We start from the raw sequence: 55020 nt of genomic DNA, 5'->3' as shown, positions 1-55020 counted from the left end.
CCGACGGAACACCGGTCACCTACGATCCGGCTCTTTCCGGAAGGCTCTCCAAAGCGGCCGGGTCATTCGCAGCGGGGATCCTTCGCCACACTTCGGCACTCGTAGCCCTCACCTCTCCGAGCGATGTCTCCTACCTCCGCCTTTCACCGCACCGCTGGTCAGCTGCCCAGGCTTTCCTGGGGGAACGGAACCGCGAAGCGATGCTGCGCGTCTGCCCCACTATCGATATGGCGGGCAAGGAGATCGCCCCGCAGTTCAACCTGGAGTTCCGGGCAGGAGATGCTGCCGGAAACCCCTGGCTGACCATGGGAGCCCTGATCCGTGCGGGCCTGGAGGGCATTCGTGCGGGCCTGCCGACGCCCGTGGTCGTGGACCGGGATGTGGAGGAGCTCAGCGAGGAAGAACGCGGTGCCGCGGGCGTCAGCGACCTTCCCTCCTCGCTGGCAGAGGCCCTTGAAGCACTGGAAGCGGATTCCACCGTGCGCAGCTGGTTTGCGCCGGATCTGATGGACATCCACCGTGCCATCAAGCGCGACGAAATCAATCAGCTCGTTGGCCTCTCAGAGGCTGAGAAGTGCAGGAGGTACGCCGGTGTCTACTAACGAACCCAGCCAGGTGCAGGGCATGTTCGGCGCCCCGCTCATCGACCATCATTGCCACGGAGTAATGGCACGGCCCCTGCAGCGTGCAGAATTCGAGGACCTGGCCACCGAATCGAGCTGGCCCGGGCCCGCGGGCACCACGTTCTTCGACACCCAGCTGGGCTTCGCCGTCCGCCGCTGGTGCGCTCCCGTACTGGGCCTGAAACCCCACGCTGCCCCCGGGGAGTACCTCGAACGCCGCACCGAGCTGGGCGCTGAAAAGGTCAATTCCCTGCTGCTCACAGCCGCCGGGCTGGACACCGTCCTCGTTGAGACCGGTTACCGCGGGGATGAAATCACCACTCCTGCCCAAACCGCTGCGCTGGCCGGCGCCGGGCACGGGGAGGTGGTCCGTCTGGAGCGCATCGCCGAGGAAGTTGCCGCAGCGGGAACCGACCCGGGCAGTTTTGCCGCCGATTTCGCCGCCGCCCTCACGGAACGTTCCCTCGGCGCAGTTGGCGTAAAGTCCATCATTGCCTACCGTTACGGACTGGACTTTGACCCCGAACGGCCCAGTGACCGGGACGTTGAGGCCGCCGCCGCGCAATGGCTGTCCTCCGCGGGAGAGGAACCGCGCATGGACCACCCGGTCCTGCTGCGCCATCTGCTGTGGGCTGCCGTGGATCTGGGCAAACCCATCCAGTTCCACGTCGGGTACGGTGACGCGGATGTTGACCTGCACCGCTGCAATCCACTGAACATGACCGCCTGGCTGCGCGCCGTGCGCACCCGGGGCGTGCCGGTCATGCTGCTGCACTGCTATCCGTTCCAGCGTGAAGCCGGTTATCTGGCACACGTCTTCCCGCACGTCTACGCGGATGTGGGCCTTGCAGTGAACTACACCGGAAGCCGGTCAGACGCAGTCATTGCTGAATCCCTTGAACTGACCCCATTCCACAAGACCGTGTTCTCCACCGATGCTTTCGGGCTTCCCGAGCTCTACTTCCTGGGGGCTCACCTGTTCCGCCGGGGCTTTGACCGGGTGGTGGGACGCTGGGTGGACGACGGCGAATGGTCGCTGGAGGACGCCGAACGTGTGGCGCACCTGATTGGCCACGTCAATGCCGAACGAGCCTACGGTCTGGAGCCGCGGTGATCTCCGACGGCAGCCTGGTGTCGGAAGGCATGCCGGACACGGAGCATGCGGACAGGACCGCAGCGGAGCTCTTCGCCCAGCTGAACACGGCGCTGGAGCGGGAACTGCCGGCGGCGGTAGACCTGCGCCATGAGCTGCACGCAGCTCCCTGCCTGTCAGGACAGGAACAGCCCGCGGCAGACAAGCTGGGCAGCTTCATCGGCCTGCCCGTCACCAAGGTCGCATCCACCGGTTTCTACCTGCGGACCGGTCCGGCGGACGGACCCTCAATTGCCGTCCGGACCGAGCTCGACGGCCTCCCGCTGACCGAGGAGAACAAGGTTCCCTTCGCGTCCGTCAACGGTGCCATGCATGCCTGCGGCCACGATGTGCATCAGGCTGCCTTTGCCGCATTTGTCCGCGCCGCAGCCCGCGTCGAACTGCCGTTCGCGCTGACGGCCATCGCCCAGCCCAGGGAAGAGACCTACCCGTCCGGGGCCCTCGACGTCATCAACGACGGCGTCCTGTCGCGGGAGAACGTAGCCTCAGTGCTGGCCGTCCACGTCCATCCCGGCATCCCGGAAGGTGCCGTGGCAACGGGCAGCGGAGCCATCAACGCCGCCGCTGACGAGTTCGAGATTGTGGTGCGCGGCCGCGGCGGGCACGGCGCCTACCCCCATTCGAGCGTTGATCCGGTGCCTGTGGCTGCCCGGATCTGCCTGTCCGCATATGACCTGATCCGGAACACCGTGAGTCCGGTCAGCCCGGCAGCCTTGACTGTCGGTGAACTGAAGACAGGCACTGCGTCCAACGTCATCCCGGACCACGCGCTGATCCGCGGCACCCTGCGGACCATGGACAAGCATGAGCAGCATTTGCTGCACCAGGCTCTTCGCCGGTGCGCGGAGCACACCGCCCAGGCCTTCGGCGCGAGCGCCGAAGTAAGCATCACGGTGGGAGAGCCGGTCCTGCGCAACGACGGCGCACTGTCCTCCCGGGCGGAACCCTGGCTGGGCCGTCAGGGCCTGGCATCGGCGGAACCGCTGCGCAGCTGCGGTGCCGATGACTTCTCGTTCTTCACCGAGACCGTCCCGGGAGTCATGGCGTTTCTTGGTGTCCGCAGTCCTGAGCCGGCTCCGCAGAGTCCCCTGCACTCGGCGTCGTTCCTGCCGCCGGACAGCGCGGTGGAGGATTGCGCCAGGACACTGGTCTCCCTGTACGTCGCAGCAGTCCAGGAGCTCTCCGGATAGAGCCGCGTTCGGGGAAGGACCGCTATTCCGGCTGGGTGGGCCCGGACGCGCCGGCAGCTGCCCTTCCGGGTCCATCATCCCCTTCGCGGCTCTCACCGCCCTGACCCGGTGCCTTGCGTGAGGAGTGAGGAGCGGATCCGCTGCGCCCGTCCGTCCCGAGCCGGCGCAGGGCCAGGCCCACCGCGACACAGACCAGATAAGCGCCGCCGATGAAGATCCAGCCGTCCAGGAAGCCTCCGGAGAACTGCAGCAGCAGACCCATCACCAGCGGCCCGGAGGCGAACCCTGCGTACATGCCCAGCGACACGGCGCCGGAGGCCGCACCGACGCGTTCCTTCGGCACTTCGCGCAGGACGCCGGCCATCACCACTACATTCACGCCCAGGACGGACGCCCCGTGGAACAGCACCCCGGCCCAGAGCAGTGCCGGCACCCCGGTCTCTCCGGCGGCCAGCAGCAGCGCTGCACCGCAGATCGCCCCGGCGGCGAGGGTCAGCAGCAGAGTTGACGCCTGCACGCCCTCTGCCATCCGGCGGCCCCACAGGATCCGGGAGGCCACCCCGACGACGCCGGCCGCAGCCGCTGTTGCTCCGGCGAGCAGCAGCGAGAATCCAAGCTCCCGCTGGGCAAACAGCGGCAGGTAGACGTTGGTTGCCTGCATGCCGGCCCCGGAGAAGAGCGCGAATGCGGCCAGCAGCCACACGGCGGACGGGAAACCGCGTTTGGTGCGGGGGTCTTTTGCTGCAGGCTGCGTCCTGGTCCGGGGTTCGGCAGGCAGCCGCTGCCAGGAGTAGGCCAGCAGCAGCCCCAGGACCAGGGCTGCACCGACGGCGGCACCCCGCCAGCCGGCGAACAGGGCTGCGGCCGGGAAAAACAGGCTGGAGAACAGCTGGCTGGCCTGGACCCCGGACTGCTTGACGCCCATCCAGCCCGGCCGCTTTCCCGGCGGCACCGCGTGGATGATGATCCGGTTGGTTGTGGGGTTGCAGATGGCCTGTGCGGGCCCCGCGAGCAAAACGGCCGCTAGCAGCCACGCGTAGTTCACGGACACCGCCATCAGGATCAGGGCCAGGGCAGTGCCGCCGAAGATGATGAGCATCTGGGAACGGGCGCTGATCCGGTCGCTCAGCCTGCCCAGGGACATCGAGGACAGCGCTGCACTGGCAAAGCAGGTTGCGGCAAGCAGCCCGAACTGGGCTTCGCTGATGCCCAGGTCAGCCATGATCAGCGTGCTGGTGGCGGAGATCCCGTAGTTCATGACCGGTCCGGCCGCCATGGCGCAGACCAGCACAAACAACAGGCCGGGGCCGGGGGTGGTGCGCAAGATTTTCCTCTCCTGGGACGACACAGACCATTGTTGCCTGTGTATGCCAGAGTTACGGACCAAAAGAGACTAATATCAGCCATAGGGTCCGCTGTCTTGGGCCCAAGTAGCTGGGGGAGAACCAAATGGGCACTGAGTCTCAGGCAAGCGCGCCTTCGGCACGCCGCCGCTCCGTTATGCTCTTCCGCCGCGCCCGCACTGCCCTTGGCCTGGTCGGAATCTTCTGGCTCTGGCTGCTTTTCGGCAGTGCAGGATTTGTGGCATCCCTGTTCGACCGGCCGTTCTACGCAATGCTTGCCCTGTACGCGGTGGGAACCCTGACCCTGATTTCCCTGCTGATTGCTCCCGTCGCCCTGGCCTACCTGCTGATGAACCGCCCGGCGAAAACCATGCAGCAGGCTGCGCCCGCAGCTGCTGAGCCGCCGCACCGTTTGGTGCGCTCCGAGCTGGCCCCGGTAATCCGGATGATCCCCCGGAAGGTCAAGGACAGCAGCACCTCGCTTGGCACCCGCGCGGCCGCAAAATGGCGGGATCTGGCGTCCTAGCCCCTTCCCTGTAGCCCGTCCCCCGGACCGGGAGGGACACAGTGTCAGTGCCGTCGGCAACAGTAGGCACATGACTCTCACCGCTCAGCCCTCAGCACCCCGCAGCCCTGCTGTCGCCCGGCCCCGCGTCACCCATGCTCCCTACCGGCAGGAACCGTATGTGCGGTGCCGCTTCGAAAGTCTGCAGGTGGACGGCAAAGCCGTGGCGTGGACGCGCAGTGCTGTGCTGGTGCACTGGATTGACGACGACGGGCAGGCGCACAACCGCTGGGTCCCGGCGTCCGCCGTCGTACGCATTGAACGGGATCTCTCTGCCTGGCGGGATCCGTATGACGACTTCGAGTTCTACTATCCGTCCAGGCATGCCCGCACCGCCGCCGTGCGTTGACAGCACACCCTCTGCCGGAGCTCAGTGGATGAGGGAAGGCGCGCACGGCACCTTCCGGGAGGGCAGGAGCAGCCAGCGGCATGGACTTCCACGACTTCATCGAAACCGTAGGATCCTTTGTGGATCTGGCCGGTGTGGCCGCGATCGTGGCCGGGGCCGTCGTCGCTTCGGTGGTGGCCGTCCGCGGGCTAATGCTCCGGCGGGCCAAGGTTTATGAGCTGTACCGGCAGCAGCTGGGCCGGGCGATCCTGCTGGGGCTGGAGCTGCTGGTGGCGGCAGACATTATCCGTACGGTCGCCGTGACCCCTACGTTCGAATCCCTGGGCGTCCTGGCGGTTATTGTGCTGATCCGGACGTTCCTCAGCTACTCGCTGCAGCTGGAAGTGTCCGGACGCCTACCCTGGGAACGGCCTCCGGCACCGGCGCAGCGGCGCCAGTAGCAGCTACAGCAGTGCAGCAGGCCGGCGCTCTGCCCGGCCGGCACGGGAGCCGCGGACAGCGCTGACCAGCACGGCCACTGTCACCATCAGGGTGGCGATGCCGAAGGGGTTTGCCAGAGCTGCCGAATAGCCAAGCACGTCAGGCCCGGCCAGGGCTGAGAACACGGAACCGGCCTCCGGCGACCCGAAATCCGGCACAAAGAACCCGAACGCGCCGGCCAGCACGTAGTTCGCCAGCAGCAGCAGTGACGTTCTCAGGGGTGCGCCGAACGGCCTGCGTGTGGACGCAGCCACGGTAATCTTCACGGCTGCCGTGAGCATCAGCACCGCCAGGAGCGGACCGGCCGTCAGCGCGAAAATGGCCACCAGCTCTCCGCCGGCGCCGGCCAGGGCCCGCCCTGCCGTGATCCACAGCGGCACCAGCAGGGCCATGGGGATGCTCGCGCCCGCCATCACAGCGCAAAAACCGCGTCCCAGTGCGGAAGACGGGGCGGAGGACGACGGGACAGACATACTCCAACCTTAATATCCGGCGGCCCCAAGCCAGGAATCCCGGTATGAGGCCGGAGCGCGAAAAGTCATCTTCAGGGATGACGCCGCCACCCGTTGCCGGGCCGTAGTCTGGTTCCGCACTGGCCGAAAGCGTTCCGGCCACAGTGACCCCCTGCGCTTCCTGCTCCGCTTCCTTTTGACCTGCCTGAGAGTGCCTGAACACCATGCCCGTTGACGTCATCATGTGGATTCCAGCTGCCGCGCTGCTGGCGCTGCTGATCCTCACCCTCACTGCAGGCGCCCTCATCAGCTTGCTCCGGACCGAGGAAACCACCGGAGCCAGGCGGGTGGCCTGGTTCGCCGCGGTGCTGCTGGTGCCTGTTGCCGGAGCCCTGGCGTGGCTGGCTGTGCTGCAGTACAGCACCCGCTCAGCTGGTCCCGCGGAACCCGGCACGGAGCCGCTGGGCTGCGAAAACCCTGTGCCGTAGGGCATAAATCCCGGAGTTGTTGAGCACACCTGCGCGAAACTGTTAGGCACTCCGAACTCCCGGTGTTACCTTGGCCGTATGCTCCGCAAGGCAGCCCCCACGGACCCTGCGCCCCGGACCTCCCGGCCCAAGGCGAATACTCGCCTGCCCTGGCTGCTTGGGCCGGCGCTGGTAGCCGGGGTGGCATACCTGGATCCGGGCAATGTGGCCAGCAACATGACCGCCGGCGCCCGCTTCGGATACCTGCTGGTGTGGGTGGTGGTCGCCGGAAACGTGATGGCCTGGCTGGTGCAGTACCTCTCCGCGAAACTGGGCCTGGCTACCGGGCGCAGCCTTCCTGAGCTGCTCGGGATGCGCGTCCGCTCGACGGCGGGCCGAAGGCTGTACTGGCTGCAGGCGGAACTGGTGGCCATGGCAACCGACGTTGCGGAGGTGATTGGCGGCGCCGTCGCACTGTGGCTGCTTTTCGACCTTCCGCTGCTGCTGGGCGGGCTTATCACCGGCGGGGTATCCATGGCCGTCCTCGCTGTCCAGGGCAGCGGGCGGCACCGCAGTTTTGAGTACGTGATCGTCTCGATGATGGCGATCATCGTCATCGGCTTTACCGCCGGCGTCTTCGTTGCTCCGCCGGACCCGGCGGCTGTGGCCGAAGGGCTGGTACCGCGGTTCGACGGCCCCGATTCCGTTCTCCTGACCGCCTCCATCCTTGGGGCAACTGTGATGCCGCACGCGATCTACGCGCACTCCGCGCTGACCCGTGACCGGTTCCCGCAGCGCAGCGCCGGGCTCACCACCTCCACCCTGATCCGGGCCACCCGCTGGGACGTCACCATTGCCCTGGCGGTTGCGGGCAGCGTCAACCTGGCCATCCTGCTGCTGGCGGCAACCTCACTGCAGGGTGTGGAGGGCACCGACACCCTGGAAGGCGCCCATGCCGCGATCGGCGGAGCCCTGGGCAGCGGCGTCGCACTCCTGTTCGCGCTGGGCCTGCTGGCCTCCGGGCTGGCCTCGACCTCGGTGGGCGCCTATGCCGGCGCAGAGATTATGCAGGGGTTGCTCAAGGTGCGCATCCCCATGCTGCTGCGGCGGCTGATTACGCTGCTGCCTGCACTGGCGATCCTTGCCGCGGGTGTGGACCCCACCTGGGCACTCGTGCTGAGCCAGGTGGTGCTGTCCTTCGGCATTCCGTTCGCACTGGTGCCGCTGCTGTGGCTGACCTCGCGGCCGGACCTGATGGGTGAACACCTCAACCGCTGGTGGACCACTGTCCTGGGCCTAGTGGTGGCCGGGCTGCTGATCGCCCTGAACGTGGTGCTGCTCTACCTGACGTTTACGGGTGCCGGATAAGTCCTGGCCATTTTGCCGGGGCTAGGGCCACAGCGCCGAGTGGGCGCGGGCTTCGAGATCGCGCCGCCGCTCAGCGTGGCCGGCAAGGCGGTCTATGTCCGGCCGCGGACGCTGCGCCGTGCGCTCACCGAGGCTGATCAGCAGCTCTCCGGCGGACACGAAGACGCGGCCGACGGCGGAGGGCCGGGCAGGCGGGTTAAGGGTAGAACGCGTCCGCGGGGGCAGGGACGCGTAGGTCATCACAGCATTCATGGCTGGGCTCCGGGATCGACAAGCGGGAAGTAGTTGAGGTGCAGCTCCACGGGGCGGGCGCCGTCGACGTCGCCGCGTCCGCGGTACGGGGAGAGGAGTTTGTCCAGATGTTCCGACGCCTGGCGGGACACTTCCTGGGCTTCCTCCAATGTCAGATGGAGGGTGGCTCCCATGAGAATGGAGGTTTCGGCCCATTCATCCGGCAGGGCGTCACTATTGTTGATGAACTCGATCAGGGCTTTGGAATGGCCGTCCATCACACTCTTGGCCAGGATCCGCGTGGCTTCCCGGGTCGCCGGCGCTTTGGCCATTTGCGACGAGGTCTGGATCGCTTCGGGCACCCGCTCCCACCAGCGTTCGCGGGCGGTTCCCTTCCCTTCCACCTCACGGACAAAGCCGTGCTTGGCCAGCTGACGCAGATGGTAGCTGGTGGATCCGCTGGACTCGCCCAGGCGATCAGCCACGCCGCAGGCGGTCTGCGCGCCGTGGCGGGAAAGGCTTTCGAGCAGCGCAATCCGAATGGGATGCGCCAGCGCCTTCAGCCGGGTGATGTCCAAAAGCTGCGCGTCCAGCGGGGATGTCTGCTCTTCCATGCCCGTGAGCCTACGCTTCCAAAGAACCCTTTGCAAGGGTTTCTTTGCAACTAATTCTTTGCACCGCCGCACACCGTCGTTCCCCCCATCGAGAGGCCAGTTACGGCTGGTTTCAGCCCCCAAAAGAGCCGTAACTGGCCTCTCGGCGGGTCAGGGAAGGTGCTGAGGGCTCAGTCGTCCAGCGCGCCCTCGACCAGGGCCGTGGCGATGGCATCGGCGTCCTGCACGGCGGCCAGGTACCGCTCGGCGTCCAGGGCCGCGGAGCATCCCGTGCCAGCGGCCGTGATCGCCTGGCGGTACCGGTGGTCCACAGCGTCCCCGCAGGCGAAGACACCGTCCACGTCCGTCTGCGTGGTGGGCGCGGCCACCTGAATGTAGCCCGCGCCGTCGAGGGCCACCTGGCCGTGCAGCAGCTCCGTGCGCGGCACGTGTCCAATCGCCACAAAGATGCCCGACGCCGCCACCTCCCGGGCCTCGCCGGTCACGGTGTCCGTCAGCGTGAGTCCGGTGACCTTGTCCGTGCCGTGGATCGCGGTGACCTCGCTGTTCCAGGCGAACTGGATCTTGTCATGGCATTTAGCGCGCTGCGCCATGATCCGGGAGGCACGCAGCTGGTTCCGGCGCACCACCACGGTCACGGAGTCCGCGAACCGGGTCAGGAACAGCGCTTCCTCCATCGCCGAGTCACCGCCGCCGACCACCACCACATGCTGCTTGCGGAAGAAAAACCCGTCGCAGGTGGCACACCAGGAGATCCCCCGCCCGTTCAGAGTCTTCTCCTCCGGCAGCCCCAGTTCCTTGTAGGCCGACCCGGTGGCCAGGATGACGGTGCGCGCCTTCCGGGTGGTTCCGGCAGCGGTGACAACCCGTTTGGTGTGCCCGGAGAGGTCAACGGAGGCGACGTCGTCGAACTCCACCACCGCACCGAACTTCTCCGCCTGGCGCTTGAGTGCCTCCATCAGATCCGGTCCCTGGATACCGTCAGGAAAGCCGGGGAAGTTCTCCACCTCGGTGGTGTTCATCAGCGCTCCGCCGGCCGTCACGGATCCGGCCATGACCCGCGGGGAGAGTCCGGCACGGGCAGCGTAGATGGCGGCGGTGTATCCGGCGGGTCCGGAGCCGATGATGATTACGGAGTCGGTGGGCATGGCTGCTCCTTTCGGCGGTTCCTTCAGTGTGGAACCGCCGGCGCAGCGCTGCCAGAGGCCGCCGAAAAGCCGACGCCGGCGCCCGGCTAGGCGCGGACCCTTCCGCGGATCCGAATGGCGGCCACCAGGGTGAACACCACCGTCATGGCAACCAGCACAAGGATCACGTACCCGGCGCCCACCTGCCAGTCCCCCACCTGCGCGGTGATGCCAAAGACGCTCTGCAGCTCCTCGATGGCCGCGGGCTGGTCTCCGGTCATGGCCGGCAGGGTCTCTGCCGTCATTTCCTGGCGGACCAGCATGGAGGACTGCAGGAACGGCAGCGCGCTCACGAATTCCCGCACGCCCTCGGGAAAGTTGCCCACAGGAATGTAGGAACCGGCAATGAAGCCAAGCACCGTGCCGACGATGGTGGACAGCGCTGAGTAGGCGCCGGCGGTCCGGATGAAGGAGACAGCAAACGCGCTCAGGGCGGAGAAGGCGAAGCACGCCAGCGCCAGATAACCGCAGATCTTCAGCAGAGGCACCGGCGCAATGGTCACGCCGCTGACCACAAACAGGTACACCAGGCTCACGGCCAGTACCAGCGCGGTCATGATCATGGAGATCAGCACGGCGGAGAGCAGGTAGCCCAGGATCAGCCTCTCGCGGCGGATGGGTGAGACCAGGAAGTCCTGAAAGCGGCCGGACCCGGAGTCCTCCACGAACACGACCATGGCGCCCAGCGCCGTCGTGATGGTGGTGATTCCCAGGATCCCCGCGAACATCCAGCTGTCCACGAAGCCGCGGATCTCGTCCTCGGTGGCCTGCGGAAAGGATTCCCCCAGGCCTTCGGTCTGGAGGTTGCCCAGAAACAGGGTGTAGAGCAGGAAAACCACCAGCGCGGAGACGAGGGAGAAGAACACACCCAGCCGGTCGCGGAAAAAGAGCCTCAGGTTGCGGGTGGTGATGTCCAGGACAACGTTCACTTCTCGGCTCCTTCAGATGCTGCGGTTTCCGCCGGCGCTTCCCTGCCGGTCAGGGCCAGGAAAACGTCGTCCATGGTTCCGTGGCGGAACTCGAAGTCAAGGGTGTCTTCGCCGTGCCGTTCCAGAATGCGGCGGGCGGTGTCTGCGGTTTCGACGCCGATCCGCACCGCGGCGCCGTCCCCTCCCTTGAGCTGCCCGCCCAGGTCAAGGACCAGCGACTCCAGGCCCGGCAGGTTGCGGGTGGTGACCGTGAGAATGCTGCTGGAAAACTTCGAGCGCAGCTGGGTGGGTGTGCCGTCGGCGATGATCCGACCGTCATCAATGATGCAGACCCGGTCTGCTTCCTCGGTTTCCTCCATGTAATGCGTGGTCAGGAAGACGGTCAGTCCGTGGCGGTCGCGCAGGTCGTGGATGGTTTTCCAGACGATCGCGCGGCTGGCGGGGTCCAGCCCGGCAGTGGGTTCGTCGAGGAAGATGATGGGCGGTGCATGCAGCAGCGCGCGGGCAATGTCCACCCGGCGGCGCTGGCCGCCCGAGTAGGTTCCGTACCGGCGGTCGATGAACTCTTCCAGTTCCACCAGTTCGGCCAGCTCATTGATCCGCGCCTCGTTTTTCGCCTTGTCTGAGGAGTAGAAGCGTGCACGCACCCGCAGGTTCTCGCGTCCGGTCAGGAGCGGGTCCAGAACTGATTCCTGGAAGACGACGCCGATGTCCCGGCGCACGCGTTCCCCGGCGCTGCGCACGTTGTGCCCGGAGACTTCCACGGTGCCGGCGTCGAACGGGGTGACTGATGTTACGCAGCCGATGGTGGTGGACTTGCCCGCACCGTTGGTGCCCAGGAAGGCGAAGACGCTGCCGGCCTCAACATCGAAGGAGATGTCATCAACGGCGGTCTTGGAGCCGTACTTCTTGGTCAGGCCGCGCACCGAGATGGCCGGCTGGTTCTGAGTCACTTCATCCTCCAGATGAGTTCCCCGCCGTTCCGCCGGCGGACGGGGCAGCAAAAAGCCCCCGAGCGGAAACACTATCCGACCCGGGGGCCCTGCGTCCTGACGTGCGTCGTCCAGGCTCTGCCGTGAGCCTTCGCTACTGGCCGCCGGCCTCGGGTTCCTCAGGCTCCTCCGGACCCGGCACCGCGGTGGGCGGCACAACGGGCAGGGTAGCTGTGGGCGCCGGTGCACTCGGTGACGGCTCGGGTGCCACAGTGGGACGGGGAACAGGGGTGGCCGACGGCGTTGGCTTCGCCTTCTCCTCGTCCTCCTCTGCCTCCTCCGACTCGGTGGGGCTGGGGCTCGGGTTCGGGTTCATCAGCAGGTTGCTGGGCGGGTTGGCGAAGGGCTCCCCCGGGTACAGGCTGCCTGCCTGCTGCATGAACCGGGCCCAGGACGGAGCCGCGATCAGCGAGCCGTCAATCTCCGGGTAGAGGCGGCCGCCGATTTCCAGGCCGGACAGGGACCCGGTTCCGGCTTTCCAGTTGCCGATCCAGCTGGCGGTGGCCATGCCGGAGTTGTATCCGATGAACCAGGTCTGGGACCGGGAGTCATTGGTGCCGGTCTTGCCGGCCATGGGCTGGCCGCCGTAGTTCAGCAGCGAGCCGGAGCCTGACTTCATGACCTCCTGCGTCGCGTAGTTCACGCCGCGGGCGGTCTCCTTGGAGATCACCTGCTCACATTCGGGCTCGGGTACCTCGTAGGTCTTGCCGTTGGCTGCGGTGACTTCCAGCAGTGCCCGAGGCTCGCACACGTTGCCCTCGGCGGCGAAGCCGGCAAAGGCCTGCGCCATGGCCATGGGGGACACGTCCTGGACGCCGCCGATCAGGGCCGACGGCTTGATGTCCAGGGATTCGTTCTGGCCCGAGTCGCTCTTGCCGTCGTGAATGCCCATCGATTCGGCGATTTCCATGATGCGGCACAGATCCAGCTGCTTCGCGGTGGAGAACGTGATGGTGTTCAGCGACTGGGCGAGGCCGCGCAGCACGGTGGCATCGCCGTAGTTGATGTCGCCGTAGTTCTGCGGGGTCCAGCCCTCCGGCTCGCCGATCTCAAACGCCCCTCCGGGCAGGCAGCTGGCCGTCCAGCGGTCGCCCTGGGGATAGGTCTTCTTGCGGCCGTCCAGCTGGGTGCCCAGGGACTTGCCCGCGTCCACCCAGGCAGCCACGGTGAAGGGCTTGAACGTGGAGCCGGGCTGGAACCCGCCCACACCGTCCAGGGGCTTCTCCCGGTCGCCGTCCTGGAACTGGTCCACGTTGAAGTTCAGCACTGAATCCCCGGGGTTGTCCCCGGGCGTGTAGCGGGTGTTCTGCGCCATGGACAGGATGTTGCCCGTACCCGGCTGCAGGCTGATCATCGAGTGGCCCACCTCGGCGGCGGTGGTGTCCGGGTTCGCGGTCTCATTGACTGCTGTCTGTGCAGCGTCCTGTACGGCAGGGTCCAGCGTGGTCTTGATGGTCAGCCCGGAGCGGTAGAGCACCGATCTGCGCTCGGCTTCGGTATCGCCGAACTCCTCGCTGTTCAGGATCAGGCGCTCCACGTAGGAGCAGAAGTACGGTGCCTGTTCGGCGGCCACGCAGCCCTGCCGGGTGGGCGTGATGGTGAGGTCCAGCCCGGTGGCCACGGCGGCGTCGTACTGCGCCTGGTCAATCTTGCCGTTTTCGAGCATTTCGCCAAGCACCAGGTTGCGGCGTTCCAGGGCCCGGTCGGGGTAGATCTGGGGATCGTAGTAGCCGGGTCCGTTGACAAGGCCGGCCAGCAGGGCGGATTCCTGGATGTTCAGGTCCCTGGCGTCCTTATTGAAGAAGTACTTCGACGCCGCCTGGACACCGTAGGTGTTGCCGGTGAAGGGCACAATGTTGAAGTAGCCCTCAAGGATCTCGTCCTTGCTCATCTCGTTTTCGACGGCGATCGCGAGCCGGATTTCCCGGACCTTGTCCGAGATGCCCTTGCTGCCGCTGTAGGTGGCTTCTTCGCCGCGTTCATTGGCCGAGTTGATGAGCACGTTCGTCACGAACTGCTGGGTGATGGTGGAGGCGCCGCGGTTGGTTCCGCTGGAGACGTTGGACGCTATCGCGCCGAAAATGCCCTGGACGTCCACGCCGCCGTGATCGTAGTAGCGGGAGTCCTCGACGGAAAGCAGGGCATCCACCATGTGCGGGGAAATCTGGTCAAGGGTGACGGGCTGCCGGTTCTCCTCGTAGAGGGTGGCGATCAGCGAATCATCCGCCGCGACGATCCGGGTTGGGGTGGCCAGAGTGGCCCGCTCCAGGTCTGCCGGCAGTCCGTCGAAGAAGGAGATGGAGGCCGACGCCGCGGATCCGGCTCCGGCGGCCATCGGAACGAACAGCCCGGCGGTGAGAACGCCGCAGAGCACGCTGACCCCTAGAAAGGAGAGCAGGCGTCCGAATGTGGTTGCCGTGGTGAACACGGGGGATTTACGCGCAGCCATGATATGGGAGCATAACTCAGGAACATGGGATTTTCGGATCTGTTTACGTCGCCATACCGGCCGGTAACGTTGCGATCGCGCGGTAGATGACGATAATTCCGGCTGGCTCACAGTGGCGGGACTCACGCTCCGGAGGCACTCTGGCCCCGGTGCCAACTAATCTCCGCAACCCCATCCCGGCGGCGCCCGCCCACTGCTAGACTCCTGCACACTTCCTTCTGATACCCGGCAGCGGCAGGCAGAGAGCTGGAGGGCATCGGGAGTCCGGATCCACCCCCGGCCGAGGAGAATCATGGCCCGATTACTCCACGATTTGCGCCGTCTGCGCACCAGCCTGAACGCGCGCCGCGGCGCGCTTCCTCCCCCGCGGGCCAACCACGAAGAAATCCACGCCCGGCTGGACACCGCTATGGCGTCGGCACGGGCCGCGGAACGGACCCTTCAGGAGCAGGAACGTGTTGCCGGGGAGACTGCAGCGCATTTCGCCTCGGTAGCCGAGGCCTACCGGCTGCGCCGCAATGCGGTTGAGTCAGTCATGCCTGCCGGACCGTCACCTGCCGTCCTGACGCTGGCCGGAACTGCCCGGCGCATGCATTCACTGGCCACAGAGCGCGAAGAGGCCGCGGCAGAACACCTGGCGGAAATACGTTCCCGCCGGGACCGGGTCCGGCAGCTGCTGGCGGATCTGGTCAAAGCACAGGCTGAACTGCGGCTGGCGGTCACCGTGGAACAAAGCCGGGCACGCCTGGACGGTCTGGGCGGTGCGTCCGGGACCGCTGCGGCAGAGGCCGGCAATCCGTTCGATACAGAGCTCCGCGAGGCCACCCGGCTGGCGCGGGAAGCAGAGGCCCTGGCAGAGCTGAAAGGCGGATGGGCATGAGTGAAGAATCCAGCGTGCGTGTGGGAGTTCCATATACGCCGCCGCGTTCCTATTCGGAAAAGGCGGTGAGCCGGCTGGTCTTCACGGCTGCCGCGTTCATCATCTTCGGCGGATTCAACATCATTGCGGTGGCGCTGGCCATCCTGCTGGTGGTTTATCCGCTGCTCATCGCCAGGGAGCGGCTGGTCCTGCGCCCGCGGCGGGAGGAAGCGGAGACCGCTGCCCTGAACGACGCCGTCGCGCAGTTCTTCCCCGGCGCCCCGCAGGTGCAGCGTGAACAGTGGCGCGCTCTGATGACAGCCCGGAAGGGCAAGACGTTCCGCTTCCGGGACGACGTCGGCGGTGAGATGCGGATGGTCCGTACCGGCCGCGCCTCGCTGGCCGGGCATGCGGCCATTGCCGGGGAACCCGTGCGGCCGCGCAGCGCCAAGCGCACGGAGATTGAAGTGACCTGCCGGCACGGCGACGTGGGGCTTACCGACTTCGACACGATCATGACGGCGTCGGGCCGGGACCCGAACATTGCCCGCGCCATTGCCGAAGTGCGCCGGGGCTACCGGCACGGGCGCGAATCGGCCTAGCGCAGGTCCATGCCCATGACGGTGCGGACCGGGATGGGTCCGCCGTGGTCCTCGTCCACGGGCCGCATGCCGAGCTTCTCGGCGACCCTGCGTGAGGCAGCGTTCTCTGGGTGGATGATGGCGACGAGTCTGCGGGCGCTGAGTGTTTCGCGGGCAAAGTCCCGGCAGGCGGCGGCCGCTTCGGTGGCGTAGCCTAGGCCCTGCCGGTCGGCCCGGACGTGGTAGCCGACTTCGAGCTCAGTGCTTTCACCGTTGATCTTCTGCCAGGTGAGGCCGCAGTCGCCCAGGAACTCGCCGTCGCGGGTTTCCACGACCCACAGCCCGTACCCGTGCTGTGCGTAATTTGCCTGGTTCCAAGCGATCCATTTCACCGCCTCTTCCCGGGTCTTGGGCGCCGGGTAGTAGGTCATGACCGCCGGGTCGCCCAGCAACCCCGCCATGAGGTCGATGTCCTGCGGGGTCATTTCGCGGAACCGGAGGCGTGCGGTGTCCTGAGGAAGCATTGGGCCAGTTTATCCGCGGGTGTTCCGTGGGTTAGAAGTACCCGTTGTCGTTGATGGGCGGGTAGATCTCCTTGGGGATGGATTGGATGACGTCCCAGTGCTCCACCACTTTGCCGTCTTCCACCCGGAAGATGTCCACAATGGCGCGGCCCTCTTCGCCCGGCACCCGGCAGGAATGCACGTGCAGGGCCACCAGGTCACCGTCGGCAATCGCGCGTTTCACTTCGTTGCGGCCGTCGGGGTAGTTCTCACGCAGGTAGGTCACGAAACGGCGGAAGGCCTCGGGTCCGTCTGCCACCCAGGGGTTGTGCTGAATATAGGTATCCCCGAGGTAGGCCATGGCGCCCTCAACGTCGCGGTTGTTGTACTTCTCGTAAAAGTCGAGGACCAGTTCCTTGTTGTTCATGCTTCCCCTACGTTTGTGATGCGCGTTACACGGATGGGGCAAATATATCCAGACGAGCATCAGGGCAACAAAAAAGTCCAGTCCTTTGTCCGACCTAGCCGGTACTCTCGTAGGCACCATGCATTTCAAACTCATCCCCGATGACATCAGTCTGATCCGAGCGCATTTGGGAGTTGAATTCGATCTACTCAGCAGAGTGATGCTCGATATCGATGCTTTTCCCTCTTTCCTGTTTTCCGATGATAGGCCCCGACTTGTGGAAGCGCGTGGAAGAGCATTGGAACTACTCCGACGCTGGAAAAGCGAAGAGCCAGAAGTAACCGGTTCCATCTGCTCGCGGCTGCCCGACTTCGTGCTAAGCCGATCGGTGCCGGAGTCTTTGCTCGAAGCAGCCATGTGGTCAGACGAACCAGATCCCTTGATCGATCAGTTCGGCTTTCCCGACATCAATTCGCGTGTGTTTGCGGCGGCGCCCCAGCTAGTACCACTCCTGGACGAAAGTGGCCTCATCAAGGTGGAAGCACTCGACGCCCGTCCATGGGGCTTACACACCGGCGAATTCGCTTTCCAATATCACCAGCTCCTGCGTAGAGGGTTCGGCTCCCGCATTCACTACGGTCTCATCGGAATCGTCCTCGACGTGGCAAAAGGACATGGCCTATCGGCGCGGTTGGCCCTAGACGAACGCCGCCTCCAGTTCAAGGACGAGTATCAAGAGTTCCACGAATACGATTACTGGTATGGGGCATCGCTTTCTGAGGAAAGTCTGGATGATCTCGCCACCGTAGGTGAAACATTCCATGGTGATCCCAACGGCGGCACGTCGTTACTGCATCCCTACGCAGGGCTTTCCGTCCGTTGGACCGCTGATGGCAATCTCAAGACCGTGGAAATCGAGGAGTTCATGCCATCACCAGACCCTTCCTCCGATTGGGTCTACGCGCGATACCTTCACGCAATCCGCGACACTACGAGCCGTGCATTTATTCACTGCGACGGAGCAGTGAAAGCCTATGCCGCCAACCGATACCCGAGGTCACAGCATGATTTCAAGAACCGCGGCAAGGGCGACCGTTACCGCAAACTGTTTAGAGTCGATGGAGAATTCCCGGTTGCCGTCTGGTCAGATTTGGCAAGCGCATGGTTCCGCGGCAATAACCTCATCAACGAATACTTCAAGGCCCCCGCTAGCTGACGGGACCACCCGCCCGCTCCGTGCACGAAGCATAGATGTTGCCCAATGCTCGCAGACCATCTGGTCGGGTGAGTATCGGGGCTGCGCCCATCGTTCCCTCTACGGGGAAAGGACACACCGAATCATGTGGAGCTTAGGGGAATCGAACCCCTGACCTTTTCATTGCGAACGAAACGCTCTACCAACTGAGCTAAAGCCCCATGCCTTGGTCCGGATAACCGGCCTTGTAAGGCTACGCCGATTCTATGCACCCGCCTAGTCCGCGGGCAAAATGCCGGATCCTTCTTGAGCGCTTTCAGGGCCGCCGCTAGGCTCGCGGCAAGCACACGGCAACTGAGGCCCGGCACCCGTGCGCAGCGGCGTCGGGCTCCCCGCCCACCCATGCATTCCCCTTCGAAGGAGCACACCATGAGCCTGATTCGAGACATGCTGACATCCCACCCAGCCGGGAATTCAAACATCAACATGGACGCCGTGGCCGCGGCCGTCGAGGCCTGCTTCGACTGTGTGCAGACCTGCACCGCGTGCGCGGATGCCTGCCTGAGCGAGGACATGCTCGGGGACATGGTCAGCTGCATCCGCGCCGACCTGGACTGCGCCGAAATCTGCGGAGCCACCGGAAAGGTGCTGGCCCGCGCGGGGAAGGACTATGCCTCTGCCGCTGACCTGGTCCGGGTCTGCGCCGCCGCCTGCCACCGCTGCGCAGCCGAGTGCGAGCAGCATGCCGCTGCCCACGACCACTGCCGCATCTGCGCCGAAGCCTGCCACCGGTGCGCAGCAGCCTGCGATGCCCTGCTGCTGACGATCGGGTCCTAGCCGGCTGGATCTGGCGGCACGCTGCACGTGGGTTTGCCCCTGGCTGGGGACAATCTCCGCGATTCGAGCTACTTCCGCGAGCGCATCCCCCGCACCAGAATCCAGGCCAGCGGTGTCATGACCGCGATCAGCGCCACCGGATTGGGACGGAAGACCGCCGGGCCGCCCTCCTTCGCAGCGTAGACGCCCAGCGGCAGCACCATTCCGCCGCCCCCGCCCCCGCCTTCGCCGTCGGCATCTCCCCCGCCGCCAAACCCGGCCTGGACCAGCGCCACCGGCACGAGGGTTTCGGAACCAACCTTCACCGGCTCACCGTAAGCCCGCGCCACGGCCATGGTCTTAAAGGACTCCGACAGGCTCGTCACGATGTTCACGATCGTCCCCCGGCAGCCAGCATTCCGCGCACATAGGCTGCCTGCCCCACATGCTCCAGGCAGTCGGCCAGTGAACTGATCAGCCTTACCCCAAGGGTGACGGGCGGATCCCAGGACGTGTCCACTACCCGGTCCAGGTCCTCCGCCGAAAGCCCCGACACAAAGGCAATGGTCCGGGCACTCACGGCGTCGTAGTATCCCACCAGCACCTCCCCGGACTGCACCTGCACCTTGGCAACCTGTTCGGAGGTGTGCCCGTAGCCGGTGTCCTCGGCGTCGAGCGGCAGGCCAACCCGGTCCACCCAGCCTTCGGCGGTCCACACCTGCTGGTGACCGGCGACGTCGGCCAGCTGGGCATCTTCCACCCGGGCCAGGTGCCAGATCAGCCAGGAGATCGAGTTGCCGTCCGGATATGGCCGGTGGTTCAGCTCGTTGGCACTCAGCCCGTGCACCACCCGCCGCACTGTGGAGGGAAGGCGTCCGAACGCATCAACTAACAGGTCACTTGATTCCATGGGGATCTCCTTGCCCGGGTGGCGAACTGTGTCTGCACGCCACTGTGCCAGTTCGGCGCGGCCGGCAAAAGGGGGACGCCTGACGCCGGCCGGCCGGTTTGCCCGACGGAGAGTTTTTTGCGGGAACCGGGGTTGCAGCGGCTCCCCCCGCTCCTAAACTAGCCGGATGGAGTGGACCGACGAACGTCCCACCTGGCTGCCGCCCATCCCGCCCCCGCACCGCGGCCGGGCACGGATTGTTGCGGGGGTGCTGCTGATCAGCGCCGTGCTGGTTGCCGTGCTGGCCACCGCCTTTGTAGGCGGAACCATCTCGATGTACCTCTGGTGGCCGCTGGCCGGTGGGCTGCTCCTGCTCGGCTCGGGTCTGCTGAGTCGCCGGCCTCTCCCCTGAATACACGGAATCCAGTGCCCTTCCCCGTCGCAACGTGACAAAGTTCGGCATACCGAACTTGTTTAATCAGATAACCGAACTTATCGTTTCCGGCATGACCACCACACTCCGCCTCCGTCGGTTGGCAGCGCTGCCGGCCGCTGCGCTTCTGCTCGCTCTGACCGCTTGCTCGAGCAGCAATGCCTCCGAGTCCGGCAATGAGAAGCCCGTTGTCCTGACCACCTTCACGGTGCTGGCAGACATGGCCGCAAATGTGGCCGGCGAGCATCTGCAGGTCGAATCGATTACCAAGGCCGGTGCCGAAATCCACGGCTACGAACCGACTCCGGGGGACATCCGGCGCGCGTCGCAGGCCGACCTGATCCTGGACAACGGGATGAACCTGGAAGCGTGGTTCGCGCAGTTCACCGCTGGCCTCGACGTTCCCCGGGTAACTGTCAGCGAAGGCGTTGACCCGGTCAGCATCGCTGAAGACGCCTACAAAGGCCTGCCCAACCCGCACGCCTGGATGTCACCGCTGAACGCCCAGATTTACGTGGACAACATGGCCGAAGCCTTTGCCGAGCTCGATCCGGAAAACGCTGAAGCCTTCCGCACCAACGCCGGGGCCTACAAGCAGGAACTGCAGGACGTCCAGGACCAGCTGGTCACTGAGCTCGGCGCCCTCCCGGAAAACCAGCGGGCACTGGTGACCTGCGAGGGGGCGTTCTCCTACCTGGCGCGCGACGCCGGACTCACCGAGCGCTACATCTGGGCTGTCAACGCCGAACAGCAGGCCACTCCGCAGCAGATCGCCGCCACCATCGAGTTCGTCAAGGAGAACCAGGTGCCTGCTGTCTTCTGCGAGTCCACCGTTTCCGATGCCCCGATGCAGCAGGTGGTAGAGGCCGCGGACGCAGAGTTCGGCGGCGTTCTGTACGTCGACTCGCTCTCTGAAGCGGGCGGCCCGGTGCCCACCTACCTCGATCTGATCCGCCACGACACCGAAACCATCATCACCGCCCTGACGGGAACCACCGCCAAATGACGGTCCCCGCTCTGGAACTGGACTCCGTGACGGTGAAGTACGACGACGTCACGGCACTTGAGAGCGTCAGCCTCGCCGTGCAGCCGGGCCGGGTCTGCGGACTGGTGGGCATGAACGGTTCAGGCAAGTCCACCCTGTTCAAGTCCCTGATGGGCATGGTGAAGCCGGCGGCCGGAACGGTGCGGCTCAGCGGTCTAAGCCCGGCGAAGGCACGCAAATCCGGGCTGGTTGCCTACGTTCCGCAGAGCGAGGACGTGGACTGGGCCTTCCCGCTCAGCGTGCAGGACGTGGTGATGATGGGACGCTACGGCCAGATGGGTCCCACCCGCCGGCCGCGCACTGCGGACCGGGCCGCGGTTGCCGAAGCCCTGGCGCGGGTGGAGCTGACCGATCTGGCGGACCGGCAGATCGGCAGGCTCTCCGGGGGCCAGAAAAAGCGTGCCTTCGTCGCCCGCGGCATCGCCCAGGGAGCGTCGGTGCTGCTGCTCGATGAGCCGTTCGCCGGCGTCGACAAGCGGTCCGAGGCAACCATCACCGCGCTGCTGCGGGAACTGGCCACCGACGGCCGGACCATCCTTATTTCCACTCACGACCTGCATGCCCTCCCCCAGCTGGCCGACGAGGCGGTGCTGCTGATGCGCCGCGTCCTGGCCCACGGCGCCCCGCAGGAAGTGCTGCGGCCGGAGCAGCTGGCCCGCGCGTTTGGCCTGAACGTTCTGGAGGGCGGCACCCCGGTTCCGGCCGAAACACTGAAAGCAGGCAACGCATGATCGAACTGCTCACCGACCCCCTGTCCTACGACTTTATGGTCCGCGCCCTGGCCACTGCCGTGATCGCCTCTGTGGCCTGCGGGGTGCTGTCCTGCTGGCTGGTGCTGATCGGCTGGTCACTGATGGGCGACGCCGTGTCCCACGCGGTGCTGCCCGGCGTCGTGCTCGCCTACGTAGTGGGTGCACCGTTCGCACTGGGTGCGGTGGTCTTCGGGTTCCTGGCCGTGGGGCTGATCGGCCTGGTCCGCGATACCAGCCGAATCAAGGAGGACGCGGCGATCGGCATTGTCTTCACCACGCTCTTCGCTGCCGGACTGGTGCTGATCTCCGTGACACCGAGCCAGACCGACCTCAACCACATCATCTTCGGCAACCTGCTCGGCGTGAGCTCCGCAGACCTGGCGCAGGTCGCCGTCCTGGCTGCGCTGACCCTGGCCGTGCTGCTGTTCAAGCGCCGCGATTTCACCCTCTACGCGTTCGATCCCACCCAGGCCCACGCCGTCGGACTTAACCCGCGGCTTCTCGGCGCGGCGCTGCTCGGGCTGCTGGCGCTCACCGCCGTCGTCGCGCTCCAGGCCGTGGGCGTGATCCTGGTGGTCGCGATGCTGATCATCCCCGGCTCCACCGCCTACCTGCTGACCGACCGGTTCAGCCGCATGCTGCTGATCGCACCGGCACTGGCGGCGGGCTGCGCGGTGGCCGGCATCTACTCCAGCTACTACCTGGACACGGCCACCGGCCCTATGGTGGTGCTGGCCCAGGGCAGCGTTTTTGCCCTCGCGTATCTTTTCAGCCCACGTCAGGGAGTCATTGGCCGCGCCATGGGTGCCCGGAGACGGCGCCGCGCGGTGGCCGCCTGAGCCTATGATGGGCGCATGACTTCTCCGTCCACCGGTTCCGGCTCCCAGTCCCAGACCCTGTCCCGCGGGATCCAGGCACTGGAGCTTCTGGCCGAGTCGGAGACGCCGCTGACCATCGCCGAGCTCTCCGCCGGCTTGGGCGTCCACCGGTCCATCGCCTACCGGATCCTGCGCACCCTGGAGGCTCATTCGCTGGTGATGCGCGACGACGCCGGCCGGGTTTCGGCCGCGCCCGGACTCGCCGCGCTGGCCCGCGGAGTTTCCCGCGACCTGCAGTCCGCCGCTCTCCCGGAGCTGACGGTGCTGGCGAACGAACTGTCCATGACCGCGTTCATCGCCGTGTGGGACCAGCATGACTGCGTCACCCTGGTGGCCGTCGAACCCCGGCACAGCCGCACTGCCCTGATCCAGCGGCCGGGCACCCGGCACTCCTTCACCGCGGGCGCCCCGGGTATCGCCATCCAGTCTGCGGTCTCCGAGGAACACTGGGACCGGCTTGCTCCTGGGCAGCCGTACCGTGAAGAAGCTCGTCTGGCCCGACGCCGCGGCTACGCCACCAGCCACAGCGAAGTGATCGACGGCGTCGGTTCCGTTGCCGTTCCGGTGCAGGTACCCGGGCAGCTGCCGGCGTCCCTGTCCGTGGTGTATTTCGGCGCCGGGAAGGACGATGCCGGCGTCGGTGCCCGCCTGATCGAAAGCGTCCAGCAGATCGAAGCGCAGCTGCAGTAGGGGCTGTCCGGGCACGCTCCGGTTTGGCCGGATTGCAGCCAGATCTGCTGCGGCACACCCCAAATCGGCAGTTTAGAACCATACTGCTGCCGCCGAAACGTCACAAATGCTCATGTATCTCTTAGCCCGCACCCGGTTACATTGCCTCTGATAGCTTTACAGGGTTTGAGGTCTCACTTCTTCAAAATCTGCTCTTCATCATTCCTTATTCCTGCCTCATGAAATCACCCAAAGAGGACGTGCGGATCCGGGTATTCAGGTTTGCAAGGAGCTAGTTTTTCAGCATATTTATCTGGGGGAATACAAGTACATGAACAAATGGGGGAATAGAAGACATCGATCCCGGAGGGCATGGTATGCGGCTGCTATAGCAGTGCTCGCCGTTGCCTCGCAGGGCGTGTCCGCACACGCTGCGTGGGGTCACGATTTCTTCTACACGGTACCGGCGGCAGCGAAAACCGCGTGGATTGATATTGAGGCGCCAAACGCCACGGTCTCCAACACCACCGCAGAAGTGGACAACGGACAGGGACCTGTCCGTGTTGCTCTGAAGGACACCGCATTCGGGGTATCCGCGATCGTCCCGGTGGAGGCCGGCAACTTTCGCCTTAGCGTCAGCAGTGGGGCAGGCGGAGACGGCCACGTCAGCGTCAGTTTCGCTGAGGAGCAGGGCATCTTCGCCGCGTCAGACAGCACCAGAGTAGAGCTGTTGCCCGGTTCGGAGGAGGAGCCCTCGACGCCGGCCCCAACTGCTCCTGCCGTGCCCACCGAAAAACCAGCTGCCCCGACGGCGCCCGCCGCACCGACGGTGCGTCCGACGGATTCCGCTACCACGCCGTCTCCATCGTCTACCGCCGTACCGCTCCAGGCGGTTCCTTCCGGCAGCCCGTCCCCGCACGAAACAGCAGGCAGCGCTTCTTCACCGGATGCCATGCCGTCAACCGGGTGGTCCCCGGTCGTTCTGTTCGGGGCTATCGCTCTCCTCGCCCTAGGCACAGGCGTTGTCCTTGCCTGCACCCGCAGGGAGTCCGGTAAATGAAACTGCTTCGCACCCTCGCAGCCGCGAGCGTCACGGCGCTCCTCGCGGCAGGGCTGATCACTTCAACGGCAAGTCCGTCTCAAGCTCTTGCTGACCCACTCACCCGTCCGGGCACAGCCGGAGTTTTCCAGCCTGCGGAGAATTTGACGCCCCTCGTGGATTCCCAGTCCGGCCACGGGGAGGCGCTGAAGGGCGGTCAGGACACTGCAGTGCGTTTGCCCGGCGCGCAGACTGGCTCGGCCTTAGTCCGTATAAGTGTTCTGGACCCCTCAACCGATCTGGTCGTGTCCGTTGCTGGCGAACCCGCGCTGGCATCCAACGCCGGTGTCTCGAGCAGCACAACAATCCTTGCTCCCGTCACCGGCGGGACTATCGTGGTGGCCTCCACCTCCGATGCAGATGTGCGCATCGAGCTACTGGCGAGCTTTACGTCCGAAGGTGAGCCGGCTGCCGGAGGAACGTTTGCTCTGACCGCGCCGGTTCTGCGGGCAGACAGCGCCGAAGGTCTGGCTCTGGGAAATGAGCCCGCCGGATCCATTGCGGCAGTCGGCGTCGTCGGTCTGGGCGGGGTGCCCAGCACAGACGTCCGGGCGGCCTATGTCACCGTGGTTGCTGAGTCCCCGTCCGCCGGGACCGTTTCCCTAGCCGGACAGCACGTACCGCTGCAGGCTGGCACAACCATCACTTCGACCATTGTGCCCGTCGATGAGACCGGTTCTGTTCCGGTCAGCATGGATGGAAACATCGCCAGCGTGAAGATCTTCGTGCGGGGCTATGTCACGGACGCGAGCCAGAATGACACAGAACTCACCGTTGCCGGAGGGTTTGTTCCGTCCGCCTCCTTGACCGCACATACTGTCAAAATGGGCAGCGGAACCTCTCCGAGGGCTTTGGATATCAATGCACCTGACGACGCTACCCACGTTGCCGTGTCCGTCCGCGCGACGGCCTCCAGTGAAACATCGCTGCTGCACGCGGGGGCTCCGTATAAGGGCCGCGGCCGGGGAATGGTGGTTACCCCGGACCAGCCAGGGCAGCCGCAGGTATTAGTCGCGAAGCTTGACGAAGACGGGCGCCTTCCGTTCTCGGTGAGGCATGGGTCAGTGACCGCCGAGGTCACTGTCCTGGGATCCCTCGCCGGCACGGCTACGCGAACAGGCGAAGCTCCGGTGATCACCATTGAGTCCCCGGCGCATAACGCGGAGGTTGATCTTTCTGAGGTAGCGACTTTCACGGTCACGGGTTCCGTGAAGAGCGACGCCAATATCAGGAACATCATGGTTTCCGCTGACGGCGAGCCGATCGGAACCGCACCCGTCCGGGCCACGCCGGACGGATACAGTTTCAGCTTCGAGACCTCCGCGCCGTGGAACGGCCTCCACCGTTTCTCATTCAAGGTGACAGACCGTCTGGACAGGAGCAGCACCGCAGTGCTGCCGCTGCGGATTCTGGTCCCTCAAACGGAAGACACTGTGGTGAGCAGTGACGTGGTGGTACAGGAAGGTGACGGCGCTGCTGTTCTGCGTGAAGCCACGAAGGACACGCTGACCTTCGCCACAGATCCCGGGGCTGTTCCGGGCCAGGTCATTGTGGGATCACACCCCGAGGCCGCGCCGCAGGGATACCTTCGCGAGGTCGTGGCTGTCCAGAACACCCCGGAAGGCTTCGTATTGTCTACCGCGCCTGCGGCCATCACAGATGTGATCCTTCAGGCTGACGTTTCGGAACAAGTTGGGATGATCACCGATGAGGGTGCCACCCTTTACCCGGCTAACACTGTGACTCCGTCGGACATTGTGGTGGACACCGGCACCGGGGAACAGAGGGAGCGCACTGCAGGCGCTCAGTCCATCGAAACCGAACTCGAGTCCCGGATGGGCAGCAAAATCGGCGTGGAGACTCTCCTCAGCTGGTCAGGGGCCGGCGGGACCGCAGAAGAGTCGGAAGGCCGGGCCGAGCACAACGCGAAGAAACCGGCGCTGCGCGCTGAAGGGGGAATGAGCCTCTCCGGGAAGACAGAATTGTCGGTAGCCCTGATATTTGAACTGAAAATCAAGTTTGATCTGGGTTGGTTCCAGCGTCCCGAAGCAAAGCTGGAGACGTTCCAGGTTGCCCTGGAGCGCGAACTCGAGTCGGCCGTGGCTTTTGAATCGTTCGGGTCTTTTGAGGCGTCCTGGGAAAAGAAAACCGCAGACTGGGATATTGGAAAGGTAACTTTCTTTATCGGCCCTGTTCCGGTGTACATCAACGCCGAGGCAGCTGTGAATATCACCGGCGGGATCACGGGAGAGGTTAAAGCGTCTTTGACCTGGTCCGTCAACGAGAAGCAGCGCTACGGGTTTGAGTATGACGGACAGGATCTTCGCGCCATCAGGCCCTGGCCCCCGGTCCGCAATGCGCCCGTCGAGATCAAGAACGGATACTCGTTCGAAGATGAGTCTGCGGAGCCGTCCGTTGAAGGGAAGATCGCAGCGCAGGTCGGACCTGAGTTTGAGTTCAAGGTCAGTATCTACGACGCCGCAGGCCCGGTGATCACGGCAGGGGCTCTTGCCGGAGCAGAGGCCACTGTTGAGAGCGGCGAGCCCGTTTCCTGGGAAGTCTTCATTGAGGGCCAGGTTGGCGTCTCTGTCCGACTCGAGGTTCCGATCATCGACAAGGTACTTCTTGAGGCAGAGGTGGCTCGCAAGGCGACTCTTCGCATCTCCCTACTCACCGGTGAAATACCCTGGGAGACGTTCTGGAACTCCGGCGCCACCCCTCCCGACGATGGTTCCGGCCCGCCGGAAGAAGACGAACCTGTCGGTTTGGATCCCATTGAGATCCCAGAGCGTTCGTTCGAGGGCTCCAGCCTCCGCGTCACCCTCTATTGGGACAATGAGAGCGACCTGGACCTCTCTGTGCAGCAACCGGACAGTGAATGGATCAGCTACCGCGATCCCGCCCCTTCGTCTACGGGTGGTGTCCTGGACATTGATGCCCATGCCAACTGCAGTGTCACGGACCTGGGATTTGCCGGCGGGCTTGAGAATGTCTACTGGCCTGAGCAGGCAACGGCCGAAGCCGGCACCTACTCGATTCGGGTGGACGAATACCGCCGGTGCGGTTTCCCCGAACATGCCAAGTGGGTCCTCAAGGTGTACGTGGATGAGCAGCTGCGCTATCAGCAAAGCGGTAACACGGAACAGCAGTTCACCTTCAACCTCCAGAGGGGAGATGCGGGCCATCTGCGACTGCTCGAGCCTGCTTCCCCGTCGGGGCTGATCGAAGAGGAATTCGCGGTTCTGCCGGAGCACGCCAAGGCGGCGGGCTAGACATACCAGCAGGTGGCGCCCGGGAACCGGCCGTTTTACGGTTGCCCGGGCGCCGCTTGTGCGCTTTCCTTCTATGCTGCTGCCCGCACCAGAGAGCTGCTGATGTGTTCCACCTGCTCTTTTGACCTCCAACCAGGAACCCGAGGTCCGTGCAGCTGACTTGCACCGGAAACAGTTAGGCAAGTCTTGTCTTGCTGGAAACTGGGACGGAAGGGGCCTAAAACGAAAGCATGGCCCATAACCAAGCGTCCTCGAATACGGCAGCCACTCGCCTGAGAACCGCGATCCGGAACTACCCGGTAGTCGCGGCAACCGTGGTGGTGCTCGCCGTCGTGCTGATCCTGTGGGGAACCGGCGCAACCGCCCCCGCGCAGTGGATCGCCAGCCTGTACACCCTGGCCATTGTGGGTATCACCGGGTACGGCATGGTGCAGGACATTCGGCGCGGGCACTACGGCCTGGACATCTTGGCCGTGATCGCCATGCTCGCCACCGTTGCCGTGGGTGAGTACATTGCATCGCTGATCATCGTCCTGATGCTCTCCGGCGGCGAGGCGCTGGAGGATTACGCCGCTGGCCGGGCCAAGGGCGAACTCGATGCACTGCTGGACAGGGCCCCGCAGATCGCGCACCGGCTGCCGTCCGGAGCGGACACCGGCGGCAATGCGGCGTCCGGCAAACCCGCCGCCGAGCTCGCCGAAGACATCCCCGCCACCGAGGTGGCCGTGGGCGACATCCTGCTGATCAAGCCCTCCGAAGTGGTGCCCGTGGACGGTGTGCTGCTCTCCCCTGCCGCGGCTTTCGATGAATCCTCGCTGACCGGTGAATCCATTCCGGTCTCCCGCTCCGCCGGGGACTCGGTGATGAGCGGTTCAGTCAACGGCACGCACGCAGTGCGCATCCAGGCCACGGCGACGACGGCGAACAGCCAGTACCAGCGCATCGTCGCCCTGGTGCAGGAGGCGAGCGAATCCAAGGCTCCCGTGGTACGGCTTGCGGACCGCTTCGCCGTTCCTTTCACCATCGTTTCCCTGCTGATCGCCGGCGTAGCCTGGGCGGTGTCCGGGGACCCGGTGCGGTTCGCCGAAGTCCTGGTGCTGGCCACCCCCTGCCCGCTGCTGATCGCCGCCCCGGTTGCGTTTATGGGCGGCATGAGCCGCTCCGCCCGGCACGGCATCATCGTCAAGGGCGGAGCCACCCTGGAACAGCTCGCCGAAGCCCGCAGCGCCGCGTTCGACAAGACCGGCACCCTCACCTACGGCCGCCCCGAACTGGTCTCGGTGAACCCGGTCAACGGCTTCACGGCTGATGAGCTGCTGAGCCTGGCAGCATCTGCGGAGCAGTACTCCTCCCACGTGCTGGCCGCGTCAGTGCTGGCTTCGGCCGAGGAACGAGGACTGCCGGTTCAGCCGGCGGAGACCGCCCAGGAAGTGGCGACCAACGGCGTCGAGGCCCACATTGGCGGACGGACCGTGCGCGTGGGCAAACGCCGCTTCATTGAGGAAGTGGACCCGGCAACGCAGGCCGCGGACCTGGCCCCGGGCCAGATGGTGGTCTACCTCAGCGTCGACGGGCGTTTCGCCGGAACCCTGATCCTCAGCGACACGGCACGCGAAAACGCCGCCGCCACCCTGGAACGCCTGCGCGCACTGGGCATCCGCGAGACGGTGATGCTTACCGGCGACGGTGCGGCCACCGCCGAGAGCATGGCCCGCGCCGTCGGCATCACCGATGTGCGCGCCGAGCTGCTGCCCGAGGACAAGGTGAAAGCCGTGGCCGCACTGCCGGTGCGGCCGGTGATCATGGTGGGCGACGGCGTCAACGACGCGCCGGTGCTTGCGGCAGCCGACGTCGGAATCGCCATGGGTGCCCGCGGTTCGACGGCGGCCAGTGAGTCAGCTGACGCGGTGATCGTCGCGGACGATATCTCCAAGGTCGCCACCGCCATGGACATCAGCAAACGGACCATGCGCGTGGCGCTGGGCAGCATTTGGCTGGGCATCGCCCTGAGCGTGGTGCTGATGCTGGTGGCAGCTTTCGGGTACATTCCGGCGGTGGCCGGTGCGCTCACCCAGGAGCTGGTGGATCTGGCCACCATCCTCAACGCCCTGCGGGCCCTGCACGGCAAGACCCTGTTCCGGCGGGCGGGCAAGTCCACTGCGGTGGTCTCGGCCCCGGTAGCGGGTTCTGCTTAGACTGGCCAGCCCCGGTGCCGCCACCTCCGCTTTTTTCGCCTTCCACCGTTGCGGTTCGCTGCAGTGGCAGGAAGACTCGCCTCGCAGCGTTGCGCTGGGAGCCGGCTGCGGCCGGAGACGCCCGTAGAACTGGCCGCTGAGGTGGAGGGGTTGCCGTGCGAAGACCCAGGGGGAGACGATGACCGTTTTCGAGGAGTCGACTGGCACAGGCGCCGACGTGGATCTGCCTCCGGACGAAATCGGAGAGGGCCTTTCGGGCACACAGGGTAAGACCATCTCTTTTGTCTTTCCTGTCTACAACGAAGCGGAGAGCATTCCGAGGCTGCATGAAGAGCTCACTGCCGCAGTCGCATCCATGAACTACGAGGCCGAGTTCGTGTACGTCAATGACGGCAGCACGGACAATTCCCTGGATCTGCTGCTGGAACTGCGTTCAAAGGACGATCGGGTCATGGTTTTGGACCTTGCCCGCAACTACGGGCAGCAGATGGCCGTAACCGCAGGAATGGACCGGGCGTCCGGCGATGCCGTAATCATCATGGACAGCGACCTCCAGGATCCTCCTGCCGTCTGCCTCCTGCTCATTGAGAAGTGGGAGGAAGGCTACGACGTTGCCTATGCCCAGCGGCGGACCCGGCAGGACCCCTGGTTCAAGCAGGCCACGGCCAGCGCCTTCTACCGCGTGCTGCAGCGGCTCGCGGACGTTGACATTCCGCGCGACACCGGAGATTTCCGGCTTCTGGACCGGCGGGTTGTGGAAGAGCTTAAGAAGTTCGGGGAAAAGTCCCGGTTTATCCGCGGCATGGTCAGCTACGTCGGGTTCAACCAAATTGGTGTTCCCTTCGACCGGCAGAAAAGGTATGCAGGCTCCACCAAGTACCCGCTCGGAAGACTGACGAGGCTGGCCTCCGATGCCATCCTCGGGTTCTCTACCTTCCCGCTGACCCTCATTAGCCGTGTGGGCTACGGGGTGGCCCTATTGAGTGTTGTAGGGATCTTCTACGTCCTGATCCAGAAGCTCTTCTTCCCTGAGGTACTCGTTGCCGGCTGGGCCTTTATAGTTATTAGCGTGCTTTTTGTGGGGGGCCTTCAGCTCATTATGCTCGGGATCCTGGGCAGTTACGTGGGCCGCATATATCAACAGGTGCAGGGCCGGCCGCTGTATGGCTTGAAGGGCGTCCATCCCGCCAGGGTCCATGCGGGCAAGCAGGATTGGGCATGACCACAAAGTCCCCGGGCCTACGCTTTGCGCAGGCTGTGCTCAATCACCGGGGCTGGGTGGCGCTGGGCGTGTTCCTGCTTCTCGTCCTGTGCCTCAGGCCGGTGACGAACAACGTCTTCCTTCAAGTAACCTCTGCGCTGGTGGCAGGGCTCGCGGTGTGGCAGGGAAACAGGCTTGCAGCGTTTTACCGGCGAGCCTGGCTGAGTGTCGTCCGGGGTGCACAGAAGCGGGGATCCACGCCGGTGCTGGTTGCCGTGTCCATGACCTTCTGCGGCCTGGTCCTCTGGGGCCTGGTCAACAATCTTGTGGACCCCCAGTACGGGGCCTCAGAGTTCGACTACGTACCCGTGCTGGCAGCCGCCGCGGTGACAGGGCTTTTGCTGCCCGCCATCTATGGGGCGGTAGATACCGTCGCGGGGCTGCTGAGCCGGAGCCGGGCGCTGCGGACAGTGCTTCTGTGTACGTTCTTCATCGTCTTCTTCGCCGTTCAGGTGCGAATCGGCTACGCTCTCCGGATACCACCCGGGTGGGATGCCCAGATGGTGCTCGACTCCGCAGCAGACCTCGCCAGGGACCCGGCGGCGACCCTCAACGAGTTCTATTTCTCGACATTCTCCAACAACCTCGCATTGACTCTGGGCCTGGCCGGGTATTTCAAGGCTGCAATGCTGTTCGGAGCGACCGACCTGATCTTTGCCGCCGTCGTCCTTAACTGTGCGGCGTTGACTGTGGGCGCATTGCTGACCTACTTGGTTGCACTCCGCGTGGGTAATCAGTCGATCGCCTTGTTCACGCTGATTCCCTCAACCATCTTCCTGCTCCTGTCGCCATGGATCGCGGTGGCTTACTCCGACACGCTCGGGCTCCTTTTTCCAATCTTCCTGCTCTACCTGTACCTGCTTCAGGCCGGACTGGACCACCCCTTGAAGCGCGCACCCATCCAATTGGCGATGGGTATCACTGCTGTAGTTGGATACAACATCAAGCCAACGATCATCTTTGTCCTCATTGCTGTGGCCTTGGTCGCCGGGACCGCACTTTTGTCATCCAAAACAGGCAGGCGGAAACTCACTGCGGCCGTGACCGGCACCCTGATTGTGGCTGGAAGCTACACTGCCGGATCCTATGCGCTCACTTCGGCAATGAACGCCTCGGCAGCTGTCCCCTTCGACCTGCGCACGAATGACCAGCTTTTCCCAGCCGCGCACTATCTCAAGATGGGTGCGCAGAGGAACGACGCCGGTCCCTACAATCCCTGGTACGGCGCATGGTCCGGGCCCGACGTTAACGAGACTTTGTCGTTTACCCCGGAAGAGCGGACGGAACGGAACTTCCAGATCTACCTCGACAGAGTCGAGGAAATGGGACCACAGGGATATACCGCGTTCCTCAGCGCCAAGCTGATCTGGATTCTGGGAGACGGCTCATTCTTCATGTGGGGTGAAGGTGTTGTGGCTGGGAAGCCATTTCTTGCAGACGATCCCCTGAGCCGGGAAATCCAGTCATATTTCGGTTTCGAGCAGGAGAACTACGGAACTCTCATCAATCTTTGGCAGACAGCCTGGATAGTCCTGCTGGCGTTGACTGCCCTGCCCTTGTTCCTGGCCCGCCGGTCCCTGTTTGCTGATCCCGCGACCATGATGCGCGTAGCCCTGCTGGGACTGTTCATTTTCCTGCTGCTCTTCGAAGCACGAAGCAGATATCTGTACCTGTATCTGCCCTTCTTCATCATCCTGGCATCACTTTCCGCCAGTGCGATCTCCCCGCGTCGGCGCCCGCGCTCCGGCGCCCGCCGAAGCGTCGCCTCCCAGCCAGCCGTCACCGAGGAGCATCAGGACCGGCCTGCCCCCAATCACCCGGGCGAAGAACCCGCCCGGGCCGACGCCGCCATGGCACCCGCAGGCACCGGCGGGTCCGGGTCGAAAGGACCTGAGGAACAACGATGACCAGGGCCACAGCCCCCATGTGAGAGGGTGCTGCACCGGCCAGGTATTTTCCGGCAGGTGACCGATGAACTGCTCTGGCGCCATGCTGGCCAGCGGGAGTACATTTGCCCGCAATCGAACCTCCGGAGGCGGGCATGGCAGGGTCACGAGAGTTCAAGAAAATTGTTGTGGGCGTGGATGGTTCGGAGGAGTCCGTGGAAGCGCTCCGGCAGGCCCAAACGCTGGCTGAACCGCTTGGCGCCCGAGTTGAGGCCGTCACCTGCTGGGAGTTCCCTCAGCTGTACGACGGGTACGTCACCATGCAGGCCGAGGACTTTCGGGACAGTGCCGGGAAGGTCCAGCAAGACACCCTTTCCCGTGCCTTCGGCAGCGAGATTCCGCGGAACCTGCTGGCCCGCCTTGCACAGGGCAATCCCAAGTCCGCGCTGGCTGACGCCAGCAGGCACGCAGATCTGCTGATTCTGGGACGGCGTGGCCACGGTGCGCTGGCCGGGCAGCTGTTCGGGTCCGTCAGTTCCTCACTCGTCGCTCATTCTGCATGTCCGGTACTGGTGGTCCATCGGCCGGAACCCGACGGTAAGGATTAGACCGTGAACAGGGAAGCGGCGGGCACAGCGGGGGCACGGCTGGTGGGACTTTTCTTTAGCGCGACGGCAATAGGAAACACCTTTGGCACGTTGCGGATTGCCACAGGTTTCCTGGAGTGGCTGCGGGACGGGGCCTGGCTGCCGCCGTTCCGGAGTGTCTTGAAGCGGCTGGTTCCGGCCGCGCCGGCGGTGGTTTTGGCAGCAGCGGCTTTCCAAGCCGTAATTGCCTTTATGCTGCTCTCCGGCAAGGGTATCCGGACGGCGCTGCGGCTGGCGCAGCTCTTCGTCCTGGGCCTCATCCCCTGCATCGCCTGGCCGTACTGGGTTGTGAATGCGGGGCTGGCCGCAGTGTTTGAGGCGGTTCGCAGAGCCTGCAGGCCCCGCAGTCCCGCGGCTGTCCCGGCGGCGGACACTTTAGCGGCGGCGGGCTCGCCGGCATCATAATCTCCCGATTCATTGAAGGCCCGTTTAGGCGACGAATACGATCGGGGCACCGTTTGAACCGCCATTGATCCGGGATGGAACATGTCTGCACTGATTGCGCCCGAGGGCCTGCCCCGCCCCGCTGTTTCCGAGACCGACGCCGTCCGGCTGGCCGGGGAGTTCTATGGTCTGTCGGTCTCCCGGGCGCGGGAACTGGGCAGCCAGCAGGACCGGAACTTCCTGCTCACCGCCGTAGACGGGACCCGGCGGCTGCTCAAGATCAGTAATCCGGCGTTCACCCGCACGGAAATCGAAGCGCAGAACGCCGCCATGGAGCGCCTCGCCGCAGCAGGATTCGCCACTCCGATGCCGCTGCCCTCGGTGGGCGGGAACCTGGTCGAGACCCCGGATCTGGATGGCCGGACACACTGCCTGCGGCTGCTCACGTTCGTGGAGGGAACCCCGGTCATTGACCGGCCGCATCTGGGTGCTCCACTGCGCGCCGCGCTGGGCGACTGGCTTGGGCGGACCAGCACCGCGTTCGCCGACCTGGAGCATCCGGGTCTGGAACGCTCCCTGCAGTGGGACCTGCGCGCCGGCGAAGACGTGGTGGCCGAACTGGTGCCGTTCGTCCGCGAAGACTGGAAGCGGGCTCTGCTGCTGCAGACGCTGGAACGCATCAGCACAGCCCTTGCTCCGTTGAAGGACCAGCTGCCGGTGCAGGCTGTGCATGGCGATATGACCGACGACAACGTGGTCTGCGAACCTGCCGCGGGCGGGAGCGTGCAGCTGACCGGCATCATCGACTTCAGCGACGCGATGTACAGCTGGCGGGTGGCAGAGCTGGCAGTCGGCTGCTCGGCCCTGGTTCACCACGATCCGGCGAACCCGCTCACCGTGCTGCCCATGATCCGGGCGTTCCACGCCCAGGCACCGCTGTCCGACGCCGAGGTGCGGGCGCTGTGGCCGCTGATCGTCCTGCGCGGGGCTGTACTGGCCGTCAGCGGTGAGCACCAGGTAACTATCGACGCCGGCAACGACTACGCCTCCGACGCCCTGGACCGGGAGTGGGCAATGTTCGAAGTTCCTGCCCGCTATGACTGGAACGCTGCCGAGGCTTCGATCCGCGCAGCCCTGGGGCTTCCGCTGGCAACTGCACCGGATGCCTCCGCCTGGCTGCCGCTGCTCCCGGAAGCCCAGACAGCGGTTCAGGTGGACCTTGGCTGGGACAGCGAGGACTTCCGCAACGGGTCCTGGCTGGACGGGGAAGCCGAGGAAAACCGGATCCTTGCCGAAGTCTCCCCCGCCGGTCCCGCAGTCACCCGGTTCGGCGAAGCCAGGCTCACCCGGGCCGCGCTGAGCACAGACGAACCGGTGAACGTGGCCCTCGCCGTCGAACTCCACTCCCCCGTGCCGCTGGCCGTCCATGCGCCGTTGGCCGGAACACTGACCACCGGCACGGACGGGATCGTCCGGCTGGACGGCGGGGACGCCGTCGTCGTGCTCGCTGGCCTGGAGCTGGAAACCGGCACCGGGCCGGTGGATGCCGGCGCCCGGCTGGGCTCAGCGCGCCGGTTGAGCGTCTGGATCCAGGTGCCCGGCGCCTATCCGGCGGCCGGTCTGCCGCCGCGCTTTGTGAAGGCCAGCGAGTTCCCCGGCTACGCGGCGGTGTTCCTGGATCCGGCGCCGCTGTTCGGCCTCACGGCGGCGGAGACCGGCGCGGACGACGCCCTGCTAGAGCGCCGGACCAGCGCCTACGACGCGCTGCAGGCGCACTACTATGACGCGCCGCCGCGGATTGAACGCGGCTGGAAAGAGCATTTGATCGACACCGCCGGCCGGCACTACCTGGACATGGTCAACAATGTGACCTCACTCGGACACGGGCACCCGCAGATTGCGGAGACGGCGGCCCGGCAGTGGAAGCGGCTGAACACGAATTCCCGGTTCCACTACGCGTCCGTCGCCGAGTTCTCCGAGCGGCTGCTGGACCGCGTGCCGGATTCCTTCGACACCGTCCTGCTGGTCAACAGCGGATCCGAGGCGGTTGAGCTGGCGCTGCGGCTGGCGAAGGCATTCACCGGGCGCGAGGACGTGCTGTGTGTGCACGAGTCCTACCACGGCTGGTCCCTGGGCGCCGATGCGGTGTCCACCTCCGTCTCGGACAACCCGCGCGCGCTGGACACACGGCCGGGCTGGGTGCATGTGGCGGACGCGCCGAACGCGTACCGCGGACGGCACCGGGGTGAGGGTGCCGGGTCTGCCTACGCCGCCGACGTCGCGCGCCAGCTGCAGCAGCTGCGCGACGCCGGCACCCCCGTTGGCGCATTCATCGCCGAGCCGCGCAACGGCAATGCCGGTGCCATCGGCACGCCGCCCGGTTACCTGGAGCAGGTATACGCCGCGGTGCGTGAGCAGGGTGGGGTGAACATCTGCGATGAGGTGCAGATGGGCTACGGCCGGCTGGGCAGGCACTTCTGGGGCTTCGAGGAGCACAGTGTGGTGCCGGACATCATCACGATGGCCAAGGCGATGGGCAACGGGCATCCGCTCGGGGCCGTGATCACCCGGAAGGAGATCGCTGCAGCGCTGGCTTCCGAGGGATCCTTCTTTTCCTCCGGAGGCGGCAGCACCCTCAGCAGCCGGATCGGGATCACAGTGCTGGACATCATCGAGAAAGAGCAGCTGCAGGAAAACGCCGACGCCGTGGGGCAGCTCCTTACCCAAGGGTTCCGGGGGTTGATGGACCGGCATCCGCTGATCGGCGCGGTGCACGGCATGGGCCTGTACCAGGGAGTGGAGTTTGTCCGGGACCGGGAGACGCTGGAACCGGCCGCCGAGGAGACCCGGGCGATCTGCGACCGGATGCGGGAGCTGGGTGTGATCGTGCTGCCCACCGGCGACCGGCAGAACATCCTCAAGATCAAACCGCCGCTGTGCTTCACCGAGGAAAGCGCCCGGTTCTTCCTGGCCGCCCTGGACCGGGTGCTGACCGAGGGCTGGTGAGCCGGGGCACTGGTCTGTCCGGGCGGGCGCTGGTCCGGGCCGGCGTTCGAACCGGCCGCGGGCGCCGGGATCGCTCCGGTTTGTGTCATTCGCTCCCCAGCGCCGCGGAGCGATTCAGACAAAGCTGAGCGAAATGCCCGGCCTGGCCAATTGGAACTGCAGTGGGTAATTCTATTGTTCGAAAAGCCTGCCGACCAGAGCTGAATTCGATATTTGTTTGAGTTATCCGCCGCCTACTATCCGCAGAACCTAAACCCGGGAAACGATTAGCCTGCCCCACTCACTTAAGGCAGGAGTCTCACCTTGAAATTCACCCCCCGCACTCCGCGCAGACTGTTCGGCGCCGTTGGAGCCGGAGCATTGCTGTGCACCCTTCTGGTCGCAGGCCCGGCGACCGCCGCCCCTCAGGTAGCCAAAGCATCAGGCGAAGGTACCTGCAAGCTCTTTGATAACCCCTCATTCAGCGGCTGGACCAGTTATGCGGAACTGGGCTCAGCCCTGGAGCGCATTGAGCGCACCAGCAAAGGAAAAGTCGAGGTCGACGTCGTTGGCCAGACCCAGCAGGGCCGTGACATCTACACGGCCCGGGTGGGCACCGGAGACCGCGTCCTGCTGGTCCAGAGCGCCATCCACGGCAACGAACGGACCGGTACGGAAGCCCTGCTGGGAATCCTGAAGAGACTGGGTTCCAGCAACGATCCGGCGACAAAGCGGGCGCTCGAGAATGTCACCTTGGTGGCAATGCCCATGGTCAATCCCGACGGCGGCGAACTGAACCGGCGTGCGAACGTCATTTCCTGGGACGACATCCAGGAGCGCCATCCGCAGCTGGAGGGCGCTCCGCGGGCCTGGTACCACAGCCTGCGCGGCGACGGCATCGAACTTCCCGGTTTCGACCTGAACCGCGACTTCAATGCTGACCTTGATTACGTTCCGCGGCCGGAAGACCTTCCGGGTGATCCGCGGGACGCGGGATTCTTCCTCTCCCCCGAGTCCCAGACCATCCGCGATGTCTACGTTGACCTGCGGGAAGAGTTCGGCGCAGTGGACGCAGTGGTGGACCTGCACCACATGGGACCGTGCAACGCACTGACCGGCGGGGAGCAGGACGGCAAGCAGATCTCCGTGGCTCTTGATTACCCGCCGCTGGGAGTCAACGACGGCGCGGCTTATCAGCAGCAGTGGCCGCTCCTGGATCAGGACAAGTCCCGCCGCTACGCCCTCGCCGTTGCTGACGGCATCCGGGACAGCTACGGATCACAGTCCCCGCTCGCCGCCGTCGGACGCTATTTCCATCCGGAAGACCGCGAGTACGCCGGCCAGGGCAGGTCTGCCTTTGCGCTCAACGGTTCCGCCACAGTGCTGTTCGAGGTCCGCGGACAGTCGGACGATTTCGGGCAGAAGATGAAGGGCATGCTGGTCCAGTCTGTTCAGACCGGTTTGGAGTCCCTGATCGATTCGATGGCCACCGGTGAAGTGGACACCCTCAATGGGGATGACTTCTTCGCCTACCCCGACTACGGCTGGGATACCTCGCAGGACTAATCCCACGGCCTGACCCGTTTCACATTCGCTCCGCTTTGTGCCAAATGCTCCGCTTTGCGGGAATGCATTTGGGACAAAGCGGAGCAAACGGACCATAAGCCGAAAAATGCAATGTTGTACGCTTGCCACTCATAAGGTCAACGTTGACCAGCCGCCGTCACCCCCAGGACGTTTAGCAGCTGGACTGTGAATATCCGGGAGGCGTTATGCGTACCAAAGTTCTGGCCGCTGCAGGAATCGCGGGACTGATGCTCAGCGGGTGTTCGCCGGCCGAACCCGCATCTGAGACCGGATCCCCAGCTAACGAGAGGAATCTGGGTTCCTTCTCCGGGTCCGTAAACTCCGGCACGGAGGCCGGTTTTGGGGCACACGGGGAGGCGGTGGCCGCATATCTGAGCTGCGCATCCGAGGGCGAGGTGCGCCTAAGTGTCCTCAACTCAAAGCCCGTCACGGTCATCTGCGGCACTAAGGAAAACCCTACGCGCACCGTCTTCGATGGTCTTGACGCCGGCGCCAAACTCACCGCCAATGTTGAACCGGTCGATGAGCCCGTGGTGGTTGAGCTGGTGTTCACGGACGCCATGTCCTAGCCGCGGCGCCATACTGGACGCATGCGTGCGACGACGGTCCTGGTCGAAGGTGAAAGCGACCGGCTGGCGCTCGAAACTCTCGCTGGGCGTTTCGGCCGGAATCTGAACTCCGGATCAGCCGCCGTCATCCCCATGGGCGGGGTCACCAACATCGCGCGGTTCCTCGCCAGATACGGGCCCGCCGGCGCCGGGAACCGGCTGCTCGGACTGTGCGACGAGGCGGAGGCCTGGTACGTCCGGCGGGCACTGGACCGCGCAGGGATCGGCTCCGGAGATCTTCCTGACCGTGGTTTCCAGGTCTGCCGGGCCGATCTGGAGGACGAGCTGATCCGGGCGCTCGGCACCGGCGTCGTCCTGGAAATCATCGCAGCCGAAGGTGAGCTGGGGTCCTTCCGGCTGCTGCAGCGCCAGCCGTCGCTGCGCCAGCTGCCGGCTGAGGAGCAGCTGCACCGTTTCCTGTCCGGGCGTGCGGGCAACAAGATCCGCTACGCGCCGCTGCTCGTCAGCGCTCTGCCGCCCGCTGACATTCCGGAACCGCTGGGCCGGTTGGTGGAGGCCCTCCCGGACCGCACCGGGTAACCCGGGCATGTTGGATAACGGTGAACGCGTCCCCGGACACCGGTGGACGGGCAGGTCACCGGAACCGCCGGGGTGTTCCAGCCGAGGCCAAAACTGGCTAGCGTTTCCTGCATTCGGTATTCGGTGCGGAACTTCGCACCTGCACGGAAAGGCCCCGGCATGAGCACGCAGCAGGAAATGGTCGAGAAGTACCTGGACGGCTTCCGCCGGAGTGACCACCCGGCGATCCTCGGCTGCCTGACTGACGACGTCGTGTGGCACATCCATGGTGCGCGCACGGCGCGGGGCAAGGCTGAATTCGATGACGAGATCGGTGATCCCGGCTTCGAAGGCAGCCCTGACCTGTGCGTGGACCGGATGGTGACTGAGGGGAACACTACGGTCATTGCGGGAAGCGGCCACGGCCAGCACCGCACCATCGGGTCCATCTTCTTCAACTACTGCGATGTCATCACGTTCCGTGACGGCCTGATCAGCCAGGTGGATTCCTACGTTGTCCCGGTCGCCTGAGCCTGGGCGGCACGGCAGCACAACAAACGGACGGCGGCCCCCAAAACGCGGGGACCGCCGTCGTGCAGCAGGAACCGGTTAGGAAACCGGAGCGAGCTCCGGGTAGTCCGTGTAGCCGGCAGCACCGTCGGTGTAGAAGGTGGTGTAGTCGCACTCGTTGAGCGGGTGGTCTTCCTGCCAGCGGCGGGCCAGATCCGGGTTGGCAAGGGCAGGACGGCCGACGACGACGGCGTCAGCCAGGTTCTCATCAAGCAGGGCGAGGGCGGACTCGCGGGTGGTCTCCACGCCGAAGCCGGTGTTCAGCAGCACCGGACCGGCGAATCGGCGGCGCAGTTCCTGGACCAGCTCGTCGGCCGGGTCCTTGTGCAGGATGCTGAGGTAGACCGGCTTCATTGGTGCGATGGCGTCCACCAGGGCGGTGTAGGTGGCCAGCACGTCGTCGCGGTCGGTTTCCAGGACGTCCTGGATGTTGTGCTCCGGGGAGATACGGATGCCGGTGTGCTCCGCGCCGATCGCCTCGGCCACGGCACGGAAGGTCTCGATGACCATCCGGGCACGGTTCTCGGGGGATCCGCCGTAGGAGTCGGTGCGGGTGTTGGAGACCGGCGAGAGGAATTCCTGCAGCAGGTACCCGTTGGCACCGTGCAGCTCCACGCCGTCGAACCCTGCCTTCATGGCGGCCTTGGCCGCGGAGACGAACTCCTGGGTCACGCCGGGAAGCTCGGCTTCGGTCAGGGCGTGCGGCACCGGGTAGGGCTTCTTGCCTTCGTACGTGTGTGCCTCACCGGAGAGCGCGATGGCGCTGGGGGCCACCGGCTGGCGGCCGCTGACGTTCTCATGCCCCACTCGGCCGGAGTGCATCAGCTGCGCGACGATGCGTCCGCCGGCTTCGTGCACGGCGTCGGTGACGCGCTTCCAGCCGGCAATGTGTTCCTCGGTGACCAGGCCGGGCATGCGGGTGTTGCCCTGGCCGGTGAAGGACGGGTAGATGCCTTCACTCACGATGAGTCCGAGGGAGGCGCGCTGGCGGTAGTAGTCCACCATGATGTCGGTGGGGACGCCGTCGAGGTTGGCGCGCATGCGGGTCAGCGGGGCCATGACAAGCCGGTTGGGCAGTTCCATGGTGCCGACGGTCAGCGGTGTAAACAGGTTCACTAGGACGGGTGCTTTCTCTCGATCGCATCAGGGCAGGGGTTGTCCCGACGTTCGTACACCCAGCGACAACCCGCACCCCGGCCGCGGATATTCCGTCAGCCCGCCAAGATCACACCGCCGCTGACCGGTCCTGCTCCGGGGCCCGCACAGCGGGCAGGGCGCTCGGGTCCGCCGGCAATGGACCCGGGGCAATAAAGAAGTTGTCCCGGAACAATCCGGACGGATCCCAGATTGCCTTCAGTGCCCGCAGCCGCTGCAGGTGACCGGGCGGGAAAGCGCGGGCGACGACGTCGGGCCCGGTATCCGTCTCGAAGCTGAGGTACATGCCATCCATCTGCGGAAGCATCTCGTGCCAGCGCTGCTGCACGTCCTCGGACCGCCCGCCCAGCAGGGAGATCAGGAAGTTCGCGTCCCGCCAGCCGAACGCCGTCGAGTCGGCCGGATAACTGCCCACCGCTCCCCCGGCCGAACGGACGCTGAGGAAGAACGGCCGGTCAGAGGCCAGGATTCCCGCCAGGCCGCGGGCGACGTCGGCATCCAGGTGGCGGACCAGTCCCGAATGGCTGGACGGCTCGCCCCTGCCGGACTGCCCTCCGCCTACCAGCGGCACCTCCATCAGGGCCGTGTAGGGCACCATTTGCACCAGCTGGTCGGCCAGCGGCGCCAGTCCGGCGAAGGGCTGCAGCTGCTCGAGCACGGTGTCCGGATCGCTGGAGTCCACCACGAACACCGCCTGGACAGCATTCGGCGTGCCGGCTCCGGCGAGTCCGACCATCAGTGATCCAGTAACAATGGGGTCGGCCGCTTCTAGGGTGGTCCCCCAGGCCTGCAGGAACGAGGCGGCGTCGTCGGGGGTGAACAGGAGCATCGCGAAACCCACCTGCTCAGCCACCGGGTGGGCCTCGAATTCGAAGGAGACGACGGCGCCGAAGTTCGCGCCTGCTCCGCGCACTGCCCAGAACAGGTCGCTGTTTTCGTCCTCGCTGGCGTGCACCAGGGCTCCGTCCGCGGTAACCACGTCCACGGCGCGCAGGTAATCGATGGTCAGTCCGCGTTCCCGGGCGAACCAGCCGAACCCGGCCGTTGTGGCCAGGCCTCCAACGCCGACTCCGCCGTAATCCCCGGAGGTGACCGCCAGACCGTGCGGGGCCAGCGCCTGCGCCACTTCGCCCCAGAGGGCCCCCGGCCCCGCCTGGACCCGGTTGCCGTCGCTGACGGTGATGGAGTTCAGCGCATCGAGGGCCAGCACGATTCCGCCGGTGTTCAGCGACCTGCCGGAGAGCCCGTGCCCGGCACTAAAGATGCCGAACGGAACTTCCCGGTGGCGGGCGGCGAAGCGCACCGCCTCCTGCACCTCGGCAGCGGATTCGGGGCGGACGACGGCGCCGGGCCGGGCGCCGCGGAAGTAGCTGGACGTGTAGCGGGTATACCCCGGATCGCCCGGCAGGAGAGTCCGGGCGGCCAGTGATTCCGGAATAGGCTCGCCGTCGAACGTCCGTACCCGGGTCTGTCCGGCGGAAACCGGCACCGCACCCGCGCCCGGCGCCGGAGCCGCAGTGCGGGTGCGGGCTGCACGCACCTGATCGACCCGGTTCCGGACCTGGGGCACGGTGCTTTCGGCAAACCGCCGCAGCTCCGCCGGATCATCCGAGGCGAGGATGAACACGCTCATGCCGTGCCCGGTTGCCAGTTCTGCAAGGTCTTCCGCGGAGGACTGCGGTGTCACGTTCAGCAGACGGGTGATCTCCCGCGGGTCCCGCCCCGCCTTGCGGGCGGATTCGTCGATGACCTGGTTGCCGCGGTCGACGTCGCCGGGTTTCATCCAGGGCAGGCTCGGCAGCCACCCGTCGCCCTTCCGGCCGATGATCCGCTGCATCCTGGGTTTATACGCCCCCAGCCAAATGGGGATGTCATGGGCTGGCGCCGGCCCCCGCATCGCGCCGTCCACCCGGTGGAACCGGCCGTCCACGCGCAAAAGATCCGGGTTCTCGGCGTCCCAGATTCCGCGGATGATGTCCAGCGCCTCCTCCAAGCCGGAGACTGCGTTCCCCACGGTCAGCTGCGGTGCTCCCATGGCTGCCATGGGTTCCAGATAGCCGCCAGCGCCGAGGCCAAGTTCCACGCGTCCGCCGCTAAGCCGGTCAAGGCTTGCCAGGGAGCGGGCCAGCACCGCGGGTTGCCGCAGCGGCAGGTTCAGTACGTTCCCCGAGACGTGAATGCGCGAGGTCCTGGCAGCGACCCAGGACAGCAGGGTCCAAGTGTCCAGGAACTGCGGCTGGTACGGGTGGTCCTGGAAGGTGACCAGGTCCAGTCCCAGCTCCTCGCTGAGCAGGGCGAGGTCAACCGGTACCTGTGGCGCGGACGCCAGCGGGGTGATGAAGCTGCCGAAGCGCAGCGGGTGCATGTAGTCAGCCATGACCTGAGCATCCGCCTGCCCTGAACCGTTGACAACCATGGCATAAGCGACTTACTTTTCGTAAGTGCCTTCAAAAAGCAGGCCCGTCCCGCCGTTCCGCATCGATGATGAGGAATGCATGCGGCTCACCAGCGTCATGGAGATTGTTGGCCGGCGCTGGGTGGGCGGCATCCTGCTGGCCCTGGGCACGGGCGCCGAGCGGTTTACCGAAATCCAGAACAGGGTCCAGGGATTGTCGGCCCGGATGCTCACCCTCCGCCTCCGGGAACTGGAGGGCTATGGGCTCGTGGAACGCGTCGTCGAACCCACCGTGCCGGTCAGCATCCGCTATCACCTCACGGGCCGCGGCATCGATCTACTGCGGGCCCTGCAGCCAATCGGCCAGTACTCGCGCCGCTGGGAAGAGACTCCCGGCGAGGAAACGGCAGCTTCCTAAACGCCGAACGCACCGGAGACGAAGACACCGCGCGACGGCGGCGCCCCGGCCTGTGATCGCCCCGCCCGCGGGCGCCCCGACTACGTCTGAATCACGCGACCCCGGCCACCCGGGGACAGCGCCCGCCGGAGGTTGCGGACGAGCTCATCCCGGTTTTGCCCGTCAACCGACTGGTTCCACACCATCGTCCCGGGAGCGGTGCGCCAGGATTCGCTGAGGGGGCTGTTGTCCACGGTGTCGAAGCCAAGGTCGTCATAGAGGCGGGTCACCAGCTCGACGGCTTCGGGGTAGTCACTGGAGACGCTCAGGGCCTTGCGGTCCGGAGCCCCGGCGGGACGGGCCATACGGAACAGGCCCGGCAGGTTGTCGCTGGGAACCCGGATCGGCGAGCGCGCGTGGTGCTGGATATGGCTGAATGCCTTCGCCACCTTCGATGCGGGAAGCTGCTCCTGCCGCAGTTCGTGGACGGTCTTGAGCCCGGCGTCGATTTCCGGATAGTTGCCGTCGCGCCAGATCATGTAGTTGTTGGTGTCCAGCACGATCTTCCCAGCCAGTTCCTCCACGGGAAGCTCGTCGTCCGGGCGGTACGGAAACGCCGTGACCGCGAAATCTGCCGCTGCTGCCGCGTCCGCCGCCCGGGCAGCGCGGGCGCCCCGGCCCAGGGAGCTGATGAGTCCCCGCAGCGTGTCCGGGTTTTTCGAATTCGCGAGAACGATCTCGTAACCGGCTGCGATGGCGGCCCGCGCAATTGTGCTGCCTGCCTGTCCTGCGCCGAGAATGCCGATGGTGCTCATGGTGCCTGAACCTGCTTCCGTACGTGTTGCCGGCAGCGTTCCTGCCGGTGCTTCACACGCTATGGACGCTGCCTCCTCACAGCCAGACCCCCGCTGAACCGGGGGACCGGAAGGACCCTGCCTAGAAAGCCATGCTCGCGGCGAGTGCGCTGTTGGGGCTGGGCCCCTTGTCGGTCTCCAGGATGTACTGGACGGGAATCGGACCGGTGGCCGCCACTCCCTTGAGGACCCGCTCGTTGCGGCTCATGCCGGGCTCCAGCCCCTGGAAGCGCACCGCCTGAGAGAAGACCTGGACAGCCAGGGGTCCAATCGCATCTTGTTCGCACCAGATGACGTACATGCCATAGAGGTCTGCGACCGGAAGCATATCCGTATCATCGAGGTTCCGGACTATGCACTCGGCCAGAAACCTGGCCACCTGCTCATGTTCGTTCCGCATAAAATTCTCAACTCTGACAGTCATGGGGTACTGCCCTTGGGGGGTCATCCAGTGCAGGACGACGGCGAATCTACAATGTAGACCTTCTCTGTAGACTGCCTGCTAAGCAACCTTACGGCTAGGGTTCCTAAGTAGCTCGTACGGCAGAGATTGGAAGAAACCATGTCCCCGGCAACCCAGCTTCCCGGCCAGCGAGGACCGGGAAGGCCCCGCCTAACCCGTGATCTGGTCCTTCGAACAGGCCTCGATCTGCTGGACGCGGAAGGCCTGGAAGCCCTGAGCATGCGCCGGCTCGCCCAGACCTTGAACTGCGACCCTATGGCGCTCTACCGCTACGCCGCCAACCGCGCGGAATTGCTGGACGGCATCACCGAACTCGTCCTGAATGAAGTGGCGATCAACCGGCATGGGCAGGATTGGGAGGCGCAGCTCCGGCGGGCCGCGCACGACTTTCGCCTCACCGCCCTCCGCCACCCCAATGCCGTGCCCCTGCTGGTCACCCGCCCCCTCTCAACTCCACTGGGGCTGCGCCCTCTTGGCATGCTGCGCCCCGTGGAGCATATTCTGGGGCTGCTGATCCAGGCCGGGTTCACATCCAGGGACGCCCTGCATGCCTACCGGACCTACTACGGCTTCCTGTACGGCCACATCCTCAACGAGCTGCAGGAACTGATCGTGGACCCTGAGGAAGACGAAGCGCTCCTGCGCCTGGGGCTGTACCGCCTGCCTGCTCGGGAGTTCCCCACCCTCCGCGGCCTGGCACCGGACTTGGTGGCTTACGACGGCGCCGCCGAGCTCGACGAGGGTTTGGACATCCTGCTATCCGGCCTGGCCCAGAAGCTCGACGCCGCCGATCCGCACCCGGATTCCGGCAGACGGCGGGTGCGCCGGTGAACGGAGGTACAAAGGCGCTCAGCCTGCGCATCGCGGCCATACGGTACCGCTTCGCCGAATCCCTGTTCCTCTTTCCTGCCCTGCTCATGCTGGCCGGAATCCTTCTGGCACTGGCTGCGACCGCCCTGGACGGTGCGCTGGGCCATGATGCCCGGATTCCCCTCACGCTGGCGATGAGCAGCAATGCCGCGACCTGGCTGCTGGCAACGGTCGCCGGTGCCATGATCACCACGGTAGGCGTCGTGTTTTCACTGACGGTAGTGAGTCTGCAGCTGGCCAGCGGGCAGTTCTCCCCGCGCGTGATGCGCTCCTTTATCCGCGACCGGCTCAGCCAGGGAGTCATCGGGCTGCTGGTGGGCACGTTCTTCTACTGCATCCTTATCCTGCCCAGCCTGAGCGGGGACGCGGACGCTGCTGCACCCCGGATCTCCCTGACCCTCGCCGTCGTCCTGACCCTGGTGACCGTGGTTGGAATCATTGCCCACCTTGACCATTTGTCGCGCGGACTGCAGGTTGGCAACCTTGCTCGGGCCATCGCGGCGGAAGGACTGCGTGTGGCCGAGGGGCTCGACAGGATTCCCCGCGGACTGCGGACTGCGGACCCCCGGGATTTCCAGCCGCCCCCTGAGGCCGCGGTAATTCCCTGTACGGCCAGCGGATGGGTCAGCCAGGTGGATGTTGCCCGCCTGCTGGATTCAGTTCCCGCGGGCACCACGGTGCGGATGGAAACCCGGATCGGCGCTTACGTCCACGCCGATGAGGTCCTGCTTACGGTTTGGCCGTCCCCGGGAAAGGCCACCCTGGAAAAGCTGGCCGGAGCCATCGAGGTGGCGGACTCCCGCACCATGCTGCAGGACGTCGATTTTGCTATTCGCCAGCTGGTGGACGTTGGACTTCGCGCCCTGAGCTCCGCGATCAACGACCCCACAACTGCTGTTGAAATCACCCTCCGCCTGGGCAGCCTGCTGCGCGGCGTGCTCACCGCTCCGCTCGCCCCCGAAGCACTGCGGGACGACGCCGGCCGGGTCATAGTCCAGCCGTGGAACCTGGACCATGAGGAATATGTGGACCATGCCTTCGACCAGCTGCGGCAAAACTGCCTGGACCAGCCCGAGGTGGCGGCTGCCCTGCTCCGCGTTCTGCGGATGCTCGCCCGGCATGTCACGGAACAGGGCCACCCGGAACGCGCGCATGCCCTTCACCGCCAGATACAGCTGCTGCTCGAAGCACTGAGGAACCATCCCGGGCTGCATCCGGAGGACCTTCGGCACCTCGAGTCCCTCTCCTCGGATGACACCGATCCGGCCGATCACAGCAGACCGCAGCCCCCGCCAGGCCAGTAACAAACCGTTCGTTTTTCCTAAAGCACCTTTGACGGCTACTTCCCGCTGAAGACCGGGAACTTCCCCGACTTGCCGTAGTCGGTCACCCTCATGCCGTGCAGGGTCTCCATGTCTGTGTCGGAGATGACGAAGTCCACCTGCGCGTTGCTGCGCATGTGCTCGGGATTGGTGGTTTTGGGGAGCGGTACGGTTCCCAGCTGCAGGGCGTACCGGATGCACAGCTGCGGCACGGAGACCGAGTAGCGCTCCGCCATAACGCCCACCGCCTCGTTCCCCAGGATCTCCCCGTGGGCGATGGGTGAATATGCCTCTACGAGCATGTTGTTCTCTGTACAGAAGTCGAGCAGTTCCGTGGGCGTGTTTCCCACGTGCAGCAGGATCTGGTTCACCTGTGGAGCAACGGTGCACACGGAGAAGATGTTCTCAAGGTCCGCCTGCTCGAAGTTGGAGACGCCGATGGAACGTAGCTTCCCGGCCTCGTGTGCTTCCTCCAATGCCCGCCAGGATTCCCGGTTGCCCTCCGCGTAGGAGCCGCCGCGCCAGTCATTCCAGGGCTGCGGGCTGTGGATCATCATGAGATCCAGGTACTCCAGGCCCATGAGTGTCAGCGATCCGTCAATGGCGGACACCGCGCCGTCGTAATCCTTGATTTCTGCGGCCAGCTTGCTGGAGACATACAGCTCATCCCGCGGCACGCCGCTGGAGCGCACGCCCTCGCCGACGCCGCGTTCGTTGCCGTAGGCCTGTGCCGTGTCGATGTTCCGGTAGCCGATGCCGATGGCGTCCTGCACCGCCTGCGCAGCGACGCCGTCGTCAATGAACCAGGTCCCGAATCCCAGCTTGGGAATGGGGAGGCCGTTGGCCAGTGAGTAGGTTTCGTTCAGGATCATGGTCCGGCTCCTCTGGAGTGGCGGATACTGCTTCCTCCGCTATGGTCCCGCTCTTCCCCCACCGGCGATAGGTCCAGCGGATTCCTGAACCTATGCCCCTAGAACCGGCGCTCGGCCACGTCCACCCGGGTGGCGGCGTCGAGAGCGGCCTTGACCTCCTGCACCGGAGTCGGTCCGGGAGGGGTGTCCATCAGCTGCTCATCGGAGACTGTGGGGTCCGAGAAATAGATCCGGCCGTAGGCCGGGGTTTCGGGCTCGAACCGCCAGCTCTCGGCCAGCGGACCGGCGTCGACCGTGTCAAAGCCAAGCCGGCCAATAGCCGCTGCTGCCTCGGCCTTGGCGGCGTCGTCATCTCCGGCGATCGGCAGTGCGGAGCGGTCCGCCGCGCCTTCGGGCCGGGCGAGGGCCGGGATGTGCGCGGCCATGATGTTGTTGAAGACCTTGACGTATTGGCCGGTGCCCAGCTGGTCCCGGATCATTTCGCTGCTGGTGACGGCGCTGGTCACCAGTTCTTCGATGCGTCCGTCCCGGAACGGGTAATAGTTGCTGGTATCCAGCACCAGCTTGCCGGCCAGCAGCCCGTCGGGAAGATCCGGCACTGCCTTGAGCGGAATGGAAAGCACGACGGCGTCACCCAGGTTCGCTGCCTCCTCCACCGTTCCGGCCTTGGCCAGCGGGCCCAGCTCCTGGATCAGGTCCTGCAGCGATTCCGTCCCGCGGGAGTTTGCAATGACCACGTTCAGGTCCGCCGCAACAGCCAGCCGTGCCACGGCCGATCCGATGTTCCCGCTTCCGATGATTCCCAGTGTCGCCATGCCTGCATCCCTTCGGTGGTGGTTGTGGTGAGTGCAAGCAACAGCCGGCGCGGGGAAATTCCCGGCCGTCAGGCCTTTCTCAGGCGGCAGGTGCAGGAACGGCGGCGAGTTCGAGCAGCTCCGCCGCAGTCAGCCGGGCGCCGAACGCGGGCCCGCCGGGCTGCAGGAACGCGGTTCCGGCCAGGGAGTCCACGGGAACCGGGTCGTAGCCGAGGCGCTCGACGATGCCCGCGACAAGGGCCACGGCATCTGCGTCGTTTCCGGCTACCGCTAATCCCAGCCGCTCCGGGTCACCGGCAGGGCGGCGGTCCGGTTCCAGATGGTGATAACCGGTGTGATTGAAGGTCTTGACGACGGCGGCGCCCGGGAACATTTCCTGCACCACCTCCGACGACGGCCGGTCCCCCGCAGCGAAGGCAGGGATCTCGCCGTCGACCGGCGGCCAGTAGTTCAGGGTGTCGATGACCACGCGGCCCTCCAGCAGGGCTGGGTCGATGGTGTGCAGCCGGTGCAGCGGCAGGGCCAGCACCACCAGGTCTGCGCCGGCGACGGCGTCATGCGTCCACTTTGGCTGTGCGCCCGGGGTGACGAAGTCGATCATCAGCGAGAGCCGGTCCGGATCTCCGGAGGCGGAGATGGAAACCCGGTAGCCGGCGTCGAGCAGTGAACGGGCGACGGCGGTGCCGGCCTTTCCGGCGCCGATCACGGCAATGTGGAGGTCTCCGGCAGCGGTCGGGTCAATCTGGGAGGGGACAGTCTGCGGAGTGCTGGGCGGCGTGGTGCTCATGTCCGGGACAACGCGTCCATGGCTGCCCCCATTCCCGCGGGCTTCCCGGGTCCCCGGCCCTAGTCCGCTTTTGATCCCCGATGCAGGTCCGGGTCCAGTGAGTGGGCAGCGGCGAGCCGCGCCAGCAGATCTCCGAGCTGCGTGGACTGGCTCGTGGTGAGCGGAGCCATGAGCTCGGCCTCATGCTGTTCTGCAATCTTCCGCAGTGACATCAGGGTTTTCTCGCCTTCTGCCGTCAGACGGAGCTCGTAATTCCGCCGGTCGCTGCTGCTGCGCACGCGTTCAACCAGTCCCCGCCCCTCTAGGGAGTCGATGAGGGGAACCAGGCGGCTCGGCACTGAGCCGAGCCGGTCGGCCAGTGACCGCTGGCTCAATCCGGGACTGCGGCCCAGTATCCGGAGCACGCCGGCGTCGCTTGGGCTCAGTCCCAGTTCACGGGTGCGCTCGGCGAAACGTGCTGACGCGAGCGCCCCAAGTTGGGACAGTAGAAATGCTGTCCGCTGCGGCTGTGAGGAAGAGTCCATACCCCCAAGAATACGCCATTGACAGAATCATTCACTAGGGGAACCATTCAGGGTATGACGTAACTTTGGAAAGGATTACGGTCATGACTGAGCACTCACGAGCCCGTACTTCCGGACCCACCCACGACGGCGGCCCGCACCCCGGCATCCTGGCGGCCGCGAGCCTCGGGCTGACCGTCGGCAGCCTGTTGATAGGCCTCATCCTCGCGGGCGGGCAGGGCTTTCCTTCTCCGTTCGCTCCCGCTGGGCAGGTCGAGGCGTACTTGGCGGAGAATCCGGATGCTGTCCGGTTCTCGAGCCTGCTTCAATTCGGTTCAGCCGTACCCTTGGGGATCTTCGCTGCCACCGTCTATGCCCGGCAGCTGCGCATGGGGGTCAGGGTCCCCAGGCCGGCGATTAGTTACTACGGCGGCATCACCGCCTCTGCCTTCCTCATGCTGTCCGCCATATTCGTGTGGGTCCTTGGCCGCCCTGAAGTCACTACCAACCAGCCACTGACCCGGGCCCTGGCATTCCTTGCATTCCTTGCCGGCGGAGTCGCTTATGTTGTGGTCCTTGGACTGCTCGTAGCCGGAATTGCCGTTCCAGCCCTGATACTGGGCTTCGTCCCCCGCTGGCTGGCGTGGAGCGGCCTGGTCATCGCCGCCCTGTGCGAACTTAGCTTCTTCTCCCTGGTCATCGAACCGCTTGCGTTCCTCCTGCCCATCGGACGATTCAGCGGACTCCTCTGGCTTGTCGCCGTCGGATTCATGCTGCCGCCGTCCCGGAAGGCAGTGCACGGTCGGAAATGACGGCGCTGGCCCGCCAGCGTCAACGCAGTGTTCGCGGGCGCACGGCGGTCCGGAGGGACTGTTGTGCGCCCACATCAGCATCTCAGCCCGCGGTTCCCAGCTGGTCAAGGATCTCCGACGCCCAGCGGGCGGCTTCCTCCAGTTCTCCGTCCAGGAGTGGGCCTTCGTAGCCGTGGACGTGGAACGTGCGCGGCTTGATGTCAGTGTCGAAGCCCAGCGAGCGCAGTTCGTGACGGGCTGCCTTGGCAGCTGAGCCGGGCAGGCGCGGTTTGTCCACGCGGGTATCGAACGCTGCGGCTGGGATCGGTGTCCCGGGCGGTGCCAACCGGTCCAGCCATTCCCGGATGCCGCCGTCGGGTTCGTGCGGTGCGCCGTGGGATTTCACCGCATCGGCACGCGTCCTCGGCCGGGACATTGAAAAGGCGTGGGTGGGCCCGCCCACCACAAGAAGGTCGAACCCATCTGCCGTGGCGGGTGCCGCGGCGGCGTCGGACACCTCAACCTCTGCGCCGGCGGCGAGCCGGTCCGCGACCGCGCGGGCAACCTTTTCGGTGTTGCCCCACAGGGATTCATAGACGACGAGTGCACGCATTGGAACTCCTGGGAGGGCGGAAGAAAACACGGTGGGTGCAACAGTGTAGGACCGGTCACCGAACTCCGTCAGCCGAATGCCGAAAGACTCCCGGACCCGTGCCGCATCAGCCTTGCGGCAGGCCTTTACACCGTCTGGAGCCAGGTTCATCATTGGCCCCATGAACACCGGCTCAGAGACGCTCACCGTGGCTCTGGAAGACGTAGGCGGCACGTCCTGGTGGGCGGGCATTCTCACTATCCTTGCCTCCCAGTACGGAAGCACCCAGCGGCGGTTCGTCGGCCAGGTCGGGGGTGTTACCAGGTACAAAAGCTCCACATTTCCCGTTCCGGGGTCAGTCGGCCCGGTTCCACCCGAGGAAGAGTGGGCGCCGGGAATGACCGCGGCGCTCGAGGAGCTAAAGGGGAACTTGGCGAAGGACGGCTGGAGGGAGTCCTCGCACGGGACGGAGCCGTGGTCCCTGACATATGAACGGTCGACGCCGCAGTCAGGATCAAGAAGCGTCGAAGATGCGTTTGTAGACAGCTACAAGGAAAGGCATCTCAATGAGACTTCCTTCATCTTTCCGGCGGGCTTTCTTCGCCGTTCTCGCCTTTGGCATGCTGATTCTCGCGAGCGGGACAGGTGCTTTCGCTTCGTCCCCGTCCTCAGCTTCCCAGCTCCCCGCCGCGGTGGACGATGAAACAGGTCCGCAGTTCTACAGCGGAGTGACCGTCAATGTGCGGGATGACGTTTCCGGCGATGTCTACGCATCAGGCCAACGGATCACCATCGACGGAGACGTCACGGGTGATGTCATAGCAGCCGGCCAAACGATCACCATCAACGGAAACGTTGATGGAAATGTGCGCATCGCAGGCCAGGATGTCACCGTCAACGGGGAAGTTGAGCGCAGCGGCACGATCTTCGCCGCAAACATCGACGTGAGTGAGACCGGGTCCTTTGGAGACGACCTGGTGGGAGCCGCTGGCGATATCGACATCGCCGGGGCGGTCGGGCGGGACGTAGAGGTAAGCGTCGGGTCCCTCACGGTCGACGGGTTGGTCGGCGGAAACCTCACCTACACGTCCGATGCCGAAGCGAGCATTGCCCAGGACGCGGTCAGCGGCAACGTGGAGCGCATCGAACCGCAGACCACGCCGGAGCCGACGCTCGGCGAGCGGTTCGTGGGCTGGCTGCTCGGACTCCTCTATGCGCTGGTTGCGCTGAGCCTCATCACCGTGGCCGCCGGATGGCTCCTCCCGCGCCTGCTGCACCGCGTGACGGACCAGCTGGTACCCCGGCCGTGGAAGGCGCTGCTCGTTGGCTTCGTGGCCTGCATCGCCGTTCCGGTTGCGCTGCTGGCAGTCCTGGTCACCTTTATCGGGGCGCCCCTGGCACTGGCCGGTTTGCTCGTGTGGATCACTCTCACGCTCGCGTCGTTCGTCTTCGTCGCGTACTACATCGGCAGGCTCGTGCTCCGCGGCCGGCAGCATCCCGTGATCAAGTCCCTCGTCGGCGGCGTGATCCTCATTGTCGCGCTGCATATCCCGTGGCTGAACATCGTTGTGTGGCTGGCCATGGTGTTCTTTGGCATCGGCGCCCAGCTCCTGGCGATTTACGAGAAGCGGCCATGGCGGCGCACCCCTGCACCGGTCCCTCCCGCTGCCGGCCCGACCCCTCCCGGCCCGTTCCCGGACCCGGGCCCGTACCCCGGTCCGCAGCCTGGCACTGGGCCGTATGGCGGTCCACAGCCTGGCACGGGCCCACACCCCGGACCACAGCCAGGAACTCAGCCCGGCCCGCTCCCCCAGTAACTGCGCCCGGTCTGGCAGGAACCTAACGCTCCGGCGCCGGCTCCTGCCAGCCGCCGCGGTGGGTCATCGACGGCGGCGCAGGCTCCGGCCCCTTCCACACCACGATGAGCAGGGTCGCGATCGGGCCCAGCAGGATCGAAATGAGGAACCAGTTCCAGCGTGAGCGGTTCTTCTGTTCCGCCAGCCCAGCGTTGATCAGGGCCAGCGTAAACCAGAATGTTCCGTTGCTTACGTAGTTATCCATCGGGCCACCCAATCACACCCGCGTGGTTTCCGGCTTTTTGCGGGCGGCCGCCCGGAAGCCCTTGAACGTCAGATACACGCCCAGTGAGGCCTCCCAGATGATTTCCGGCATCGTCGCCAGCACCGACGGAACCGACATCTGCCCGTAGGCACCGAACAGCACCGCGATGCCGGAGAGAGACATCAGCGGGCCGCCGATCAGTCCGAACAGTGCCATGGGCCGCGGCACCAGACCGGACCGGTACATCAGGAACCCCAGCAGCAGTCCGTTCCCGATCCCGACGACGAACCCCGGCCCCAGCAGGAAGGTCCAGCCGTGCAGGGCCACCAGCGCCTGGGCTACCGGCAGGTAGGCCTCGGCGTCCGGACTCTGGCGCAGGCTGACCACCGTGAGGACGCACAGAATGCCGACGGCGATCATTGTGCACTCCATGATCCGGGCGGCCACAAAACCTATCGCCGCAGCGGCACTGTAGCGGCGCAGGACGGGATAAAGCACGACGGCGGTGCCGATGTTCGTGATGATCAGCACCAGTTCGCAGACGGCGCCAATGAGGACCCTTGTGTCACCGCCCGGGCCGGTGGCGTAGCCGGGATCGGCGAGCAGCGGCGCGTACAGGGCAGCGCCGGCGATGGCCGAGACGAAAGTGAGAAGAAACAGGATCCCGGCGGTCCGGGCGGTTTTGTCCAGCGGTTTCATGGCGCTCCTGTCG

General features: G+C 65.4%; 56 protein-coding genes and 1 tRNA gene (1 of these 57 only partly in view). 33 read left to right on the top strand and 24 right to left on the bottom strand.

The window, feature by feature from the left end; genetic code table 11:
• The 3 genes in view from ACWGQ2_RS14480 to ACWGQ2_RS14470 are tightly spaced (each overlapping or abutting the next) and all read left to right on the top strand, a layout consistent with a single transcriptional unit that may run on beyond the window.
• Positions 1 to 602: the 3' portion of a glutamine synthetase gene (locus ACWGQ2_RS14480; protein ID WP_452018451.1), read on the top strand. It extends 718 nt beyond the left edge of the window; only the last 602 of its 1320 coding nucleotides appear in the window; its start codon lies beyond the left edge, outside the window; its stop codon occupies positions 600 to 602.
• Positions 592 to 1737, top strand: a complete 1146-nt coding sequence (locus ACWGQ2_RS14475; protein WP_452018449.1) for an amidohydrolase family protein — start codon at positions 592 to 594, stop codon at positions 1735 to 1737. Before ACWGQ2_RS14480 ends, ACWGQ2_RS14475 begins: the two co-directional genes overlap by 11 nt.
• A complete protein-coding gene (locus ACWGQ2_RS14470) occupies positions 1734 to 2966 on the top strand; it encodes a M20 metallopeptidase family protein (RefSeq protein WP_452018447.1) in 1233 nt (410 codons plus the stop codon). Before ACWGQ2_RS14475 ends, ACWGQ2_RS14470 begins: the two co-directional genes overlap by 4 nt.
• A gap of 22 nt (positions 2967 to 2988) precedes the next feature.
• Here ACWGQ2_RS14470 and ACWGQ2_RS14465 read toward each other — a convergent pair whose 3' ends face one another.
• Positions 2989 to 4290 (bottom strand): MFS transporter, encoded by a 1302-nt coding sequence (locus tag ACWGQ2_RS14465; protein ID WP_452018445.1) that lies wholly within the window; start codon positions 4288 to 4290, stop codon positions 2989 to 2991.
• A 125-nt stretch (positions 4291 to 4415) separates the two neighbouring features.
• Between ACWGQ2_RS14465 and ACWGQ2_RS14460 the strand changes: the two genes are divergently transcribed.
• From ACWGQ2_RS14460 to ACWGQ2_RS14450, 3 genes are all read left to right on the top strand, one after another.
• A complete protein-coding gene (locus tag ACWGQ2_RS14460) occupies positions 4416 to 4835 on the top strand; it encodes a hypothetical protein (RefSeq protein WP_452018443.1) in 420 nt (139 codons plus the stop codon).
• A 70-nt stretch (positions 4836 to 4905) separates the two neighbouring features.
• Positions 4906 to 5223: a hypothetical protein gene (locus tag ACWGQ2_RS14455; RefSeq protein WP_452018441.1), complete on the top strand. Its 318-nt coding sequence runs from the start codon at positions 4906 to 4908 to the stop codon at positions 5221 to 5223.
• Between the two features lie 80 nt (positions 5224 to 5303).
• Positions 5304 to 5663: a DUF1622 domain-containing protein gene (locus ACWGQ2_RS14450; RefSeq protein ID WP_452018439.1), complete on the top strand. Its 360-nt coding sequence runs from the start codon at positions 5304 to 5306 to the stop codon at positions 5661 to 5663.
• A 3-nt stretch (positions 5664 to 5666) separates the two neighbouring features.
• Here the strand turns inward: ACWGQ2_RS14450 and ACWGQ2_RS14445 are convergent, their stop codons facing one another.
• Positions 5667 to 6176: a hypothetical protein gene (locus ACWGQ2_RS14445; RefSeq protein WP_452018437.1), complete on the bottom strand. Its 510-nt coding sequence runs from the start codon at positions 6174 to 6176 to the stop codon at positions 5667 to 5669.
• A 203-nt stretch (positions 6177 to 6379) separates the two neighbouring features.
• Here ACWGQ2_RS14445 and ACWGQ2_RS14440 point away from each other — a divergent pair, with 203 nt between their 5' ends.
• Positions 6380 to 6643 (top strand): PLDc N-terminal domain-containing protein, encoded by a 264-nt coding sequence (locus tag ACWGQ2_RS14440; protein WP_452018435.1) that lies wholly within the window; start codon positions 6380 to 6382, stop codon positions 6641 to 6643.
• Positions 6644 to 6721: 78 nt separating this feature from the next.
• Positions 6722 to 7990, top strand: coding sequence for an Nramp family divalent metal transporter (locus tag ACWGQ2_RS14435; protein WP_452018433.1), 1269 nt, complete (start codon positions 6722 to 6724; stop codon positions 7988 to 7990).
• A 21-nt stretch (positions 7991 to 8011) separates the two neighbouring features.
• Here the strand turns inward: ACWGQ2_RS14435 and ACWGQ2_RS14430 are convergent, their stop codons facing one another.
• The 6 genes from ACWGQ2_RS14430 to ACWGQ2_RS14405 form a co-directional block, all read right to left on the bottom strand.
• A complete protein-coding gene (locus tag ACWGQ2_RS14430) occupies positions 8012 to 8242 on the bottom strand; it encodes a hypothetical protein (protein WP_452018431.1) in 231 nt (76 codons plus the stop codon).
• A complete protein-coding gene (locus ACWGQ2_RS14425; RefSeq protein WP_452018429.1) occupies positions 8239 to 8835 on the bottom strand; it encodes an ArsR/SmtB family transcription factor in 597 nt (198 codons plus the stop codon). Before ACWGQ2_RS14425 ends, ACWGQ2_RS14430 begins: the two co-directional genes overlap by 4 nt.
• Positions 8836 to 9005: 170 nt before the next feature.
• Positions 9006 to 9983: a thioredoxin-disulfide reductase gene (gene trxB / locus ACWGQ2_RS14420; RefSeq protein WP_452018427.1), complete on the bottom strand. Its 978-nt coding sequence runs from the start codon at positions 9981 to 9983 to the stop codon at positions 9006 to 9008.
• A gap of 86 nt (positions 9984 to 10069) precedes the next feature.
• Complete coding sequence (locus tag ACWGQ2_RS14415) at positions 10070 to 10951, bottom strand: ABC transporter permease (RefSeq protein WP_452018425.1); 882 nt, start codon at positions 10949 to 10951, stop codon at positions 10070 to 10072.
• On the bottom strand, positions 10948 to 11904 hold the full coding sequence (locus tag ACWGQ2_RS14410) for an ABC transporter ATP-binding protein (protein ID WP_452018423.1): 957 nt from the start codon (positions 11902 to 11904) through the stop codon (positions 10948 to 10950). The genes ACWGQ2_RS14415 and ACWGQ2_RS14410 overlap by 4 nt, the downstream gene beginning before the upstream one ends.
• Positions 11905 to 12037: 133 nt before the next feature.
• Positions 12038 to 14392: a transglycosylase domain-containing protein gene (locus ACWGQ2_RS14405; RefSeq protein ID WP_452018421.1), complete on the bottom strand. Its 2355-nt coding sequence runs from the start codon at positions 14390 to 14392 to the stop codon at positions 12038 to 12040.
• Positions 14393 to 14684: 292 nt separating this feature from the next.
• Between ACWGQ2_RS14405 and ACWGQ2_RS14400 the strand changes: the two genes are divergently transcribed.
• Together ACWGQ2_RS14400 and ACWGQ2_RS14395 are read left to right on the top strand one after the other, a co-directional pair.
• On the top strand, positions 14685 to 15272 hold the full coding sequence (locus tag ACWGQ2_RS14400) for a hypothetical protein (RefSeq protein WP_452018419.1): 588 nt from the start codon (positions 14685 to 14687) through the stop codon (positions 15270 to 15272).
• On the top strand, positions 15269 to 15853 hold the full coding sequence (locus ACWGQ2_RS14395) for a hypothetical protein (RefSeq protein WP_452018417.1): 585 nt from the start codon (positions 15269 to 15271) through the stop codon (positions 15851 to 15853). The genes ACWGQ2_RS14400 and ACWGQ2_RS14395 overlap by 4 nt, the downstream gene beginning before the upstream one ends.
• On the opposite strand, the gene ACWGQ2_RS14390 is transcribed toward ACWGQ2_RS14395, so the two are convergent.
• Both ACWGQ2_RS14390 and ACWGQ2_RS14385 read right to left on the bottom strand, forming a co-directional pair.
• Positions 15850 to 16356, bottom strand: a complete 507-nt coding sequence (locus ACWGQ2_RS14390; RefSeq protein WP_452018415.1) for a GNAT family N-acetyltransferase — start codon at positions 16354 to 16356, stop codon at positions 15850 to 15852. The genes ACWGQ2_RS14395 and ACWGQ2_RS14390 overlap by 4 nt on opposite strands.
• Before the next feature lie 31 nt (positions 16357 to 16387).
• The gene (locus ACWGQ2_RS14385) at positions 16388 to 16762 is read right to left on the bottom strand and encodes a nuclear transport factor 2 family protein (RefSeq protein WP_452018413.1); all 375 of its coding nucleotides are present in this window, start codon (positions 16760 to 16762) and stop codon (positions 16388 to 16390) included.
• A gap of 118 nt (positions 16763 to 16880) precedes the next feature.
• On the opposite strand from ACWGQ2_RS14385, the gene ACWGQ2_RS14380 reads away from it, so the two are divergent.
• Positions 16881 to 17957, top strand: coding sequence for a hypothetical protein (locus ACWGQ2_RS14380; protein ID WP_452018411.1), 1077 nt, complete (start codon positions 16881 to 16883; stop codon positions 17955 to 17957).
• 127 nt (positions 17958 to 18084) lie between these two features.
• On the opposite strand, the gene ACWGQ2_RS14375 is transcribed toward ACWGQ2_RS14380, so the two are convergent.
• Positions 18085 to 18157, bottom strand: a tRNA-Ala gene (locus ACWGQ2_RS14375).
• A 208-nt stretch (positions 18158 to 18365) separates the two neighbouring features.
• Between ACWGQ2_RS14375 and ACWGQ2_RS14370 the strand changes: the two genes are divergently transcribed.
• Entirely contained in the window at positions 18366 to 18773 is a 408-nt protein-coding gene (locus ACWGQ2_RS14370) for a four-helix bundle copper-binding protein (RefSeq protein ID WP_452018409.1), read from the top strand.
• 68 nt (positions 18774 to 18841) lie between these two features.
• Here the strand turns inward: ACWGQ2_RS14370 and ACWGQ2_RS14365 are convergent, their stop codons facing one another.
• Both ACWGQ2_RS14365 and ACWGQ2_RS14360 read right to left on the bottom strand, forming a co-directional pair.
• Complete coding sequence (locus tag ACWGQ2_RS14365) at positions 18842 to 19138, bottom strand: hypothetical protein (protein WP_452018407.1); 297 nt, start codon at positions 19136 to 19138, stop codon at positions 18842 to 18844.
• 5 nt (positions 19139 to 19143) lie between these two features.
• A complete protein-coding gene (locus ACWGQ2_RS14360) occupies positions 19144 to 19662 on the bottom strand; it encodes a mycothiol transferase (RefSeq protein WP_452018405.1) in 519 nt (172 codons plus the stop codon).
• Positions 19663 to 19828: 166 nt separating this feature from the next.
• Between ACWGQ2_RS14360 and ACWGQ2_RS14355 the strand changes: the two genes are divergently transcribed.
• The 16 genes from ACWGQ2_RS14355 (at position 19829) to ACWGQ2_RS14280 (ending at position 40392) form a co-directional block, all read left to right on the top strand.
• Entirely contained in the window at positions 19829 to 20053 is a 225-nt protein-coding gene (locus ACWGQ2_RS14355; RefSeq protein ID WP_452018403.1) for a hypothetical protein, read from the top strand.
• Positions 20054 to 20147: 94 nt separating this feature from the next.
• Positions 20148 to 21080, top strand: a complete 933-nt coding sequence (locus tag ACWGQ2_RS14350) for a metal ABC transporter substrate-binding protein (RefSeq protein ID WP_452018401.1) — start codon at positions 20148 to 20150, stop codon at positions 21078 to 21080.
• On the top strand, positions 21077 to 21850 hold the full coding sequence (locus ACWGQ2_RS14345; RefSeq protein WP_452018399.1) for a metal ABC transporter ATP-binding protein: 774 nt from the start codon (positions 21077 to 21079) through the stop codon (positions 21848 to 21850). The genes ACWGQ2_RS14350 and ACWGQ2_RS14345 overlap by 4 nt, the downstream gene beginning before the upstream one ends.
• Positions 21847 to 22710, top strand: coding sequence for a metal ABC transporter permease (locus ACWGQ2_RS14340; RefSeq protein WP_452018397.1), 864 nt, complete (start codon positions 21847 to 21849; stop codon positions 22708 to 22710). The genes ACWGQ2_RS14345 and ACWGQ2_RS14340 overlap by 4 nt, the downstream gene beginning before the upstream one ends.
• Positions 22711 to 22725: 15 nt before the next feature.
• The gene (locus ACWGQ2_RS14335; protein WP_452018395.1) at positions 22726 to 23439 is read left to right on the top strand and encodes an IclR family transcriptional regulator; all 714 of its coding nucleotides are present in this window, start codon (positions 22726 to 22728) and stop codon (positions 23437 to 23439) included.
• Between the two features lie 1323 nt (positions 23440 to 24762).
• On the top strand, positions 24763 to 27789 hold the full coding sequence (locus ACWGQ2_RS14330) for a hypothetical protein (RefSeq protein ID WP_452018393.1): 3027 nt from the start codon (positions 24763 to 24765) through the stop codon (positions 27787 to 27789).
• A 230-nt stretch (positions 27790 to 28019) separates the two neighbouring features.
• The gene (locus ACWGQ2_RS14325) at positions 28020 to 29984 is read left to right on the top strand and encodes a heavy metal translocating P-type ATPase (protein ID WP_452018391.1); all 1965 of its coding nucleotides are present in this window, start codon (positions 28020 to 28022) and stop codon (positions 29982 to 29984) included.
• A 178-nt stretch (positions 29985 to 30162) separates the two neighbouring features.
• Positions 30163 to 31206 (top strand): glycosyltransferase family 2 protein, encoded by a 1044-nt coding sequence (locus ACWGQ2_RS14320; RefSeq protein WP_452018389.1) that lies wholly within the window; start codon positions 30163 to 30165, stop codon positions 31204 to 31206.
• Entirely contained in the window at positions 31203 to 33152 is a 1950-nt protein-coding gene (locus ACWGQ2_RS14315; RefSeq protein ID WP_452018387.1) for a hypothetical protein, read from the top strand. The genes ACWGQ2_RS14320 and ACWGQ2_RS14315 overlap by 4 nt, the downstream gene beginning before the upstream one ends.
• A 134-nt stretch (positions 33153 to 33286) precedes the next feature.
• Positions 33287 to 33739 carry a universal stress protein gene (locus ACWGQ2_RS14310; protein ID WP_452018385.1) on the top strand — a complete coding sequence of 151 codons (453 nt, stop codon included), beginning with the start codon at positions 33287 to 33289 and terminating at the stop codon, positions 33737 to 33739.
• A gap of 3 nt (positions 33740 to 33742) precedes the next feature.
• Positions 33743 to 34183 (top strand): hypothetical protein, encoded by a 441-nt coding sequence (locus ACWGQ2_RS14305; protein WP_452018383.1) that lies wholly within the window; start codon positions 33743 to 33745, stop codon positions 34181 to 34183.
• A gap of 81 nt (positions 34184 to 34264) precedes the next feature.
• On the top strand, positions 34265 to 37168 hold the full coding sequence (locus tag ACWGQ2_RS14300) for an aminotransferase (RefSeq protein WP_452018381.1): 2904 nt from the start codon (positions 34265 to 34267) through the stop codon (positions 37166 to 37168).
• A gap of 303 nt (positions 37169 to 37471) precedes the next feature.
• Positions 37472 to 38713 carry a M14 family zinc carboxypeptidase gene (locus ACWGQ2_RS14295; RefSeq protein WP_452018379.1) on the top strand — a complete coding sequence of 414 codons (1242 nt, stop codon included), beginning with the start codon at positions 37472 to 37474 and terminating at the stop codon, positions 38711 to 38713.
• Positions 38714 to 38919: 206 nt separating this feature from the next.
• Complete coding sequence (locus tag ACWGQ2_RS14290) at positions 38920 to 39303, top strand: hypothetical protein (RefSeq protein WP_452018377.1); 384 nt, start codon at positions 38920 to 38922, stop codon at positions 39301 to 39303.
• Between the two features lie 21 nt (positions 39304 to 39324).
• On the top strand, positions 39325 to 39882 hold the full coding sequence (locus ACWGQ2_RS14285) for a TOPRIM nucleotidyl transferase/hydrolase domain-containing protein (RefSeq protein WP_452018375.1): 558 nt from the start codon (positions 39325 to 39327) through the stop codon (positions 39880 to 39882).
• Between the two features lie 159 nt (positions 39883 to 40041).
• Positions 40042 to 40392 (top strand): nuclear transport factor 2 family protein, encoded by a 351-nt coding sequence (locus ACWGQ2_RS14280; RefSeq protein WP_452018373.1) that lies wholly within the window; start codon positions 40042 to 40044, stop codon positions 40390 to 40392.
• 78 nt (positions 40393 to 40470) lie between these two features.
• Here ACWGQ2_RS14280 and ACWGQ2_RS14275 read toward each other — a convergent pair whose 3' ends face one another.
• Positions 40471 to 41547: an alkene reductase gene (locus tag ACWGQ2_RS14275; RefSeq protein ID WP_452018371.1), complete on the bottom strand. Its 1077-nt coding sequence runs from the start codon at positions 41545 to 41547 to the stop codon at positions 40471 to 40473.
• Positions 41548 to 41656: 109 nt separating this feature from the next.
• Positions 41657 to 43963: an LLM class flavin-dependent oxidoreductase gene (locus ACWGQ2_RS14270; protein WP_452018369.1), complete on the bottom strand. Its 2307-nt coding sequence runs from the start codon at positions 43961 to 43963 to the stop codon at positions 41657 to 41659.
• Positions 43964 to 44027: 64 nt separating this feature from the next.
• On the opposite strand from ACWGQ2_RS14270, the gene ACWGQ2_RS14265 reads away from it, so the two are divergent.
• The gene (locus ACWGQ2_RS14265) at positions 44028 to 44399 is read left to right on the top strand and encodes a winged helix-turn-helix transcriptional regulator (RefSeq protein WP_452018367.1); all 372 of its coding nucleotides are present in this window, start codon (positions 44028 to 44030) and stop codon (positions 44397 to 44399) included.
• Positions 44400 to 44479: 80 nt separating this feature from the next.
• On the opposite strand, the gene ACWGQ2_RS14260 is transcribed toward ACWGQ2_RS14265, so the two are convergent.
• Together ACWGQ2_RS14260 and ACWGQ2_RS14255 are read right to left on the bottom strand one after the other, a co-directional pair.
• Positions 44480 to 45193, bottom strand: coding sequence for an NADPH-dependent F420 reductase (locus tag ACWGQ2_RS14260; RefSeq protein WP_452018365.1), 714 nt, complete (start codon positions 45191 to 45193; stop codon positions 44480 to 44482).
• A gap of 121 nt (positions 45194 to 45314) precedes the next feature.
• Entirely contained in the window at positions 45315 to 45656 is a 342-nt protein-coding gene (locus ACWGQ2_RS14255; protein WP_452018363.1) for a hypothetical protein, read from the bottom strand.
• A gap of 138 nt (positions 45657 to 45794) precedes the next feature.
• On the opposite strand from ACWGQ2_RS14255, the gene ACWGQ2_RS14250 reads away from it, so the two are divergent.
• Both ACWGQ2_RS14250 and ACWGQ2_RS14245 read left to right on the top strand, forming a co-directional pair.
• Positions 45795 to 46526 carry a TetR/AcrR family transcriptional regulator C-terminal domain-containing protein gene (locus tag ACWGQ2_RS14250; RefSeq protein WP_452018361.1) on the top strand — a complete coding sequence of 244 codons (732 nt, stop codon included), beginning with the start codon at positions 45795 to 45797 and terminating at the stop codon, positions 46524 to 46526.
• On the top strand, positions 46523 to 47869 hold the full coding sequence (locus tag ACWGQ2_RS14245; RefSeq protein WP_452018359.1) for a DUF2254 domain-containing protein: 1347 nt from the start codon (positions 46523 to 46525) through the stop codon (positions 47867 to 47869). Before ACWGQ2_RS14250 ends, ACWGQ2_RS14245 begins: the two co-directional genes overlap by 4 nt.
• A 35-nt stretch (positions 47870 to 47904) precedes the next feature.
• Here ACWGQ2_RS14245 and ACWGQ2_RS14240 read toward each other — a convergent pair whose 3' ends face one another.
• The 4 genes from ACWGQ2_RS14240 to ACWGQ2_RS14225 form a co-directional block, all read right to left on the bottom strand.
• The gene (locus tag ACWGQ2_RS14240) at positions 47905 to 48759 is read right to left on the bottom strand and encodes an aldo/keto reductase (protein ID WP_452018357.1); all 855 of its coding nucleotides are present in this window, start codon (positions 48757 to 48759) and stop codon (positions 47905 to 47907) included.
• A gap of 98 nt (positions 48760 to 48857) precedes the next feature.
• A complete protein-coding gene (locus ACWGQ2_RS14235) occupies positions 48858 to 49646 on the bottom strand; it encodes an NADPH-dependent F420 reductase (RefSeq protein ID WP_452018537.1) in 789 nt (262 codons plus the stop codon).
• A 7-nt stretch (positions 49647 to 49653) separates the two neighbouring features.
• A complete protein-coding gene (locus ACWGQ2_RS14230; RefSeq protein ID WP_452018356.1) occupies positions 49654 to 50361 on the bottom strand; it encodes an NADPH-dependent F420 reductase in 708 nt (235 codons plus the stop codon).
• 59 nt (positions 50362 to 50420) lie between these two features.
• Positions 50421 to 50885: a MarR family winged helix-turn-helix transcriptional regulator gene (locus ACWGQ2_RS14225; protein WP_452018354.1), complete on the bottom strand. Its 465-nt coding sequence runs from the start codon at positions 50883 to 50885 to the stop codon at positions 50421 to 50423.
• An 83-nt stretch (positions 50886 to 50968) separates the two neighbouring features.
• Here ACWGQ2_RS14225 and ACWGQ2_RS14220 point away from each other — a divergent pair, with 83 nt between their 5' ends.
• Entirely contained in the window at positions 50969 to 51676 is a 708-nt protein-coding gene (locus ACWGQ2_RS14220; RefSeq protein WP_452018352.1) for a hypothetical protein, read from the top strand.
• Between the two features lie 82 nt (positions 51677 to 51758).
• Here ACWGQ2_RS14220 and ACWGQ2_RS14215 read toward each other — a convergent pair whose 3' ends face one another.
• Complete coding sequence (locus ACWGQ2_RS14215) at positions 51759 to 52499, bottom strand: flavodoxin family protein (protein WP_452018350.1); 741 nt, start codon at positions 52497 to 52499, stop codon at positions 51759 to 51761.
• 314 nt (positions 52500 to 52813) lie between these two features.
• Between ACWGQ2_RS14215 and ACWGQ2_RS14210 the strand changes: the two genes are divergently transcribed.
• Positions 52814 to 54064, top strand: coding sequence for a hypothetical protein (locus tag ACWGQ2_RS14210; protein ID WP_452018348.1), 1251 nt, complete (start codon positions 52814 to 52816; stop codon positions 54062 to 54064).
• A 22-nt stretch (positions 54065 to 54086) separates the two neighbouring features.
• Here ACWGQ2_RS14210 and ACWGQ2_RS14205 read toward each other — a convergent pair whose 3' ends face one another.
• Together ACWGQ2_RS14205 and ACWGQ2_RS14200 are read right to left on the bottom strand one after the other, a co-directional pair.
• Positions 54087 to 54308 carry a hypothetical protein gene (locus tag ACWGQ2_RS14205; protein WP_452018346.1) on the bottom strand — a complete coding sequence of 74 codons (222 nt, stop codon included), beginning with the start codon at positions 54306 to 54308 and terminating at the stop codon, positions 54087 to 54089.
• Positions 54309 to 54320: 12 nt separating this feature from the next.
• On the bottom strand, positions 54321 to 55007 hold the full coding sequence (locus tag ACWGQ2_RS14200; RefSeq protein ID WP_452018344.1) for a DUF4386 domain-containing protein: 687 nt from the start codon (positions 55005 to 55007) through the stop codon (positions 54321 to 54323).
• Positions 55008 to 55020 lie beyond the last annotated feature (13 nt).

This window comes from Arthrobacter sp. NPDC055585 (genome assembly GCF_053619115.1).
This window is presented reverse-complemented; position numbering and strand designations above follow the sequence as displayed.

What these genes read in the sequence shown, in the direction of transcription:
- ACWGQ2_RS14460 (WP_452018443.1), top strand. Translation starts at nt 4,416, where the DNA reads ATGGGCACTGAGTCTCAGGCAAGCGCGCCTTCGGCACGCCGCCGCTCC.
- ACWGQ2_RS14455 (WP_452018441.1), top strand. Translation starts at nt 4,906, where the DNA reads ATGACTCTCACCGCTCAGCCCTCAGCACCCCGCAGCCCTGCTGTCGCC.
- ACWGQ2_RS14450 (WP_452018439.1), top strand. Translation starts at nt 5,304, where the DNA reads ATGGACTTCCACGACTTCATCGAAACCGTAGGATCCTTTGTGGATCTG.
- ACWGQ2_RS14445 (WP_452018437.1), bottom strand. Translation starts at nt 6,176, where the DNA reads ATGTCTGTCCCGTCGTCCTCCGCCCCGTCTTCCGCACTGGGACGCGGT.
- ACWGQ2_RS14440 (WP_452018435.1), top strand. Translation starts at nt 6,380, where the DNA reads ATGCCCGTTGACGTCATCATGTGGATTCCAGCTGCCGCGCTGCTGGCG.
- ACWGQ2_RS14435 (WP_452018433.1), top strand. Translation starts at nt 6,722, where the DNA reads ATGCTCCGCAAGGCAGCCCCCACGGACCCTGCGCCCCGGACCTCCCGG.
- ACWGQ2_RS14430 (WP_452018431.1), bottom strand. Translation starts at nt 8,242, where the DNA reads ATGAATGCTGTGATGACCTACGCGTCCCTGCCCCCGCGGACGCGTTCT.
- ACWGQ2_RS14425 (WP_452018429.1), bottom strand. Translation starts at nt 8,835, where the DNA reads ATGGAAGAGCAGACATCCCCGCTGGACGCGCAGCTTTTGGACATCACC.
- trxB (WP_452018427.1), bottom strand. Translation starts at nt 9,983, where the DNA reads ATGCCCACCGACTCCGTAATCATCATCGGCTCCGGACCCGCCGGATAC.
- ACWGQ2_RS14405 (WP_452018421.1), bottom strand. Translation starts at nt 14,392, where the DNA reads ATGGCTGCGCGTAAATCCCCCGTGTTCACCACGGCAACCACATTCGGA.
- ACWGQ2_RS14400 (WP_452018419.1), top strand. Translation starts at nt 14,685, where the DNA reads ATGGCCCGATTACTCCACGATTTGCGCCGTCTGCGCACCAGCCTGAAC.
- ACWGQ2_RS14395 (WP_452018417.1), top strand. Translation starts at nt 15,269, where the DNA reads ATGAGTGAAGAATCCAGCGTGCGTGTGGGAGTTCCATATACGCCGCCG.
- ACWGQ2_RS14390 (WP_452018415.1), bottom strand. Translation starts at nt 16,356, where the DNA reads ATGCTTCCTCAGGACACCGCACGCCTCCGGTTCCGCGAAATGACCCCG.
- ACWGQ2_RS14385 (WP_452018413.1), bottom strand. Translation starts at nt 16,762, where the DNA reads ATGAACAACAAGGAACTGGTCCTCGACTTTTACGAGAAGTACAACAAC.
- ACWGQ2_RS14380 (WP_452018411.1), top strand. Translation starts at nt 16,881, where the DNA reads ATGCATTTCAAACTCATCCCCGATGACATCAGTCTGATCCGAGCGCAT.
- ACWGQ2_RS14370 (WP_452018409.1), top strand. Translation starts at nt 18,366, where the DNA reads ATGAGCCTGATTCGAGACATGCTGACATCCCACCCAGCCGGGAATTCA.
- ACWGQ2_RS14360 (WP_452018405.1), bottom strand. Translation starts at nt 19,662, where the DNA reads ATGGAATCAAGTGACCTGTTAGTTGATGCGTTCGGACGCCTTCCCTCC.
- ACWGQ2_RS14355 (WP_452018403.1), top strand. Translation starts at nt 19,829, where the DNA reads ATGGAGTGGACCGACGAACGTCCCACCTGGCTGCCGCCCATCCCGCCC.
- ACWGQ2_RS14350 (WP_452018401.1), top strand. Translation starts at nt 20,148, where the DNA reads ATGACCACCACACTCCGCCTCCGTCGGTTGGCAGCGCTGCCGGCCGCT.
- ACWGQ2_RS14345 (WP_452018399.1), top strand. Translation starts at nt 21,077, where the DNA reads ATGACGGTCCCCGCTCTGGAACTGGACTCCGTGACGGTGAAGTACGAC.
- ACWGQ2_RS14340 (WP_452018397.1), top strand. Translation starts at nt 21,847, where the DNA reads ATGATCGAACTGCTCACCGACCCCCTGTCCTACGACTTTATGGTCCGC.
- ACWGQ2_RS14335 (WP_452018395.1), top strand. Translation starts at nt 22,726, where the DNA reads ATGACTTCTCCGTCCACCGGTTCCGGCTCCCAGTCCCAGACCCTGTCC.
- ACWGQ2_RS14325 (WP_452018391.1), top strand. Translation starts at nt 28,020, where the DNA reads ATGGCCCATAACCAAGCGTCCTCGAATACGGCAGCCACTCGCCTGAGA.
- ACWGQ2_RS14320 (WP_452018389.1), top strand. Translation starts at nt 30,163, where the DNA reads ATGACCGTTTTCGAGGAGTCGACTGGCACAGGCGCCGACGTGGATCTG.
- ACWGQ2_RS14315 (WP_452018387.1), top strand. Translation starts at nt 31,203, where the DNA reads ATGACCACAAAGTCCCCGGGCCTACGCTTTGCGCAGGCTGTGCTCAAT.
- ACWGQ2_RS14310 (WP_452018385.1), top strand. Translation starts at nt 33,287, where the DNA reads ATGGCAGGGTCACGAGAGTTCAAGAAAATTGTTGTGGGCGTGGATGGT.
- ACWGQ2_RS14300 (WP_452018381.1), top strand. Translation starts at nt 34,265, where the DNA reads ATGTCTGCACTGATTGCGCCCGAGGGCCTGCCCCGCCCCGCTGTTTCC.
- ACWGQ2_RS14290 (WP_452018377.1), top strand. Translation starts at nt 38,920, where the DNA reads ATGCGTACCAAAGTTCTGGCCGCTGCAGGAATCGCGGGACTGATGCTC.
- ACWGQ2_RS14285 (WP_452018375.1), top strand. Translation starts at nt 39,325, where the DNA reads ATGCGTGCGACGACGGTCCTGGTCGAAGGTGAAAGCGACCGGCTGGCG.
- ACWGQ2_RS14280 (WP_452018373.1), top strand. Translation starts at nt 40,042, where the DNA reads ATGAGCACGCAGCAGGAAATGGTCGAGAAGTACCTGGACGGCTTCCGC.
- ACWGQ2_RS14270 (WP_452018369.1), bottom strand. Translation starts at nt 43,963, where the DNA reads ATGGCTGACTACATGCACCCGCTGCGCTTCGGCAGCTTCATCACCCCG.
- ACWGQ2_RS14260 (WP_452018365.1), bottom strand. Translation starts at nt 45,193, where the DNA reads ATGAGCACCATCGGCATTCTCGGCGCAGGACAGGCAGGCAGCACAATT.
- ACWGQ2_RS14255 (WP_452018363.1), bottom strand. Translation starts at nt 45,656, where the DNA reads ATGACTGTCAGAGTTGAGAATTTTATGCGGAACGAACATGAGCAGGTG.
- ACWGQ2_RS14250 (WP_452018361.1), top strand. Translation starts at nt 45,795, where the DNA reads ATGTCCCCGGCAACCCAGCTTCCCGGCCAGCGAGGACCGGGAAGGCCC.
- ACWGQ2_RS14240 (WP_452018357.1), bottom strand. Translation starts at nt 48,759, where the DNA reads ATGATCCTGAACGAAACCTACTCACTGGCCAACGGCCTCCCCATTCCC.
- ACWGQ2_RS14230 (WP_452018356.1), bottom strand. Translation starts at nt 50,361, where the DNA reads ATGAGCACCACGCCGCCCAGCACTCCGCAGACTGTCCCCTCCCAGATT.
- ACWGQ2_RS14225 (WP_452018354.1), bottom strand. Translation starts at nt 50,885, where the DNA reads ATGGACTCTTCCTCACAGCCGCAGCGGACAGCATTTCTACTGTCCCAA.
- ACWGQ2_RS14220 (WP_452018352.1), top strand. Translation starts at nt 50,969, where the DNA reads ATGACTGAGCACTCACGAGCCCGTACTTCCGGACCCACCCACGACGGC.
- ACWGQ2_RS14215 (WP_452018350.1), bottom strand. Translation starts at nt 52,499, where the DNA reads ATGCCCGCCCACCAGGACGTGCCGCCTACGTCTTCCAGAGCCACGGTG.
- ACWGQ2_RS14210 (WP_452018348.1), top strand. Translation starts at nt 52,814, where the DNA reads ATGAGACTTCCTTCATCTTTCCGGCGGGCTTTCTTCGCCGTTCTCGCC.
- ACWGQ2_RS14205 (WP_452018346.1), bottom strand. Translation starts at nt 54,308, where the DNA reads ATGGATAACTACGTAAGCAACGGAACATTCTGGTTTACGCTGGCCCTG.
- ACWGQ2_RS14200 (WP_452018344.1), bottom strand. Translation starts at nt 55,007, where the DNA reads ATGAAACCGCTGGACAAAACCGCCCGGACCGCCGGGATCCTGTTTCTT.